This window comes from Micromonospora sp. LOL_025, from assembly GCF_048060285.1.
In the GTDB taxonomy this organism is placed as follows: domain Bacteria; phylum Actinomycetota; class Actinomycetes; order Mycobacteriales; family Micromonosporaceae; genus Micromonospora.
In genome coordinates this window covers 1-56,564 of sequence record NZ_JBHMIR010000033.1, presented here as the reverse complement: position 1 = coordinate 56,564, position 56,564 = coordinate 1, and the positions used below count along the sequence as shown (strand labels likewise).

Below are 56,564 nucleotides of genomic sequence, written 5' to 3'. Positions count from 1 at the left end.
TTCAACCGTGGCGAGTACAGCGGCGCCTTCACCGGCAACACCGCCCACCTGTTCCGCTCCGGCGGCTGCGCCGACGAGTGCGACGCCATGTACCGGCTGATGATCGGCGACGCGGTGCCCTACGCCACGGCGCTGCGTTTCGGCATCGAGCACGGCCCCGCCAACGACATGCCGGCGAACTACGCCTCGACCGCCTTCCTCTACACCCAGCCGACCGTCGCCCTGCGCCGCACCGACACGCTGGTCTCCGGCGACGCGGCCAGCCGCGCCGCGCACGCGTACACCGACTCCGGGACCCAGTACCCGCTGACCAGCCCGTACGAGGGCGACGACGACAACGTCGCCGTCACCGGCCAGGTCCGCGCCACCGGCGGCGCCGCCAGCTTCCGGCTCGCCGTCGACCCCGCCAACCAGGGCGTACGGCTGCGCCGGCACGGCGACCAGGCCGGCGCGTACCAGCAGGTCGCCGTGTCGGTCGACGGCAGGCCGGCCGGGGTGTGGCGCCAACCGCTGGGCAACGACCGGCAGCGCTGGTCGGCCGACGAGTTCGTCCTCCCGGCCGCGCTGACCGCCGGACGGTCGACGGTCACCGTCACCCTCACCCCGGCGGCCGGCGCCCCGGCCTGGACGGCGGCCCGGTACGAGGCCGACAGCATGGTCCCCCCGTTCCTCGACGCCACCGCCCCGGGCGCGGTCACCGGGCTCGGCCTGGCCGGCGGTCGGGTGCACGCCCTCGGCCTGTCCTGGTCGTCGTCGCCGGACGACGTGGGAGTCGCCAGCTACCGGGTCTACGCCTCGCGCAACCCCGGCGTCGCGGTCACCCCCGCCAACCTGGTGGGCACGACCAGGACGACCACCTTCCGGCACGGTCCGCTGCCGGCCGGACAGACCCGCCACTACCGGGTCGTCGCGGTCGACGGCGCCGGCAACAGCTCCGCGCCCTCGGCCGAGGTGTCGGCCACCACCCGCACCCGCAACACCAGCGACGCCAACGGTGACCGCCGCGACGACGCCGTCGCGTTCACCCGGGGCAGCACCGCCGACGTGACCACGTCGGTGTCGGACGGCACCAGGTTCGTGCCGGACGCCCGGACCTGGAACGACTTCTTCGCCGTCGGCCAGGAGGTCCCGTTCACCGGCGACGTCGACGGCGACGGGCGGGCCGACATCATCACCTTCACCCGCGGCGACAGCGCCGACGTCTACGTGGGGCTCTCCACCGGTACGACCTACGCCGCCGGGGCCAAGTGGCACGACTTCTTCGCCACCGGCACGGAGGTCCCCGCGGTCGGCGACGTCAACGGCGACGGGCGCACGGACATCATCACCTTCACCCGGGGCGGCGCCGGCGACGTGTACGTGGCGCTGTCGACCGGCAGCGGCTTCGGCCCCGGCGTCAAGTGGCACGACCACTTCGCGCTCGGCGACGAACTGCCGGCGGTGGGCGACGTCGACGGCGACGGGCGCGACGACGTCGTGACGTTCACCCGGGGCACCACCGGCGACGTGTTCGTCTCCCTCTCCGACGGCACCCGGTTCGTCGAGGACGGCTGGAAGTGGCACGACTCGCTCGCGCTCGGCGACCAACTGCCGGCGCTGGGCGACGTCGACGGCGACGGGCGCGACGACGTCGTGACGTTCGCCCGGGGCACCACCGGCGACGTGTTCGTGGCGCTCTCCGACGGCACGCGGTTCGTCGCGCAGGCCGGCAGGTGGCACGACTGGTTCGCGGTGGGCGACGAGCTGCCCGGCATCGGTGACTTCAACGGAGACGGAAGGGCGGACGTGGTGACGTACACCCGGGGGACCAGAGCGGACACGTACGTGGCGCTGTCGACCGGCGGCGGCTTCGGTGCCGGCGTCCGGTGGCACGACCAGTTCGCGCCCGGCACCGACCTGCCCCGCCCGAGCGTGTCGTGATGCGCGCGCCCCGGATGCTCGCGGTGCTCCTGCTCGGCGCCGCCCTGGTGACCGTTCCAACCGGACCGGCCGCCGCGGAGGACGTCGTACGGGCCGAGGCGGAGTCGCTGGCGGTGACCTCGTCCACCGCCCCGGTCGAGGCGCAGGCCAACTGCTGCGGGGTCGCCTGGTCGGCCGGCCGCCAGCTGTGGCTGCGCGCCGCCCGGGCGGGGGACTCGGTCACCGTGTCGCTGCCGCCGGTGCCGGCCGGGCAGTACGACATCGGCGGCGTGCTCACCCGCGCCGCCGACTACGGCACCCTGCGCTTCGCCGTCGACGGCGTGGCCGTCGGGCAGCTCTTCGACGGCTACGCCCCGACCGTGCGGCGCGTCGAGGCCGTACCGCTGGGATCGGCCTCGCTCACCGCCGGCACCCACCGGCTGACGGTGACCGTGACCGGCCGGTCCGCGTCCTCGACCGGCTTCCTCGCCGGCCTGGACACGGTCACCCTGCGCCGCGTCGGCCCGCTGGCGGCGGTCACCACCACGCCGTACGAGACGGTGGCTGAGACGCCGGCGCGGGGGCCGCTGACCCGGGTCTACGACCCGGGCGTGGGGGAGCCGACGGCGTGGTACTACAACGACCACACGATCGTGCGCGACCAGCGGACCGGGCTGTGGCACGCCTTCGCCATCGCCCACGCGGAGCCCGGCGCGCCCCAGGACGAGAAGAGTTTCGGCCACGCCACGGCGCCCACGCCCACCGGGCCGTGGACGAAGCAACGACCGGCGCTGACGGCCGACCCGGCGAGGGGTGAACAGTGGATCTGGGCGCCCCACGTCGTTTACGACCAGGGCGTTTACCACATGTTCTACGCCGCCGGCAGCCCCGACTACGCGAACTACCGGATGCACCTGGCCACCTCGACCGACCTGTTCACCTGGACCCGCAGCCCGGCCAACCCGCTGTTCACCGACGGTTGGGAGGGGCGCGACCCGATGGTGACCCGGGTCGGCGACCGGTGGGTCATGTACTACACGGCGACCTCCGACCCGCAGGGCGGCAACCACGTGGTCGCGTACCGCACCAGCACCGACCTGCGGACGTGGAGCGGGCGGGGCGTCGCGTACGCGTCGCCGCACACCGGCCGGGCGGCCGGGCAGACGGAGTCGCCGTTCGTGGTGCGCCGGGGGGACTGGTGGTACCTCTTCGTCTGCTGCGACGGCACCGACTACGGCGCGGCGTACCGGCGCACCGCCGTCTACCGCAGCCGCGACCCCCTGCGCTTCGACGGGGCGGAGAAGGTGACCGTGCTCGACGCGCACGCCGCGGAGGTCGTGGTGGACGGGGGGAACTGGTACCTCAGCCACGCCGGCTGGGGCCAGGGCGGGCTGTGGCTCGCCCCGCTGACCTGGTCCAGTCAGGTCGTCGCCCGCGGCTACCAGGTGAGCACCGGCTTCCTGCGCGCCGACGTGCGCACCTGGCCGCACACCCGGATCGCGTCCCTGGCGGTCGACCCGGCGGGCGCGGGGGCGCACCGGCCGGCGCTGGACTCGTCGCACCGGGGGACCGGGCCCTACCTGGCGGTCGGTCGCTTCGACGTCACGGACCGGGCGGGCCCGCCGGCCCGGGTGGACGTCTCCGCCGACGGTTCCCGGATCAACCTGGTCGGCATGCGGATGGGCGACGAGCCCGTCACGGCCGACTGGCTGCTGACGGTGGCGCCCCGCTGGACCGGACCGGCGTTGCAGAGCGACGTCATCTGGTCGGTGACGGGCCCGACGACCGCGCCGGTGTGGGAGGTGGCGTTCAACGTCGACGGTGCCCTGCCGGCGGTCGGTGATCCCGCCGTGGCGGCCCGGCCGACCGGCGACGTGCCGGGGATGCCGACGTGGTCGATGACCTCCGGTGCGGGTCTGTCCCTCGTGGCCGCCCACCGCTGGGCCTCGGCATGGCGCGGGGACAACACCTGGTACGACGCCGGTCACGCGATGGCGGCCTGGCAGCCGCTGTGGCGCAACGGGGGCACCGCGTGGCCGGCGGGGTCGTACCCGGGTGGGACGTGGCGGTTCGCCGCCAGCGGGACGGCGCGGGACACCGCGTTCGCCGAGACCGTCCACGCGGCCGTCAACGCCGTGCCGTGAGCGGCCGTACCGGTGCGGGTCGGGCGGCCCGGCCCGGACCGGGGGCCTTGACAGCAATTAGACGCTCCTCTATGTTTCGCCAGAAATCGATTTCCGATCTCCCTCGGAGGCCCGCATGAGCGACCAGGTCATCGTCGCCATGTCCGGCATCGCCAAGCGCTTCGGCGGCGTGCACGCCCTGCGCGGCGTGGACCTCACCCTGTCCGCCGGCGAGGTGCACGCCCTGTTGGGGGAGAACGGGGCCGGCAAGTCGACCTTGATCAACATTCTGTCCAGCGTCGTCACCGACTACGACGGGGAGATCTCGATCGGCGGTGCGCCCGCGCGCTTCGCCGGCCCGGCCGCCGCCCAGGCCGCCGGCATCGCCACCATCCACCAGGAACTCGACCTGGTGCCCGCGCTCTCCGTGGCCGAGAACCTCGTGCTCAGCCGGGAGCCGCGCACCCGGCTGCGGACGCTCGACCGGCGGGCGATGACCCGCGCCGCCCGGGACTGGCTGGGCCCGCTCGGCGCGCAGATCGATCCGCGCCGGCCCGTCGGTTCGCTGCGCGTCGGCGAGCAGCAACTCGTCGAGATCGCCAAGGCACTCTCCCTCGACGCCCGCGTGCTCATCATGGACGAGCCGACCGCCGCGCTCGCCGACGCCGAGGTGCGGCGGCTGATGTCCACCATCCGCGCGCTGCGCGGGCGCGGCGTGGCCGTCGTCTACATCTCCCACCGGCTCGAGGAGATCGAGCACATCGCCGACCGGGCCACCGTCCTGCGCAACGGCGAGGTGGCCGGCACGCTGCGCCCGGACCGCGCCGACCGGCAAAAGATCATCACGCTGATGGTCGGCCGCCCGGCCGAGGCGCTGTTCGGCGCGGGATCCGGCGGCGCCGGCGCGGCGAACCCCGCCGGGCCCGCCGTGCTGGAGGTCGACGACCTCGCCGTGCGGCCCCGAGGCAGCCGGCCCGGACGCTGCGAACCCGCCGGCGTCAGCCTCACCGTCCGCGCCGGGGAGATCGTCGGCCTGGCCGGCCTGATGGGGGCGGGTCGCACCGAACTGCTGGAGACCCTGTACGGCGCGGGCCCGCCCGGTCGCCGCAGCGGCGTGGTCCGGCTGGCCGGCCGCCCGTACGCCCCACGGGGCCCCCGGTCCGCGCTGCGCGCCGGCGTCGGCTTCGTCCCGGAGGACCGCCGCCGCTCCGCCCTGGTGCTGGAGCACCCCGTCGGCCGCAGCATCGTGCTGGCCGCCCTGCGCCGGCTCAGCACCGCCGGGGTCGTCCGCAGCGGACGAGAGCGCGACGCCGTACGCCAGCAGGTCGCCGCCCTGGCGATCAAGACGTCGTCGGCCGCCGCGCCGGTCGGCTCGCTCTCCGGCGGCAACCAGCAGAAGGTCGTCTTCGCCCGGCACCTGCTCACCCGCCCCCGCCTGCTGCTGCTCGACGAGCCGACCCGTGGGGTCGACGTCGGCGCCAAGGCGGAGATCTACCGGCTGCTGCGCCGGCTCGCCGACGACGGGATGGGCATCCTGCTCGCCTCGTCGGAGCTGCCCGAACTGACCGGCGTCTGCGACCGGATCGTGGTCCTGCGGCGCGGGCGGGCCGTCGCGGAGCTCCCGGCCGGCGGGTGCACCGGCGAGGACATCCTGACCGCGGCCACGGGCGGCACGGCCGCCGGAAGGGACGACCGATGACCCACCTGCGCGCCCCGGACCAGGGGCCCGGCACGCCGCTCGCACCGGCCGGCGGCGGCCCGGCGGCCGGCGTCGGCCGGTGGCGGCGGCCCGGCGGCCGGGGCGACCTCGTCGAGCGGCTCTTCGCCGTGCAGAGCCTCTTCGCGCTGCTGCTGGTGTTCGTGCTGGCCATCGCCGTGTCGCCCCGCCGCAACGGCGAGATCCTGTTCCTGTCCACGGAGAACCTCGGCAACATCGTCCGCGCGGTGTCCGAGATCGGGATCATCGCGATCGGCATGACGTTCGTCGTCCTGCTCGGCGGCATCGACCTCTCCGTGGGCGCCATCCTCGGCCTGTCCGCCGTCGGCACCGCGACGCTGATGGTCGACTCCGGGCTCGGCATCCTGCCCGCGGTCACCGTCGTCCTGCTGATCGGCGCCCTCTTCGGTGCGTTGCAGGGCTACGCGACGGCCCGGCTCGGCATCCAGTCGTTCATCGTCACCCTCGCGGGACTCCAGGTCGCGCGCGGCCTCGCCCGGATCTGGTCGGGCGGGCTCGGCATCCCGATCGCCTACGGCGACGGCCCGCAGGAGGCACCTCCGGCGTTCGAGATCCTCAACGGCACCGTCAACGGGGTGCTGCCCGTCCCGGCGGTGCTGTTCATCGGCATCGGCGTGGCCGCGATCGTCGTGCTGCGCAAGACGGCGTTCGCCCGCCACGTCTACGCCATCGGCGGCAACGAGAAGGCCGCCCGGCTCTCGGGCGTGCCCGTGCTGCGGGTGAAGGTCGCGGTCTTCGCGATCGCGGGCCTGCTCGCCGCGGTGGCCGGCATCATCCACGCCGGGCAGCTCAACCAGGGCAGCCCCAACGACGGCGCCGGCTACGAACTGGACGCCATCGCCGCGGTGGTCATCGGCGGCACCAGCCTGGCCGGGGGCACCGGCTCGATGGGCGGCACGCTCGCCGGGGCGCTGCTGCTCGGCATCCTCAACAACATCCTCGCGCTCAACAACATCGACGCCAACGTGCAGCTACTGATCAAGGGACTGGTGATCGTGGCCGCCGCCGGGCTGCAGAAGCTACGCCGCAGCATCGTCTGAACCGCCACCGAACAAGGAGCGTCATCATGCGCACCCGTACCGTCCTTCTCGCGCTGCTGTGCACCGGCGCGCTCGTCACCTCCACCGCGTGCAGCGTGGAGAAGCCGTCCGACGGCGGCGACGCCGCGGCCGCGAACTGCGGCGCCGGCAAGGACTTCCTGATCGGCATGTCGCAGGCCAACAACGCCGAGCCCTACCGGCAGGTCATGAACAACGACGTGCAGACGGCGGCGAAGTCCGTCCCCGGGTTCACCGTGGTGGTCTCCGACGCGGCGCAGGACAACAGCAAGCAGGTCGCCGACGTGGAGAACTTCCTCACCCAGAAGATCGACCTGCTGATCATCTCGCCGAACGAGGCGAAGCCGCTGACCGCGGTGGTGCGCAAGGCGTACGACCGGGGCGTCCCGGTGATCGTGCTCGACCGCAAGGTGGAGGGCGAGGCGTACACGGCCTTCATCGGCGGGGACAACGTCGCCATCGGCAGGGCCGCCGGCGAGTTCTACGCCAGGACGCTGCTGCCCGCCGGCGGCAAGGTCATCGAGATCGCCGGGCTGCCCGGCTCCACGCCGGCGGCCGAACGCGCCCAGGGCTTCCGGGAGGGCATCGCGGGCAACCCGAAGATCGAGGTCGTCGCCTCCCAGCCCGGGGACTGGCTGCGGGAGAAGGGCCAGTCGGTGGCCGACGCGCTGCTCAAGGCGCACCCGGACGCCGCCGCCGTCTACGCCCACAACGACCCGATGGCCGAGGGCGCGTACCTGGCCGCGAAGGCGGCCGGGCTGCACACGAAGGTGAAGTTCACCGGGATCGACGCGCTGCCGGTGCCGTCGGGCGGCATCAAGGCCGTCGAGCAGGGCCGGCTCGCGGCGACCTTCCAGTACGCCACGGGCGGCCGGGAGGCCGTCGACCTCGCCCGTCGGATCCTGGTCGACTGCGACAGGGACGTCCCGCGTGCCACCACCCTCGACACGATGCGCATCACCAGGGAGAACGCCGCCGAGACGTACGCGAAGCTCGGTGGCGTCGCCTGACCGCCGAGTCGGCACGGCCGGCGGGCGATGACCCGGACCTGGAAGATCGGGGGAGACCTGGCATGACGGTGGCCGCGGTGCTCGGGGTCGACATCGGCACGTCCAGCAGCAAGGGTGTCCTGGCCGACCTGTCCGGGCGCGTGCTGCGCTCCGCGGTGCGGGAACACCGGGTGGACCGGCCGCGACCCGGCTGGGTGGAGATGGACGGCCGCATCTGGTGGGACGAGTTCGTCGCCCTCACCCGTGAGCTGCTCGCCCCCGGCGACGCCCACGTGGTGTCGGTCGGGGTCAGCGGGATGGGGCCGTGCGTGCTGCTCACCGACGCCGCCGGCGCGCCCCTGCGGCCGGCCATCCTCTACGGCGTCGACACCCGCTCCACGCCGCAGATCGCCCGGCTCACCGAGCGCTTCGGCGCGGACGAGATCCTGCGCCGGTGCGGCTCGACGCTGTCGACCCAGGCGGCGGGGGCGAAGGTGGCCTGGGTCGCCGACGCCGAGCCGGAGCTGTTATCCCGGGCCCGGCGGCTGTTCATGCCGAGCTCCTGGCTGGTCTTCCGGCTGACCGGCCGGTACCTGCTCGACCACCACTCGGCCAGCCAGTGCACGCCGCTGCACGACAGCGCGGCGCAGGACTGGTACCGACCCTGGGCCGACGAGGTCGCCCCGGGGCTGGAGCTGCCCGAGCTGCGGTGGCCCGGCGACGTGGCCGGGACCGTCACCGCCGGGGCCGCCGCGGTGACCGGGCTGGCGCCCGGCACCCCGGTCGTGACCGGGACGATCGACGCCTGGTCGGAGGCGGTCAGCGTGGGCGCCCAGGGCGTCGGCGACCTGATGCTCATGTACGGCACCACGATGTTCCTCGTGCACACGGTGCCGCACCGGCTGACCAGCCCGTCGCTGTGGGGCACGGTCGGCGCGCTGCCGGGCACCCGCAACCTGGCCGGCGGCATGGCGACCTCCGGGGCGATCACGGGATGGCTGCGGGAGCTGTTCGACGCCGCCGACTACCCCGAGCTGCTGCGCCTGGCCGAGCGGTCCGGGCCCGGCGCGCGGGGGCTGCTCATGCTGCCGTTCTTCGCCGGCGAGCGGACCCCCATCCTCGATCCCGACGCCCGGGGCGTGATCGCCGGCCTGACGCTCTCGCACGGGCGCGGCGACATCTACCGCGCGGCGCTGGAGGCGACCGGGCTGGCGGTGCGGCACAACATCGAGACGATCGAGGCGGCCGGCGGCGACATCCGACGCGTCGTGGCGGTGGGCGGCGGCACCCGGGGCAGCCTCTGGACGCAGATCGTCTCGGACGTCACCGGCCGGGCACAGCACATCCCGTCGGTCACCATCGGCGCGAGCTACGGCGCGGCGTTCCTCGCCGCCGGTGCGGTGCGGCGGGTCGACATCCACCGGTGGAACCCGATCCGGGAGGTCCGCGAGCCGCGTCCGGCCCTCGCCGCCGACTACGCGGAGCTGTACGGGCTGTACCGGCAGCTGTACGCCGGCTCGAAATCCGTCGCCCACGCGTTGGCCGCCCGGCAGACGCGCCTCGCGACCCCGCCCCAGCCAGGTACCGACGAGCCAGTGGAGGAAGTCAACCCGTGAGCAACTACACCATGCCGGTGCTGGTCGATCCGCCGGCCGCCGCCCCCCGGACGGTCTACACGGTCGCCAGCGGCGACCTTCGCCCGGCCGCGAACGTCACCGGTTGGCCGACCCAGCAGCGCCTGGAGGCGGACCTCGCCGACGCGGTCACGGCCCTGGGCTGGCAGACGCGGCGGGCCCATCCGGTCGACGCCGACGCGGGCCACGGCTTCATCGACAGCCAGCGCGCCGGCATCGAGATCTTCCAGCGGATCCCCCTCGACGCCCCGCTCGTCGTCGTGGAGGCGGTGTGGCAGTACAGCCACCACGTGCTGGCCGGGCTGCGCGCCCACCGCGGCCCGATCCTGCTCGTGGCGAACTGGAGCGGGGAGTTTCCCGGCCTGGTCGGCCTGCTGAACCTCGCCGGCAGCCTCACCAAGGCGGGCGTGCGGTACTCGGCGCTGTGGAGTGAGGACTTCACCGACGAGTGGGCGCGCGACGGACTGAAGGCCTGGCTGGAGACCGGCGAGGTGGTCCACGACGAGAGTCACGTGCGGGACCTGCCGCCGTTGCCGTCCGATCCCGAGGTCGAACTCGGCGTGGCGCTGGCCCGCCAGCTGCGGCGCCGGCCGGCCGTCATCGGCGTCTTCGACGAGGGCTGCATGGGCATGTACAACGCGATCATCGACGACGAACTGCTCAACCCGCTCGGCATCTACAAGGAGCGGCTGTCGCAGAGCGCGCTGGTCGCGGAGATGTCGCGGGTGCCCGACGAGGAGGCGAAGGCGGTGCGGGCCTGGCTCGACGCCGCCGGGATGATCTTCCACACCGGCACGGACGAGGCCACCGAACTGACCGACGCCCAACTGCTCAGCCAGTTCAAGATGTACGTCGCCGCGCTGCGCATCGCCGACGACTTCGGCCTGGACGCCGTCGGCATCCAGTACCAGCAGGGGCTCAAGGACACCGTCCCGGCGAGCGACCTGGCCGAGGGGCTGCTGAACGACGTGACCCGGCCGCCGGTGACCAGCCGGGACGGCTCGCGCGAGCTGTACGCGGGGCGGGCCCTGCCGCACTTCAACGAGGTCGACGAGGGCGTCGCGGTGGACTCGCTGGTCACCAACCGGATCTGGACCGCGATGGGGATGGACCCGGCCACCACCCTGCACGACATCCGCTGGGGCGAGTCGTACGGAACGGACTTCGTCTGGGTGTTCGAGATCTCCGGCTCGGTCCCCGCGTCCCACAACGGCGGCTACGACCGGTCGTACAGCATGCGGCAGCCGCCGATGTACTTCCCGCTGGGCGGGGGCACCCTGAGCGGTGTCTCCCGGCCGGGCGAGATCGTCTGGTCGCGGATCTTCATCATGGACGGGGTGCTGCACGCCGACCTGGGCCGGGGCACCGTGGTGGAGCTACCGGCCGCCGAGACGCGGCGTCGACTCCGGGCCACCACCCCGCAGTGGCCGATCATGCACGCCGTGCTGCACGGCGTGGGCCGCGACCAGCTGATGGCCCGGCACAAGGCCAACCACGTCAACGTGGTCTACGCCGACGACGCCGATGCCGCCGACCGCGCCCTGCGGGTCAAGGCCGCGATGCTCGACGCGATGGGGGTGCGGGTGCACCTGTGCGGCGACGTGGCGCTGTGATCCCGGGCGGGTCTGCCCGGCTCACCGGGCCCGGGCGGACCCACCCGCGCCGTCCACGGGCTGCCCGTTCGACCGGGGCAGGGACCGCACCGAGCTCTCGCGGACCCGCAGGGTCGTGCGCAGGGTGACGGTCGAGGACGCCTTCGCGGGGTTGGCGATCCGCTCGGTGAGCAGCGACGCCGCGGCCCGCCCCAGGTCGTAGGTGGGCTGCGCGACGGTGCTCAGCGAGGGCCGCACCAGGTGGGCCCAGGGGATGTCGTCGAAACCGACCACGCCGCACCGGGTGGGCACGACGACACCCCTGTCGACCAGGCACTCCACCGCGCCCACCGTCATCAGGTTGTTGGTGACGAAGACCGCGTCCGGCGGCTCGGCCGCGTTCAGCAGGGACGCCATGGCCCGGTAGCCGCCGTCCTCCCGGAAGTCGGCGTACCGGATCAGGTCCTCCGGCACGCTCCGGCCGGCCGCGCGCAGGGCCTGCTGGTATCCGCGTAGCCGCTGCACGGCGGTGGAGATCCGACGCGGTCCCGTGACGCAGGCGATCCGGCGGTAGCCGCTGTCGATCAGGTGGGCGGTGGCCGTCTCGGCGCCGTGGACGTTGTCCACCAGCACGGTGTCCACGGCCACCCCGTGGGGCTGCCGGTCGATGGCCACGACCGGCATCCCGGCCTCGGTGAGCCGGTTGATCAGGGCCGGTCGCCCCGACGGCGAGATGATCACGCCGGCCATCCGCTCGGCCAGGGCCGCCGTCACGTACCGGGTCTCCTTCTCGGGATCCTCGTCGCCGTTGCAGAGGACCACGGAGAAGCCCGCCTCCTGCGCCACGTCCTCGATGCCGCGCACCAGCGAGGTGAAGAACGGGTTGCCGATGTCGGAGATGATCACCGCCCAGAGGCTGGTGCGTTGCCGGCGCAGGCTGCGGGCCACCGCGTTGGGCCGGTAGTCCAGGTCGAGCATCACCTGGCGGACCCGCGCGGCCAGGTCCGGATCCACCGACGAGTGCCCGTTGAGCACCCGGGACACCGTCGACGCCGAGACCTCGGCCACCCGCGCCACGTCATAGATGGTCGTCATGCGGCCGCCCCTGTCGGTGTCGTACGCTCGGTCCCGCGCCGGCCCCGGAGGCGGCCGCACGTGCGAGCGCCACCGTGCGTCGCGACCCGCCGTCCGAGAGTGTCCGCCTGAGATCCTATATGGCGGGGAATCGATTTCTCCCGGGCGTCCCACACGGGGGACGGGGATCAGCCGGCCGAACGGTTGCTCGCCCAGGCCGGTACGGCGAGCGGGGCGGCGGCCGCCGCGTTGAGGCGCTACCGGGCGCCCGGGGCCTGGTCGGGGGCCACGCCAGCAGGTTGAGGAGTGCGAAGACGCCGGTCGTGCTCAGCCCGCCGCTGCGGTAGTTGGAGACGGCGTACGGCAGGGTCGGGTCGCCGGGCGGCAGGGCCCCGTTCGCGGCGTATGCGGCACCGGCCACCCCGCTTCATCGCAGCAGCGGGGCGATCAGCACCATCGCGATCAGTAACGTCCAGCGACCGGCGGTCATCGCGGGGGTCCACGGTCCGCCGGACCGGTCGTGCCGCCGACACCTACGACGGGCTGCCGCCGCCGGTGGGGAGCCGTCCGCCACAGGAACGCGTGCTCCAGGCGGAGTTCTCGCGCGGTGAGGCCGGGCGGGGCGGAGGGCGACCCGGGTCGACGGCGTCGACCCGGGTCGCCCTCCGCTCAGGCGCGGGTGATCCGTACCGCGTCGGCGACCACGTAGCCGCTGCCGCTGGTCCAGCGGCTCACCCCGACCTTGTTGGCGTCGCCGGCCGCGAGCGTGAACACGCCTATCGACACCCACCGGCCGCCGTTGACGCGCTGGTCGACAGTCACCGACTGGTTGCCCGAGGCCGTGGCGACGAGGTACGGCGTCTGGCTGTTGTATCCGGGGTCGGCGGGGTACCAGACCGAGATCTCGTAGCTCCCCGTCGCCGGGATGTTCGCCCGGTACCAGGCGACGTCGCTGGCCGAGGTCGGGTTCGCGTACCGGTAGTCCGTGCCGTACCGGCTGCCGGAGTACGACGACGTGCTCCAGTTGGTGCTCGCCGTGAACCGGCCGGAGGTGGTGTTGTCGATCGTGGTGCTCCACTGCTGCGGTGGCGGCTGCTGGGACGTGCTCACGTCCAGGTAGTTGCGGTCGATCTTCATCGTCACGCCGCCCCAGGTCTCCGTCACGTCCCCGGCGTACTGGTGCAGCCGCTGGTGGTTCGCGTAGTACGCGTCGGAGCAGTAGGCGCCGGCGTCGGTGTCGGCCACCCCGTTCCACCAGGCGATCCAGATCTGGTCCAGCCTGGTGTAGCTCGGGTTGTGGTACTCCAGGCAGACGTCCCGGATGCCCGAGGATCCGCTGGAGTACATGCCGGCCAGGTAGCCCTTGGTGTGCAACCGCTCGACCCACCCGGACAGGAACGACAGCACCGCGGCGCGGCACGACGCGGTCGTCGGGTAGTGCTCGATGTCGTTGTAGATGGTGCTGCCGGCGCCGATGCCCAGCGCCTGCGCGGCGCTGGCGGCGCTGTCGGCGGCGGTGCGGCCCTGCGAGCGCGCGGTGGCGGGGTCGGCGGACATCTTCGGCGCGCGGCTGCCGCAGGGCGCCTGGTAGCCGAGTTCGATGGGGATGAGCCGCCAGCCGTTGGCGACCTGGTTGGTGACCCAGGTCGCCGTCAGGTTGGGCTGCGCGCAGGTCCGACTCGCGCCGCTGATGTAGATGCCCACCGCGCGGTACGGCGAGCTGGCCCGCCATGCGTTCATCGCCGACTGCGACGGGGCGGTGCAGGTGTCGAAGCCCTTACCGACGAAGGTGCCGGGCTGCGGACCGACGGCGGACACCGCCACGGACTGCGGCTGCGGCTGCGGGGCCGGCGTCGACTCGGCCACGGCCGCCGAGCCGAGCGTGACGGTGAGCCCCGCCGCGGTGGCGAGGCCCAGCAGCCAGGTGGTGGTCCTTCTCATCCCGGTCTCCCTCGAAGGTTTCCTTGCACGAGGTTGAAGTCAGTGAAGAACTTTTACACACCCATCGAAGGTTGGCAATAGCGTCAGATTGGTGACGCGTCGGTTACCAGGCGCAGGGCGCGTAGTCCTTGAGGAAGCAGCCGTACAGGTCCTCGCCCTGCTCGCCGCGGACGATCGGGTCGTAGACCCGGGCCGCGCCGTCGACCAGATCCAGCGGGGCGTGGAAGCCGGCGTCCGCCAGCCGCATCTTCGTCGGATGGGGCCGCTCGTCGGTGATCCAGCCGGTGTCGACGCTGGTCATCAGGATGCCGTCGGTCAACATCTCCTGGGCGCTCGTGCGGGTCAGCATGTTCAGCGCGGCCTTGGCCATGTTGGTGTGCGGGTGCCCCGGCCCCTTGTAGCCGCGCCCGAACTGGCCCTCCATCGCCGAGACGTTCACCACGTACTTGCGGCGGGCCGTCGCCGCGGCCATCGCCGGCCGCAACCGGCTGACCAGCACGAACGGGGCGGTCACGTTGCACAGCTGCACTTCCAGCAGCTCCACCGGGTCGACCTCGTGCACCCGCTGCACCCAGCTGTTGACCGGGTCGAGGTCCGGCACCAGGCCGCCGGCGTCGATGGCGGTGGCCGCCGCGATCCGTTCCGGCGAGGCGGAGCCGCTGGTCAGCGCGAGCGCGGTGAGCGCGTGCGGGGTGAGCGGGGTCGACTGCGGCGAGGCGGTCAGGCCGCCTGCCGGGTCGCCCCGACCGGCCGGCTTGGCGAACGTGACGACCTCCGGCAGAGGGCCCTCCGGCAGGGCCGCCGCCTCCGCGGCGACGAGCTGCGCGTACGCCCCCGGGCTGCGCCGTACGGTTTGCGCCGCGTTGTTGATCAGGATGTCGAGGGGGCCCTGCTCGCTGACCGAGTCGGTGAGCGCGATCACCTGGGCGGGGTCGCGCAGGTCGATCCCGACGATCCGCAGTCGGTGCAGCCAGTCTCCGCTGTCGGGCATCGCCGCGAACCGGCGTACCGCGTCGTGCGGGAACCGCGTGGTCACCGTGGTGTGCGCGCCGTCGCGCAGCAGCCGCAGCGCGATGTACATGCCGATCTTCGCCCGGCCGCCGGTGAGCAGCGCACGGCGGCCGGTCAGGTCGGTGCGGGCGTCGCGGCGCTCCCGGTTCAGCGCGGCGCAGGGCGGGCAGAGCTGGTGGTAGAAGGCGTCCACCTCGCGGTAGCGCTGCTTGCAGATGTAGCAGCCGCGCGGGTTGTGCAGGAAGCCGGCCGTCGTGCCCTCGGTGGGGGAGGCGAGCGGGATCCCCTGGGTCTCGTCGTCGATCCGGCCCGGCGCGCCGGTGGCGGTGGCGGCCGTCACCGCGCGGTCGGCCGCCGCGATGGCGTCCCGCCGCTCCTCGCGGCGGCGCTGCTTGATCACCTTGTAGAGCCGCGCGGTGGCCCGCTGCACCCGTACCACGTCGGGGTGATCGGGAGGCAGGTCCTCCAACGCCTCGAAGACGCTGAGGCAGGTCTCCAGCTGGGTCCGGTCGATGCCGTTGTGGCCGGTTTCCGTGATGTTGTCCGCCGTCATGCCGTCGCTGTCTCGTCCCGTTTCCGTGCCGTGTCTTCCCGGCCCACGCCAAGTCCGACCCGGAACTGTACGTCACCGCACGGGTGCCGGCGCATCCCGCGCCCGCCGACCGGCCCGGGGCCCACCCTCGGAACGGGGCCCGGAGAACCCGCGGTGGACCGATGACACGCGCGTGCGTGATCGGTGTCGCCGGGCCGCCGGCGAGGCGGGGCCGTCGCCGGTGTCCGGCGAGCGGTCGGCGGCTCAGCCCGGGCCGGCGTCGTCGGCCGGTCGGCCCGATCCGACCGCGTGCAGGTGCCCCAGCACCTGACGCCACGAACGCGTCAGGCTGGTCTCGTGGTAGGCGACGTCGTGGTCGGCGCAGAACTGGCGGACCAGTGGCCGGGCGCGACGGAGGTTGGGTCGCGGCATGCTGGGGAAGAGGTGGTGCTCGATCTGATAGTTCAGGCCGCCGAGCAGGGCGTCGATGAACCAGTTGCCGCGCACGTTGCGGGAGGTGAGCACCTGGCGCCGCAGGTAGTCGAGCCGGTCGTCGGCCGCGAGGATCGGCATGCCCTTGTGGTTGGGGGCGAAGGCGCTGCCGAGGTAGAGGCCGAGCAGGCCCTGGTTGACGAGGACGAACGCGACGGCCTGTGCCGGGCTCAAGACGAGGATCACGGCCCCGAGGTATCCGACGGTGTGCACGGCCAGCAGCGCGGCCTCCACGGGGCGCCGCCTGATCCGGCTCGGGCCGACGAGGGCCTTGACGCTGTTGGCGTGCAGGTGCAGGCCCTCCAGCAGCAGCAGCGGGAAGAACAGGTACGCCTGGTGACGGACCACCAGCGCGCCGGGCCCGCGCTGCTCCCGCGCCTGCCCGCGGGTGAACGACAACGGCCGCACGACGATGTCCGGGTCGTGGCCCTCGGTGTTCGGGTGCGCGTGATGGCGGTTGTGCTTGCCGACCCACCAGCCGTAACTGAGGCCGATCAGCAGGTTGCCGTGGACCAGACCGACCAGGTCGTTGGCGCGACGGGTGCGGAAGACCTGGCGGTGGCCGGCGTCGTGACCGATGAACCCCGCCTGCGCGAAGACCACGGCGAGGACGGCCGCGACGCCCAGCTGCCACCATGACTCGCCGAGCCAACCGAACAGCGCCCAGGTGCCGACGTAGCACCCGCCGAGGGCACCGATGCGCAGCGCGTAGTAGCCGCGCCGCGGATCGAGGAGTCCCGCCCGCCGGATCAGGCGCGACAGTTCCGCGTACTGACTGCCACCGTGACGTCGGGCGTCGAGGATCGCATCGCTCATGGTCGCTACTCCGTGCACGTGGCGTTCTCGGCCTGTCGTCGTCGGACAGGCGGTCCTTCAAGGCGAGTGAGGTCAGCAGCGGGCTCGCGTCGGGGCCGGCGGTGACCTGCTTCCGTGCCCCGTCGCCGCGGGGCGGGGCACTCGTCCTCCCTCACCCGCGCGGCCGGGCGCGGCGTGTCGCGCCAGGGCGCACGCATCCGAGGCGTCGGGCGGGCGCCGCCCGATCACGCCGGGCCGGCGCCGTGCCGGCCCGGGCGCGGGGCGGCGCTCCCCGTCCTCACCGCGCCGCGGCCGCCGGTGGCGCCGTCTGCTTGTCCCGGGCGACCGTGCCGCCGGGAACCGGTAGTCCGCCGGTGCCCGCGTCGGCGAACGCGCTGTCCCGCAGGGCCGAAAGATCACCGGCCGCCGCGTCGTTGACGGCGCGCCGGCGGCGGGCCCGTACGACGGCCGCCGCCGCCACCATCGCTGCCAGCGACATCGCTGCCGCCTGTAGCAGCGGCACCCTCCTGCTGCGTCGACGCCTCATCGCGCACTACCCCTCTCAGTTCTGAGTCCGACCTTGTTCACATCGTGGAGACACCACGGCGGCGACGAGGGGCGATTCGGCGCATTCGACACGGTCGGGGTCATGCTGCCCGCCCGCGACTCTCACCGCGCCGTCGACTCGCCCAGTTCGGTGAGGTCCAGACGCAGGGTCGCGAGCAGTCCGGCGTGCCGGCTGGTGTCGACCTGCGCGGGCAGTTCCCGTTCGACCCAGTCGGCCCTGGTGTGCTGGCCGCGTCGACGCAGCGCGGCCACGATCGTGTTCCGGGAGATCGTCATGGTCTGCTCCTTGGTGGTGATGGTCGGACGGTTTCCGGCGCGCCGCTGCCTCGGCGGGGGCGCTGTCGGCGCGGACGATCCGGCCCCGCGTGGACCGGTCGGTTCGATCCGCAAACGCGGTGTCGACGGGGGAGCGAGAGTGTGGGGCGATGGCGTCATGTCGGCTCCTCGTCGCCGTGACCGCGTAGCGGTGGGGTCGTGCGTCAGGTCGCGTCCTGCGGCGGCGGGGCACCCGGTTCGTCGACCCGTCCGGCCGGTTCGCCCGCCCCGATCAGGGGCGGCGCTGCGGGTCCTCGTCGCCGCGGGTCGGCTACGGGTGCGGGCGGTGCGGTCACCGTGGTGCCGACCCGGGCGCCGTGCCGTGGCGCGGGTCGACGGCACCGGGGGCCGTCGGAAGATGAGAACTGTGTCCCGGGCGGTCGGTCGTGCCACCGCGGATCGGGTGCGGACGTCGCATGCCTTCGGCGTGAGCCGGCGTGGCGGGCACCTCAGGAGTGGGATGTCGTCGTTTCCGGGATGGGCCCAGCGTACGCCTGTTCGGGCCGGTCTGCGCTTCACCGCCGTTCCGGTGGTGCGAATCCGCCAGGGTGCTCAGCGCGGTCGGGTCCTCGTCCGCCGGGCTTCCCGCTCGTGATCGTGCTAACGAACACTCGGTTACTTTACCGTCCGGACGGTAAAGTAACCGAGTGCGACCGAGCCAGCGAACCGCCATCCTCGAGGCGGCCATGACCCTGGTCTCCGCCGAGGAGGGCGCGAACATCACCCTCGACGCCGTCGCCCGGCAGGCGGGGATGACCAAGCCGGGACTCATGTACCACTTCCCGACCCGCGACGCCCTCCTGCTGGCGATCGTCGACCACGCCGCCGGCCGGGTCGAGGACGCGATGCTCGCCACGCTCGCGGTGCCGTTCGACCGGGCGACCCCCGCCGCGCGGATCCGGGCGTACGCGCGCGTCGCGTACGTCGGCGACGCCAGCCGCGCGGAGTACGCGGTCGCCGCGGAAGCCGCCTACCGGCCGGCGCTGTCGGGGCCCTGGATCGGGCGGCTCGCCAAGTGGTTCGACCTGCCACCGGACCTGCCACCGGCCGCGCGCGCCCGGCTCACCCTGGCCCGGCTGGCCGCCGACGGCCTCTGGAGCGCGTTCGCCACCGGCCTGTTCCCACCCGAACCGCAGGACCGCGACGCCCTCGTCGCGCTCATCGAGGACCTGACCGCGGAAGGTGACGACTCGTGAAGCAGTGGCTGTACCTCGCCGGAGCCATCGGCCTGGAAGTGAGCGGGACCCTCGCCCTGCGCGCGGCCAACGACCACGCCGGGTGGATCGCGCTGGTCGTCGTCGGCTACACCCTCTCCTTCGTGCTCATCTCGCTGGTCCTGCGCGAGGGCATGCCGATCGGCGTCGCGTACGGCATCTGGGCCGCCAGCGGGGTCACCCTCACCGCGCTGCTGGCCGCGCTGCTGTTCGGCGACGCGCTGACCTGGGTGATGGGGCTCGGCTTCGCCGTCGTCGTCGCCGGTGTCCTGCTCGTCGAACTCGGCTCCCACCAGGCGGAACCGGGACACACCGCGCCGCACGACGTCCACCACGAGCCCGAGGGGGCACGATGAGCTGGCTCTTCCTCGCCGCCGCGATCGCCTTCGAGGTCACCGCCACCATGGCGCTGCGCGCCTCCGAGGGTCTCCGCCAGAAGGCATGGGCGCCCGTCGTCGTCGGCGGCTACGTGACGTGCTTCGTCTTCCTCAGCCTGGCCCTCCGCGCCGGCATGGCCGTCGGCGTCGCCTACGGCGTCTGGGCCGCGGCCGGCATCGCACTGACCGCGATCATCGCGCGGCTCGCCTTCAACGACCCGCTCACCAAGGTCATGATGCTCGGCATCGGGCTCATCGCCGCCGGCGTGCTCCTCGTCGAGCTCGGCGCCCAGTCGGCGCACTGAACCCCACCTCGACCCGTGGACGTCGGCCCACCGGGCGGGGACGGTCACGCCCGTACCCGCCCGGCCCGGGGGCGTGCGGGGCGCCTCGCACGTTGGCACAATGGCGGGCTGTCGACCCGGACGGGGGAGTGGGTGCCGACGATGACCGAGGACCACGTCCAGCCGAACGAGACCACGGTGCCGCTGCTGCACTGTGTGTCGGCGGAGGAGACCCTGGCGTTCTGGCGTGCGCTCGGGTTCGAGGTCACCTACGAGCAGACGAAGCCGTACGTCTACCTGGCGTTCCGGTGGAGCGGGTTCGAGCTGCACTACGGCGGGGCGCCGAGCGGCGTGGACCCGTCGGCCGAGAACACCGGAGGTTGCCTGGTGATGGTCGACGCGGTCGCGCCCTACCACGCGGCGTTCAGCGAGGCGATGCGCCGCACCCACGGCAGGGTGCTCGCCAGGGGGCGCCCCCGGATGACCCGCTACCGTGCCGGTGCGTCGCGGTTCAGCATCGTCGATCCGTCGGGGAACAGCATCGTCTTCATCCAACGCGACGAGCCTGCGGAGCTGGAGTACGGCGGTTCGAAGCGGTTGCGGGGGCTGACCCGGGTCCTCGACAACGCGCGGATCCTGCGCGAGTTCAAGAACGACGACCTGGCCGCCTTCCGGGCGCTCAACTCGGGGCTGCGTCGGCACGGCGACGCCGCGCCGGCCGTCGAACAGGCGTTGGCCCTGGCCGGGTTGATCGAGCTGTCGATCGCGCTCGAGAAGCCGGAGCTGGTGCCCGACTGGGGCGCTCGGCTCACGATACTGCCGTTGACCGCACCGGAGCGTGAGCGGGTGCGGCAGGCGGTCGCCGAGCCCGCCGTGCTCGCGCCCTGGCTGCCGGGCACCAACTGACGTCCCTCGTCCAGCCGACGCCCGCCGACCGTGGGGTCGGCCGTGGCGCCGGCGACGACGACGGGCCGGCCGGCTCGCGCCGCCGCCGACCAGAACGCGGGTCGCCGGGGGCGCGGCTGCGGAACCGGGCGGCGAGGCCGGGCCGTCGGCGCCGGCGCGAGCGGACGTGCGTGCGGTCAGGCCCGGCGGGCGACCACCGCCCCGTTGGCGCCCGGGGCGTCGAACGGCACGACGCGGACGTCGACGAAGCCGGCATCGGTGAGCCAGGCCGTGTACTCGGCGCCGGAGTAGTTCTTGCCGCCCTCGGTCTCCACCAGCATGTTCATGCCCATCAGAGCCGCCTCGGGCGGACCGGTGCGCTCGTCGTTGAGTAGCAGCTCGCAGATGACGATCGCCCCACCCGGCGGCAGCGCCGCGTGACACTTGGCCAGCAGCGCTCGATTCGTCGCCTCGTCCCAGTCATGCAGGATCATGCTCAGCAGAATGACGTCGTGCCCGTCCGGCAGCGCCGGGTCGGCCAGGAAGTCGCCGCCGACCGTGCCGATACGCCCGCTCATGCCTTCCGCCGCGATTCGCTCCTCGGCGCGGACGCACACGTGCGGCAGGTCGAGGATGGTCGCCCGCAGATCGGGCAGCCGGCGGCAGAACTCGATCGGGAACGCCCCGGCCCCACCGCCGACGTCGAGCAGCCGGGCGTGCGCGCCGAAGTCGTACGCGTCGGCCAGCGCTCGGGCGGTGAAGCTGGAGGTGGAGTACATGGCGTCCCAGAACTGCGCCAGCATCTCCGGGTCGGTGGTGTCGAACATCGACTGCTGGGTGTGCGGGTCCCAGGTGAGGGGGCGGTCGGTGCGCAGGGCTTCGCCTACGCGGTGCCAGGGCAGGTAGGTCCGCAGGTCGGAGTAGCGGATCTGCGCACCGAAGTAGTAGGGCCGGCCTTCGACCAGGAACTGTTCGGCGAGTTCGGAGTTGCGGTAGCCGTCGCCGACCTTCTCCAACAGGCCCAGTGACGCGGTCGCGGCCAACAGCAGGTCTGCCGGGCGTTCGGCCAGCCCGAACTCGGCGGCGGCCTCATCGACGGTGAGGGTCCGCCCGTTCGCGAGGCGGGTGAAGAGCCCGAGTTCGACGCCGACGGCGAGGGTCTTGAATCCCCAGACGCCGGCCACCAGACGCATGAGAGGTGTGGGATTGATCATGGACACATGGGATCACAGGGGCTCTGTCCATCATGGAGCGACCCTGCCCGCGATCGTCGGTCCGCACCAGCCGCCTGATCCGGGCGCGCTGCCGTTGTCCGCCCGACAGGGCTTCCAGCCGCCGGTCGGCGGGTGCGGTGACGTTCGCGGCGAGGAGGGCCCGGTCGACGGCGTTCCGGTCCTGCGGGGACCACTGTCGCAGCAGCCCTCGGGTGCGGTTGTCGACCGAAGCGCACGAGCGCGGCCACGGTGAGCCCGGCCCGGGGCCGCCGACTGCGGCGCCATGCCTCCCCGCAGAGGTTTCCTCGCGCACCTGCGGAGTCATCCGCGACCCGTCCCTCCAGGTCACCGGTCGGGCCCGCCCCCCCTTCCCGCCGGTCGGGGGTCAGATGATCGTCTCCTCTGAGAAGGTTGGGGCATGGCCGCGCCGTTCCGCACACGTCTGACCGACTGGACCGTCGTCACGCCGCTGCTGGCGATCCTGGTGTTGGTCCTGACCTGGGGGCGCGACCTGTCCGGCCCCGTCGTGGTCGTGGTGGCCGTGTTGCTGGCCGGCGCGGTGCTGGCCGCCGTGCACCACGCCGAGGTGGTGGCCCACCGGGTGGGGGAGCCGTACGGCTCGCTCGTGCTCGCCGTGGCCGTCACCATCATCGAGGTCGCCCTGATCGTCACGCTCATGATCAGCGGCGGCGAGAAGACGCAGTCCCTCGCCCGCGACACCGTCTTCGCCGCCGTCATGATCACCTGCAACGGGATCCTGGGGCTGTCGCTGCTGATCGGGGCGCTGCGCCGCCGGGTGGCGGTCTTCAACTCCGCGGGCACCGGCGGGGCGCTGGCCACCGTGACCACCCTCGCCGTGCTGAGCCTCGTGGTGCCGACCTTCACCATCAGCCGGCCGGGCCCGCAGTTCACCCCGGCGCAGCTCGCCTTCGCCGCCGTGGTCTCGCTCGCCCTCTACGGCCTGTTCGTCATGGTGCAGACCGGCCGCCACCGCGACTACTTCCTGCCCGTCAACAGCCAGGGGCGGGTGCTCGGCACGGAGGGACACGCCGAACCGCCGTCGGACCGGGCCGCCCTGCTCAGCCTCGGCCTGCTGCTGGTGGCCCTGGTCGCCGTGGTGGGCGACGCCAAGTCGGTGTCGCCGGCGATCGAGTCCGCCGTCGCCGGGGCGAACCTGCCCCCGTCGTTCGTCGGCGTGGTCATCGCGCTGCTGGTGCTGCTGCCCGAGACGATCGCCGCCGCCCGGGCCGCCCGCCGCGACCGCGTGCAGATCAGCCTGAACCTGGCCCTGGGCTCGGCCATGGCCAGCATCGGGCTGACCATCCCGGCGATAGCGCTCGCCTCGATCTGGTTGGAGGGCCCGCTGCTGCTCGGCCTGGGCGGCACCCAGGTGACCCTGCTCGCCCTCACCGTCGTCACCAGCGTGCTGACCGTGGTGCCGGGGCGGGCCACCGTGCTCCAGGGCGGCGTGCACCTGGTGCTGCTCGCCGCCTTCGTCTTCCTCGCCGCCAGCCCCTGACCGCCCACGGCTGGCTCGCCCCGCACCTTGCCGTCGACCGGGCACCCGCGACGACCCGGTCCGCCGGTGGGGCCGCGCGCCCGCCCGCCGCGTCCCGATCGGTGAACCGTCGTGGCCCCCTTCGCCGGGGGCGACCGTGCCCAGGAATGACGAGGCCACCGCCGGGGTACTGGACGCCGCAACGCCGACGCCGGGGAGGGCACTGTGACGACGCGCGTCAGACGCCGACCGCGAAGCTCGCTGGCCGGCCTCGTGGTGGCCCTCGTCGCCGCGGCCGGGTGCGTGGTCGGTGGGGTGTCCGAACCCGAGGGACAACAGCCCGCCCCGCAGCGGCCCGACACCCCGACCTCCCCGGGCGCCGCGCAGACCCGGGCCGACGGCACCACCAGCGTCGAGGAGTTCCAGCAGGACGTCGCGGACGCGAAGACCATCGCCGAGCGGTACTGGGCCGCGCAGTTCCGGGCCTCGGGGGAGCGGTTCCGTCCGATCCGCCGCGTCATCCCCTACCAGCGGGCCGGCGAGGTGTCCTGCGGCGGGCAGCCGCTGCCGCGCAACAATGCCGTCTACTGCTCGGCCGGGGACTTCATCGCCTACGACGTGAACTGGTCGGTGGGCGCGTTCCGCCAGGTCGGCGACGCGTTCGTGTTCTACCTGCTCGGCCACGAGTACGCGCACGGCATCCAGGCCCGGCTCGGCATCCGCTACTCGTACACCATCCAGCAGGAGCTGCAGGCCGACTGCATGGCCGGGGCGTACCTCGGCGACTCGGTGCGTTCGAAGGCGCTCAAGCTCGACGACGGCGACCTGGAGGAGTTCCGCGAGGGGCTGCTGGCCGTCGGCGACGCCCCCGACCAGCCGTGGTTCGCCGAGGGCGCGCACGGCACCGCCGAGCAGCGCACCGCGTCGTTCTTCCGCGGCTACGAGCGCTCCCTGGGCGCCTGCGACCTCACCTGAGCCCGCCGGGCAGCGCTAGTTCCACCACTGCCGCACCCACACCGCCGCGCCGCCGCCGTTGTCGCCCAGGTTGGGGTCGTTGAAGGAGAAGACCAGCCGCGACGGCGCACCAGCGTTGTAGTAGAGCATGCAGCCGCTGTCGGCGCCGACCGGGAACCACCGGCCCGAGCCGTAGAACAGCCCGGTGCTCAGCACCAGCATGGACCCCGACGTCACCTTCGCGACCAGCGCGTACCGGGGGGCGTCCGGCGCGGGCCAGCCGCTGCCGGCCAGCGGCAGCTCGCCGGCGATCGACTTCTGGGTGCCCCAGTGGTCGATGCGGACCTTGCCCAGCGCGGTCACCCGGAACACGTCCCGGTCGACCATGCCCACCGGCGAGGGCCACGTCGTGTGCACGTTGCCCGGCGCGAACCAGTCCCGCTCATCCTCGTGCTGGGGGGTCTCCAGGTCGTAGCACCGATCGAGCGGCAGGCTCGCCGCGGCGGCCGGCCCCGCCGGCCAGGTCGCGGCGGCGGCGGCCAGCAGGATCACGGTGCACCGGGAGACCAGGGATCGGACGCGCATGGCGACCTCCGGGCGAGGGGCCGCCGTGCCGGCGGCCGGTTGTCCCCGAGTCTCGCGCCCGCGCGCAACCCGTCGGCCAGGTCACCCCGCGGCACCGGGGCGCGCGCCGACGGCGTGCCGGCTGAGAGGATCCCCGGGTACGCACCCGAGGGAGGACCCGCTGAACAGCCACCACCCCGCCGCCGTGCTCTTCGACATGGACGGCACCCTGGTCGACAGTGAGAAGCTGTGGGACGTCGCGCTGCGCGAGCTGGCGGCGCAGTACGGCGGCACCCTCTCCGACGCGGCCCGCAAGGCGATGATCGGCTCCAGCATGGCCGCGTCGATGCGCATCCTGCACGACGACCTGGGCCAGCCGGGGCGCGACCCGCAGGCCAGCGCGGCGTGGATCAACGCCCGCATCCTGGAGCTGTTCCGCACCGGGCTGCGCTGGCGTCCCGGCGCGCTGAACCTGCTGCGGGCCGTCCGGGCGGCGGGCATCCCGACGGCGCTGGTGACCTCCAGCGGCCGGCCCCTGGTGGAGGTGGCGCTGGACACGCTCGGGCGGGACAGCTTCGACGCGGTCGTCTGCGGCGACGAGGTCGAGGCGGCCAAGCCGCACCCGGAGCCGTACCTGACCGCCGCCCGGCTGCTCGGCGTGCCGATCGCCCGCTGCGTGGCGATCGAGGACTCGCCGACGGGGGTGGCCAGCGCGCTCGCCGCCGGCGCGGCGGTGCTGGCCGTGCCGGCGGAGGTGCCGATCGGGCCGCTGGACGGCGTACACCAGTTGGAGAGCCTGACCGGCGCGGACCTGGAGCTGCTGGCCGCCCTGCTCGGCGCGCCACCGCCCGGCGCCTGAGCGACGAGGGGCCCCGCCGACCGGCGGGGCCCCTCGTCGTGCGTCGGGATCAGTCGTGGGCGATGGCGCCGAGCACGTTGATCCGGGCGGCCCGCACCGCCGGGAGCGCCGCGGCGACCACCCCGACGATCGCGGCGAGGCCGAGGAAGATCCCCATCTGGGTCCAGGGCAGCACCAGGTCGGTGATGCCCTCGTCGCGCAGCGCCTCGACCACGGCCGCGCCGAGGCCGGCGCCGACGACGACCCCGAGCAGCGCGCCGAACACCGAGATCACCACCGCCTCCACGGTGATCATCCGCATGGTCTGCGACCGGCGCAGGCCGATGGCCCGCAGCAGCCCCAGCTCCCGGGTGCGCTCCAGCACCGACAGCGCAAGGGTGTTGATGATGCCGAGCACGGCGATCACGATGGCCAGCGCCAGCAGGATCTGGATCATCGTGAGCAGGCCGTCCAGCTGACCGGTCTGCTGCTCGATGAACGCCTCCCGGTCGGCCACCGACACCTCGGGGGAGTCGGCCAGCAGCGCCTCGATCTGCGGCTGGACGTCGGCCACCCGGGTGCCCGGCGCCAGCTGGATGAAGCCCTGGATCGGCTGCGGGATGGCGAAGCCGCTCGCCGCCTCCGCCGGCAGCACGACCGGGTTGGTCAGCTGGGAACTGGCGTAGATGCCGGTCACGGTGTACGTCCGCGCCTCGCCCCGGGACGTCTGCACCGGCACCTTCGACCCCACGGAGAGGCCGCGCGCCGTCGCGGTGTCGGAGCTGACCAGCATCCCGTCCGGCGCCAACCGGTCGATGTCGCCGGCGGTCGGCTCGGCCCCGAAGATCTGCCGCACGGCGGCGACGTCGCTGCTCGCCGCGACCCAGGTGCGTTGGCCGCCGACCATCGCCAGGTCGCCGTACTCGCCGTCGGCCAGGCGCACCCCCGGGATCGCGGCGGCCTTCTTGAGCACCTCCGGGTCGAAGCTCGGCGGCCGGGGACCGCTCTGCGCCCCGGCGATCACCAGCTCCGCCTTGAGGCTGTCCTGGGCGAGCCCGCCGATGCTGCTCTTCGCCGAGTCCAGGATCACCGTCACCCCGGTGACCAGGGCGATGCCGACCATCAGCGCGGCGGCGGTGATGGCGGTGCGGCGCGGGTTGCGCCCCGAGTTGAGCCGGCCCAGCTTGCCCGGCACCGACCAGGCGAAGATCGCGCCGAGCAGGCTCACCACCGGCCGGCTGATCAGCGGCGTCAGCAGGGCCACGCCGATGAAGGCGAAGAGCACCCCGCCGAGGATGGTGGCCAGGGTGTTGCCACCGGCGTTGCCGGTGAGCCCCAGGGCCAGCAGGGTGCCGCCCGCGGCCGTGACGATCGCCCCGGCCACGGTGACCTTGGTCAGCGGCCGGTCGGGGGTGGCCACGTCCTGCATCGCCGCGATCGGCGGGATCCGCGACGCCCGCAGCGCCGGCAGCAGCGCCGCCACCACGGTGATCACGAGGCCGACGGCGAACGCGCCGACCACGGCGGACAACGGCACGCCGATCCCCGCCAGGGTCAGCCCGCCGGCGAACGTGCTGAACAGGTACGCCAGCAGCGCGCCGATGCCGATGCCCGCGCCGAGGCCCAGCACCGAGGCGACCAGGCCCACCGCGACGGCCTCCAGCACCACCGACCCGATGATCTGCCGGCCGCTGGCCCCCACGGCGCGCATCAGCGCCAGTTCCCGGGTGCGCTGCGCCACGATGATCGAGAAGGTGTTGAGGATCAGGAAGGTGCCCACCAGCAGCGCCACCGCGGCGAAGCCGAGCAGGATCCGGTTGAAGAAGGACAGCGCCTCCTTCATGCCGGCCGCCGCGTCCTCGGACAGTTGCGCACCGGTCTTGACCTCGAACTCGGCGCCCACCGCGGCGGCCACGGCGTCGCGCAGCGCCTCGTCCGACATCCCGCCGGCGGCGGTGACCGAGATGTTGCTGAAGGTGTCCGGCGCGCCGAGCATCAGCCGCTGCGCGACCGGCGTGGTGAACATGATCTCGTTGGCGCCACCGATGGAGTCCCGGCCGCCGCTGTAGCCGAACACGCCGACGATGGTGAACTCCTGCTTGGGCTGGAGGGTCAGCACGCCGACCCGGTCGCCGACCTTCACCTTGCCGGCCACCGCGAGCGCCTTGTTGACGACGATCTCGTCGTCGGCCTGCGGGGCCCGCCCCTCGCGCAGCTGCACCAGGTCGCTCTCGCCGGTCCAGTTCTCGCCCAGCTGCGGCGGGCCGAACGAGGCGACCACCTTGCCGTTGCCGCCGATCAACCGCGCCCCGTCGACGCCGACGATGCCGGTGGCCTCGGCCACGCCGGGCACCGCCCGGACCTTGTCGAGGGTGGCCGCCGGTACGGGCGCGGCCACCGGCATGCCCTCCGCCTCGCCGACGTCGATCTTCGGCTTGGCGGCGACGTTGACGTCCACGCCCTCGTACGCGTCGGCGAAGATCGCGTCGAACGAGCGGCCGAGGGTGTCGGTGAGCACGAACGCGCCGGAGACGAACATGACGCCCAGCACCACGGCCAGGCCGGAGAGGATCAGCCGGACCTTGCGGGCCAGCAGGCTCTTCAGGGTCGCGCGGAACATCAGCGCGTCACCTCGACGGGGGTGTCCAGCTTCTTCATGGTGTCCAGCACCGTGTCGGCGGTCGGCTCGATCAGCTCGGAGACGATCTGCCCGTCGGCGAGGAAGACCACCCGGTCGGCGTACGCGGCGGCGGTCGGGTCGTGGGTGACCATCACGATGGTCTGCCCGTGCTCGCGTACCGAGTTGCGCAGGAAGTTCAGCACCTCCGCGCCGGCCCGCGAGTCCAGGTTGCCGGTCGGCTCGTCGGCGAAGATCACCTCGGGCCGGGCGACCAGCGCCCGGGCGCACGCCACCCGCTGCTGCTGGCCGCCGGAGAGCTGCGCCGGCCGGTGGTCCAGCCGGTCCCGCAGCCCGACCGTGGCGATCACCGTGTCGTACCAGGCCGGATCCGGCTTGCGCCCGGCGATCGACAGCGGCAGCAGGATGTTCTCCTTGGCCGTCAGCGTCGGCAGCAGGTTGAACTGCTGGAAGATGAAGCCGACCTTGTCGCGGCGCAGCTTCGTCAGGCCCGCGTCGCCCAGACCGGTGACCTTCGTGTCGCCGATCGACACCGTGCCACGGGTCACCGAGTCCAGGCCCGCGAGGCAGTGCATCAACGTCGACTTGCCCGAGCCCGAGGGCCCCATGATCGCCGTGAACCGGCCGCGCTCGAACTCCGCGCTGACCCCCCGCAGCGCGACGACCTGCGCCTCGCCGCTGCCGTACACCTTCCACACGTCGCTCGCCCGGGCCGCGGCCTGCGCCTGCTGGCCTACCGTCGCGGTCACGTCATCTACCTCTTCCGTCTGTCTTCGGTCCGCGCCGCCCCCGCTGGTCCGGCGCGGCAGTCCCATCATCTGTGCTCGCCGGCCCCGATCCGTCCGACTCCGGTCGGAGCCGTGGCGGATTTCGCGCTGCGGGTGCCCCCCACAGCCCACTCAGGGTTGCCCCTGAGTGGGCGGCCGGTCGAGGGCTTTTCCGCCCGGCCGGGACCGATCCTGCACAGTGACGCCGCGTCAGGGTCAACCACGCGGCCACGTCTCCGGTCACGGTAGGTGACGGCGGCAACCGGGCCGTCGTGCCGAGGCGCATCCCGGGTACGCCGCCCGCGCCGTCGGCGACGAGGCGCTACGCCCGCGGACGCACCAGACCCGACTCGTACGCCAGCACCACGGCCTGCACCCGGTCGCGCAGCCCCAGCTTCGTCAGCACGTGCCCGACGTGGGTCTTGATGGTGGTCTCGCTGACCGACAACGCACGGGCGATCTCGGCGTTGGACAGCCCCCGCGCCACGTGCACGAGCACCTCCCGCTCCCGCTCGGTCAGCGCGCTCAGCGTGCGGGGCGGCGCGGCCGCGGGATCGGGCAGCGCGTCGGCGAAGCGGTCCAGCAGGCGCCGCAGGATCCGCGGCGCCACCACCGCGTCCCCGGCGGCCACCGTGCGGATCGCGGCCACCAGGTCGTCGGCCGGCACGTCCTTGGCCAGGAAGCCGCTCGCCCCGGCCCGCAGCGCCCCCACCACGTACTCGTCCAGGTCGAAGGTGGTCAGGATGAGCACCCGCACGGGCAGCCGGGCATCGACGATCGCCCGGGTCGCGGCGACCCCGTCCATCCGCGGCATCCGGATGTCCATCAGCACCACGTCGGGCAGCAGCCGGCGGGACAGTTCCACCGCCTCCAGGCCGTCGGCGGCCTCGGCGACGATGTCCAGGTCGTCCTCCGTGCCCAGCACCATCCGGAAGCCGGTACGCAGCAGCGGTTGGTCGTCGGCGAGCAGGATGCGTACCGGCCGTGCCGGCACCGTCGCGTCGGTCACCTGGTCCCCCGTCCCGATCCCCGGTCACGCCGCCGCGCCCCGGGGTTCCACCGGAATCCTCGCCCACACCCGGAAGCCCCCGCCCGGCCGCGCCCCGGTACGCAGGACACCACCGTAGAGGGCGACCCGCTCCCGCATCCCGACCAGACCGTGTCCGATCCGGTCGCCGTTGGGCCCGGGGCCGCGCCCGGTGTCGGCGATCTCCACGTCGACCGTGTCCCCGGCGAAGCGCAGCAGCACCTGGGCGGTGGCCGCGCCGGCGTGCTTGAGCGCGTTGGTCAGCGCCTCCTGGGTGATCCGGTAGAGGGTCAGCGCCACCCCCTCCTCCAGCGTCACCGGGGTGCCCTCGACCCGCAGGGTCACCGGCAGGCCGGCGTCGCGCACCTGCTCCACCAGCGCCTCGATGCCGGCGAGTCCCGGCTGCGGGGCCAGGTCGGCGGCCGGCTCGGCGTCGGTACGCAGCACGTCGAGCAGCCGGCGCATCTCCCGCAGCGTCGCCCGGCTGGTCTCCTCGATGGTGGCGATCGCCCCGTCGGCCGCGCCCGGGTCCTTCGGCAGTACGCGACGCGCGCCCGTGGCCAGCACCCCCATCACGCTGACGTGGTGCGCGACCACGTCGTGCAGCTCGCGGGCGATGCGGCGGCGCTCGTCGGCGACCGCCCGCTCGGCCAGCGAACGCTGGTTCTCCTCGGCCGCCCGGGCCCGCTCCCGCAGCGCCTCCGTGGAGGCCCGACGGGCGTGCACCGCGCGTCCCACCGAGTACGAGACCGCCCCGACCAGCAGGTTGTTGAGCACGAGGTAGGCGGGACTGACGTTCGCCAGCAGTTCGTCGGGCGGCGGCGCGAGGACGCTGGTGGCGCCGACCGGTATCCACAGCGCCAGCGCCGCCAGGGCCGCCGTACGCGGTGGCCCGGCGGCGGCCGCCGTGTAGGTGAGCACCATGAAGGTCATGCCCTGCGTGGTCGGCGCGGGGCCGAGCAGGAGGGGCACCGCCAGCGTCGCCACCGCCATCGCGACCGCCGCCCACGGCGCCACCCGCCGCCACGCCACCGGCACGGCGCAGACCACGCTCCAGCCCAGCGCCGCCAGCAGGCGCCCCGGCCAGTAGTCGCGGGGAGTCAGCGCGATGAGCACCACCTCCGCCACGACGAGCCCGCCGGCGAGGAGCGCGTCCGCGGCGAGGGGGTGCCGGCGCAGCCACGCCCGGGGGCCCGAAGTCATACCGCGACGCTATCCGCCGTCGCGGCCGATTGATCGTCGCCGGCGGTGAGCCCGGCCTCCTCCCTCAGGAGGAGAGCAGCTCATCCCCGCCGGACCGGCCGGCCGCGCGGGGCCCCGCGCCGGGCGGGCCCCGCACGAGCGGCCGCGCGAGGCCACTCGCCGGGTGGGCCCGGCACGAGCGGCCGCGTGGGCCCCAGCGGCGGACCGCCCGGATCGACTCGACGTCGCCGGGCCAGCGTCTCACCGCGGACCCGCCGCCGACCGGCGGAAGACCTCACCGGGGTGGCGGTGCCGGTCAGCCGGTCACTCGTCGGCGCCGGGAGGCGTCGGGCGGGACCGGGCGTCGCGCAGCGGATCCGGCGCCGCCTGCGTCGGGAACGGCGGCGGGGTGCCCCCGAAGGTCGGGCAGAGCGCCTGGTGGCTGCACCAGTCGCAGAGTCGGCTCGGCCGGGGGCGGAAATCCTGCTGGGCGGTCGCCTGCTCGATCGCCCGCCACAGCGCCACCACGGTGCGCTCGAAGCGCAGCAACTCGTCGGCGTCCGGGGCGTAGTCGCAGACCTCCGAGTCCTTGAGGTAGAGCAGCCGCAGCACCCGGGGGACCACGCCCCGGGTGCGCCAGAGCACCAACGCGTAGAACTTGAGCTGGAACAACGCCCGGGCCTCGAACGCCTCGCGCGGCGCGCCGCCGGTCTTGTAGTCGACCACCCGCAGCGCCCCGTCGGGTGCCACGTCGAGCCGGTCGACGTAGCCCCGGATCAGCAGCTCCTCGTCGACCACCGCCGAGATCAGGCTCTCCCGCTCGGCCGGCTCCAGCCGGCGCGGGTCCTCCACCGCGAAGTAGCCCTCCAGCAGCCCGGCGGCGGAGCGGAGGAACTCGGCCGCCGCCGCGGAGTCGCCGTCGGCGAACAGCGCCGCCAGCTCGGGCTGCTCGGTGACCAGCCGGTCCCACTGCGGGGCCACCAGGTCGCCCGCCGCCGTCGGGGTGCGCCCGGTGGCCGGCAGGTCGAACAGCCGCTCCAGCACCGCGTGCACGAGCGTGCCCCGGGCCTGCTCGACGGTCGGTCGCTCGGGCAGCCGGTCGATGCTGCGGAACCGGTAGAGCAGCGGGCAGGTCTTGAAGTCCGCCGCCCGCGACGGCGACAGCGAGGCCCGCACCGTCGCCGGGACCTCGGCCGGGGTCGGGGAATGCTGCGTGGTCACCGGTTCCGCCGTCATGCCCGGAAGGTTAGGGCACCGGTGTGACACCACCGGCGTCGCCGCACCGGCGCATGATCGCCCCGCCGTGCCGGCGCGTGGTCCCGTCGCCGCGCCGGGGCATGATCTCCGCCGCGTAGCATCGATGCGATGGAGCAGACGAGGCGACCGCGCCGCCGGCCCGACGCGCGGACCGGCCTGACCGTGGGCCGGGTGTTCGGGGTGCCGCTGCACCTCAACGGCTCGATGGTGCTGCTCACCCTGCTGGTGACCGTGCTGTACGCCGAGTTCGCCCGCCGCCAGCTCGACCTGTCCCAGCTCGCCGGCTACCTCATCGGCTTCGGCTTCGTGGTCTCCCTGCTCGGCTCGGTGCTCCTGCACGAGCTCGGCCACGCCCTCACCGCCCGCCGCTACGGCATCGGTGTGCGCGGGATCACCCTGGAGCTGCTCGGCGGCTACACCGAGATGGACCGCGACGCCCCGACGCCCCGGATCGACCTGCTGGTGTCGCTCGCCGGCCCGGCCGTCTCCGCCGTGCTCGGCGTGCTCGCGGTCGCCGCCACCCTCGCCCTGCCCGACCGCACCCTGGCCAACCAGCTCGCCTTCCAACTGGCCGTGAGCAACGTCATCGTCGCGCTGTTCAACATCCTGCCCGGCCTGCCGCTCGACGGCGGCCGGGCGCTGCGGGCGGTGGTCTGGGCGGTCACCCGCGACCGGCACCGCGGCACCGAGGTCGCCGGCTGGGTGGGACGCGTCGTCGCCGTCGGCACCGCCGCGCTGGTCGCCCTGCTCACCCTCACGCGCGACCTGGCGCCGCTGGCGCTGCCCCTGATGCTGCTCGTCGCGTTCACGCTGTGGCGCGGCGCCGGGCAGTCGATCCGGATGGCCCGGATCAGCCGCCGCTTCCCGCTGATCGACCTGTCCCGGCTGGCCCGGCCCGTGCTCGCCGTGCCCACCGGCACGCCGCTGGCCGAGGCGCACCGCCGGCGCGCCGACGGGAACACCCCGGGCGCCGCCCTCGTGGTCACCGACACCGCCGGCCGGCCGGTCGCCCTGGTCGACCCGGCGGCGGCGGAGGCCGTACCCGTGGAACGCCGCCCCTGGCTGGCCGTCGACGCGGTCGCCCGATCCCTGGACAACCTGCCCGCGATGCCGGTCGGGCTCGACGGGGAACGCGTGATGGAGACCGTGCAGACCCACCCGGGCGCGCAGTACGTGGTGACCTCAGGCGAAGATGTCGTGGGCATTCTGCACATCGCGGATCTGGCTCAGCTCCTCGAACCTCAACGGAAGATGAACACGTGACCGCAACAACCCCCGCCGCCCCGGCCGACCGGGGCACCCCGGTGCCCACCGACACCCCGGCGCTGCCCCCCGTGCACCGCGGCCCGTTCCGGGTCGGCGACCGGGTGCAGCTGACCGACCCCAAGGGGCGGATGCACACGGTCACCCTGGAGCCGGGCAAGGCGTTCCACACCCACCGCGGCATCCTGGAGCACGACGCGCTGATCGGCCTGCCCGACGGCAGCGTGGTCACCACCACCGGCGGCGGCACCGCGTTCCTGGCCCTGCGGCCACTGCTGTCGGACTACGTGCTCTCCATGCCGCGCGGCGCCCAGGTGATCTACCCGAAGGACTCCGCCCAGATCGTCGCCATGGGCGACATCTTCCCCGGCGCCAAGGTCCTGGAGGCCGGCGCCGGCTCCGGCGCGCTGTCCTGTTCGCTGCTGCGCGCGGTCGGCACCGGGGGCGAGCTGCACTCGTTCGAGGTGCGCGACGACTTCGCCCAGATCGCCCGGCGCAACGTCGAGGCGTTCTTCAACGGGCCGCACCCGGCCTGGCACCTGCACGTCGGCGACGTCGCCGGGTGCGCCGAGACCGGCTTCGACCGGATCATCCTCGACATGCTCACCCCGTGGGAGACCCTCGACATGGTCGAGCGGGCACTGGTGCCCGGTGGCGTGTTCATCGGCTACGTCGCCACCACCCCTCAGCTGTCCGAGCTGGTCGAGGCGCTGCGCGAGCGCGGCGGCTGGACCGAGCCGCGGGCCTGGGAGTCGCTGGTGCGCGACTGGCACGCCGAGGGCCTGGCCGTGCGACCGGACCACCGCATGATCGCGCACACCGCGTTCCTCGTCTCCGCGCGTAAGCTCGCCCCCGGCGTCACCGCACCGCCGCGGCGCCGCAAGCCCAGCAAGGGCGCCGAGGCGTACGCCGAACGCCGCCAGGCGCTGCGCGAGGCCGAGGCCGCCAGGCAGGCGGCGGCCGCCTCGGCACAGCAGGCGGCGGCCGAGGACACGGAACGGCCGTGACGGCGCGGCGGAGCGACGAGGAGTGAACGGACGGATCCCGCCTGTCGGCGCGTGCCGGCGGGCCGGGCACGGGGAGGTGGCATGAGCCGGCCCGGCTTCGGCGGGGGTGACCTGCCGGCGGTGTTCCCGGACTGGTCGCCCTACCAGGACCTCGAATCGGCGGCCCGGGCGTACCTGCGCGACCCGGACGTCGCGCTCGAGGCGCTCGGCGGGGTGCTGCGCGGCGCTTCGGTGCTGGGCTTCACCCTGGAACGCTTCGTCAACGAGGTCAACGGGGTGTGGCAGGAGGTCGTGGTCTGCGACGGCAGCCGCCTCGTCCTCTGGCACGGCGAGGACGTGCCGCCGGAGGACGGGCCACCGGGGTCGATGACCTCGTCGCTGCGGGTGGTGCCGGTCTCCACGGTGACCGAGGTCGGCTGCCGGCGCCGGCTGACCCGCGCCGACGACGGCGGGATCCGGGTCGACAGCATCGACGTCTATCTGCTGCTCACGTCGCTGGACGAGGCGCCGCCCAGCGACGAGGCGGTGGGCGCGCCCCGGCACGACGCGCTGCGCTTCGGCAAGACCCTCGACGACGGCGGCGCCGGACAGATCGCCCGCCTGGAGGAGTTCGCCCGCCTGGTCGCCTCGGTGGTCGGCCGCCCGATGCTCTGAAGCCGTACGCCCTGGTGGACCCCGCCGGGCGGGGTTCCCGGACGTCCCGTCCTCCCGCGCCCGACGGCGCGGGAGGACCGGGCCGTCAGTCCTCCTCGGCCTCCGGGCCGGCCACCTCGACGCCGTCGCTGCCGCGCACCACGTGGATGCACTCGCCCGGGCACTCCTTCGCCGAGTCGATCACCTCGAGGCGCAGGTGCTCCGGCACGTCGACCCGGCTGCCCGGCGCCAACCGCAGCTCGCCGTCGGGGCCCTTGACGTACGCCAGCCCGTCGACGTCGAACTCGAAGACCTCGGGCGCGTACTGCACGCAGAGCCCGTCGCCCGTGCAGAGATCCTGGTCGACCCAGACCTGCAACTCGTCCGTCACGACCTCCGCCACGGCGCACCCCCCATGTTCTCCCGTCCCACGCCCCGACGGTACCCGAACGCCCGTACCGGCCCCCCGGGCCACCCTTCGCGATCAAGGTTCGGTGACGAGCGCGTTGCGTGGGACCGAATCGGCCTCATAGCGGCTAGTGTTAGGGCAGAACGTTCAAGCCCCCCGGGGAGGTGGGACGTGGCACGCAGCGACGACGCGGACTCGCGCGCCGCACGGTGGGAGAAGGAGGCCCACGATCTCTCCACGCAGGTCGCGTTCCTTCAAGAGGAACTCGCTCTGGTGCGGCGCAAGTTGACCGAAAGCCCCCGACACGTCCGGCAGCTCGAAGAGCGGCTGGCGGCCACCCAGGCACAGTTGGCGCGGCTGACCGAGAACAACGACCGGCTCGTGAGCACCCTCAAGGAGGCTCGCGCGCAGATCGTGACGCTCAAGGAGGAGATCGACCGCCTCGCGCAACCGCCGAGTGGTTACGGCGTCTTCCTTGCGCGGCACGACGACGGCACGGTGGACGTCTTCACCGGCGGACGCAAGCTCCGTGTCGCCGTCTCGCCCTCGCTGGACGTCGCCGAGCTGCGGCGCGGCCAGGAGGTCCTGCTCAACGATGCGCTCAACATCGTCGACGCGTTCGGGTTCGAGCGGGTCGGCGAGGTGGCGATGCTCAAGGAGATCCTCGCGGGTCCCGACGGCAGCCCGGGCGACCGGGCCCTGGTGGTCTCGCACTCCGACGAGGAGCGCATCGTGCACCTCGCCGAGACCCTGATCGGTGCGCCGATCCGGGCCGGCGACTCGCTCATGATCGAGCCCCGCTCGGCGTACGCGTACGAGCGGATCCCGAAGAGCGAGGTCGAGGAACTGGTCCTGGAGGAGGTGCCCGACGTCGACTACACCGACATCGGTGGCCTCCACTCGCAGATCGAGCAGATCCGCGACGCGGTGGAACTGCCCTTCCTGCACGCCGACCTGTTCCGCGAGCACCAGCTCCGCCCGCCGAAGGGCATCCTGCTCTACGGTCCGCCCGGCTGCGGCAAGACGCTGATCGCCAAGGCGGTGGCCAACTCGCTGGCGAAGAAGATCGCCGAGCGGGAGGGCAAGGAAAAGCACACCAGCTTCTTCCTCAACATCAAGGGCCCGGAGCTGCTCAACAAGTACGTCGGCGAGACCGAGCGGCACATCCGGCTGATCTTTCAGCGGGCCCGCGAGAAAGCCGGCGAGGGCACCCCGGTGATCGTGTTCTTCGACGAGATGGACTCGATCTTCCGGACCCGCGGCTCCGGCGTCTCCTCCGACGTGGAGAACACCATCGTCCCGCAGCTGCTCAGCGAGATCGACGGCGTCGAGGGGCTGGAGAACGTCATCGTCATCGGCGCCTCCAACCGGGAAGACATGATCGACCCGGCGATCCTGCGCCCCGGCCGACTCGACGTCAAGATCAAGATCGAGCGGCCGGACGCCGAGGCGGCCAAGGACATCTTCTCCAAGTACATCCTCTCCGGGCTGCCGTTGCACCCGGACGACCTGGCCGAGCACGGCGGCGACCCCCAGGCCACCGTCGCGGCGATGATCGACGCGGTCGTGCTGCGGATGTACTCGGAGACCGAGGAGAACCGCTTCCTCGAGGTCACCTACGCCAACGGCGACAAGGAAGTCCTCTACTTCAAGGACTTCAACTCCGGCGCGATGATCCAGAACATCGTCGACCGGGGCAAGAAGATGGCCATCAAGGAGTTCCTCACCTCCGGACGCAAGGGCCTGCGCCTGCAGCACCTCCTCGACGCCTGCGTCGACGAGTTCCGGGAGAACGAGGACCTGCCCAACACCACCAACCCCGACGACTGGGCCCGGATCTCCGGCAAGAAGGGCGAGCGGATCGTCTACATCCGCACGCTCGTCTCCGGCGGCAAGGGCGCGGAGGCCGGCCGGTCCATCGAGACCGCCAGCAACACCGGCCAGTACCTCTGACGGACACCCGCACGGGGCCCGTGACGCGACGCGTCACGGGCCCCGTCCCGTCCGTGCCGGCCCTCCGCGGTCGTCGCCCCGGTCCGCCGCGCCCCCTTCCGCCGCGCGGCCGACTACGCTCGACGTGACGGGGGACCGGGTCGGGCGAGCGAAGCGGGTAGGTCGATGAGCGTAAGACGGATCATGGGCACCGAGGTCGAGTACGGCATCTCCGTTCCCGGCCAGGCCGGGGCCAACCCCATGGTCACCTCCTCCCAGGTGGTCAACGCCTACGGGGCGCGCCCGGAACTCAACCGGGGCGGCCGTGCCCGCTGGGACTACGAGGAGGAGTCGCCGCTGCGGGACGCGCGCGGCTTCACCTACTCCGGCGCCGCGTACGACCCGGCCGAGGCGCTCGCCGACGAGGACCTGGGGCTGGCCAACGTGATACTCACCAACGGCGCACGCCTCTACGTCGACCACGCCCACCCGGAATACTCCACACCGGAGGTGACCAACCCGCTGGACGTGGTGCGCTGGGACAAGGCGGGGGAGCGGGTGATGGCCGAGGCGGCCCGCCGCGCCGCCACCATCCCCGGCACCCAGCCGATCCACCTCTACAAGAACAACACCGACAACAAGGGCGCCAGCTACGGTTCGCACGAGAACTACCTGATGCGCCGGCAGACGCCGTTCGCCGACATCGTCGCGTACCTAACGCCGTTCTTCGTGACCCGGCAGATCGTCTGCGGCGCCGGCCGGGTCGGCATCGGCCAGGACGGCGGGCAGAGCGGCTTCCAGATCTCCCAGCGTGCGGACTTCTTCGAGGTCGAGGTCGGCCTGGAGACCACCCTCAAGCGACCGATCATCAACACCCGCGACGAGCCGCACGCCGACGCCGACAAGTACCGCCGGCTGCACGTCATCATCGGCGACGCGAACCTGTCGGAGATCTCCACGTACCTCAAGGTCGGCACGACGGCGCTGATCCTCACGATGATCGAGGAGAAGGCGCTCGGCCCCGACCTCGGCATCGCCGACCCGGTCAGCGAGCTGCGCGCCGTCAGCCACGACCCGAGCCTGACGCACCGGATGCGGCTGCGCGACGGGCGGCGGCTGACCGCCCTGGACGTGCAGTGGGCCTACTACGAGCGGGTCCGGTCCTTCGTGGACGACCGCTACGGCACCGACGCCGACGAGCAGACCCTCGACGTGCTCGCCCGTTGGGAGCGCGTGCTGGACAGGCTCGGCCGTGACGTCATGCTCTGCGCCGACGAGCTGGACTGGGTGGCCAAGCTGCGGCTGCTGGAGGGCTACCGGGAGCGCGAGCAGCTCGGCTGGGGCTCGCACAAGCTGCAACTGGTCGACCTCCAGTACTCCGACGTCCGCCCGGAGAAGGGCCTCTACCACCGGCTGGTCTCCCGGGGCGCGATGAAGACGCTGCTCGACGACGAACAGACCCGTACCGCGATGACCGAACCGCCGGAGGACACCCGGGCCTACTTCCGCGGCCGCTGCCTGGCCCAGTACGCCTCCGAGGTCGTCGCGGCCAGCTGGGACTCGGTCATCTTCGACGTCGGCCGGGAGTCGCTGGTGCGGGTGCCGATGATGGAGCCGGAGCGCGGCACCCGCAAGCACGTGGGCGCGCTCTTCGACCGCTGCCCCAGCGCGAAGGACCTGTTGGAGACCCTCACCGGCGGCTGAGCCGTCGTCGACGGACGCCCGCCGCGTGCCGAAGCCGGCGCGCGGCGGGCTTTTCGTCGCCTCCGCGAGGTAAGTTGATCGCAGGGCGATCGTGGAGGAGGCAGCAATGGCCACTCGTGACAGCGGCGGGCAGTCGCAGTCGGGCAAGTCGCGTCAGGGCGAGGAGATCGAGGACGTCACCACGGAGGCGAACCCGGAGGTCGCCGAGCGGCACGCCGAGATCACCGAGGACGTCGACGACCTGCTCGACGAGATCGACTCCGTCCTCGAGGAGAACGCTGAGGAATTCGTGCGCGGTTACGTCCAGAAAGGGGGGGAGTAATACTTTATGCCCGATTCGCTTCAGGCGTCGGGCAAGGTATGCCCCCAGTGTGACCGATTGCCGCCCGCCGCCGAGTTCCACCGCAACCGGCGACGGGCGGACGGGCTCGCCCACTACTGCAAGTCGCCTGCGGCGGCTCGCTCGACGGCGAGCCGCCGCAGGCGTGGCATCGGGCCGCCGAAGCGGTCGGCCGCCCCTGTCGGCGAAGGGCTCAAGTGGTGCCCGGACCGCGACCAGGTCAAGCCGGTCGACGAGTTTCCACGCGCCACCAGGAGCAGCGGCCGGCACCGCTACTGCAAGCCCTGCCACCACGCGCGTGGCAGGGCGACCGCTCAGCGCCTGTACGGCGGCGCGCGCGAGCACCACCTGCGCCGGCGCTACGGCGTCGGGGAGAAGGAGCTCCTGACCGAGCAGGGCGGGGTCTGCGTAATCGGTGGCGGTGCGGACCCGCAACATCTCAACCACGACCATCGCACCGGGTGGGTGCGCGGGATATTGTGCTTCAACTGCAACGGTTGTCTCGGCCAGTTCCGTGGCGATCAGTCGCGGCTGGCCGGGGCGATCACATATCTGAGAGGAACCACGTGGCAGCGGGTTTTGATCCATCCGGGCGTCTACCAGATGTGTTCACCAACGCGGGGACGTCCTCCTTCACCTCGTTCCTGAGCAAGGTGGCCCCCGAGATGCTGCCCGGCCGCCGGCCGCTGCCGCCGGGCATGGCCGCCGACATGGCGCCGCACGCGACGACCATCGTGGCCATCTCGGCCGCCGGCGGTGTCGTGATGGCCGGCGACCGGCGGGCGACCATGGGCAACCTGATCGCCCAGCGCGACATCGAGAAGGTGCACCCGGCCGACGCGTACTCACTGGTCGGCATCGCCGGCACGGCGGGTATCGGCATCGAGCTGATGCGACTGTTCCAGGTGGAGCTGGAGCACTACGAGAAGATCGAGGGCGCGATGCTCTCGCTCGACGGCAAGGCCAACCGGCTCGCCTCCATGATCCGTGGCAACCTGGGCGCCGCGATGCAGGGCCTCGCGGTGATTCCGCTCTTCGCCGGCTACGACCTGGCCGCGAAGGACCCGGCGCGCGCCGGCCGCATCTTCAGCTTCGACGTCACCGGCGGCCCCTACGAGGAGACCGGCTACGACGCGATCGGCTCCGGCTCGCTCTTCGCCCGGTCGGCGCTGAAGAAGCGCTTCCAGCCGGGGCTCTCCATCGACGAGGCGGTCCGACTCGCGGTCGAGGCGCTCTACGACGCGGCCGACGACGACACCGCGACCGGCGGCCCGGACCTGATCCGGCGGATCTACCCGGTGGTGATGACGGCGACGGCGGAGGGCACCCACCGGCTCAACGACGAGGAGATGTCGGCCATCGCCGAGAGCGTGGTCTCCGGCCGGATGGAGAACCCGGGCGGTTGATCCGCTCCCGCCCGCACCAGTCAGCAGCCGTCAGCACAGCGCCCTAAGGAGAACCGCCGCCGTGGCCATGCAGTTCTACGCCTCGCCCGAGCAGATCATGCGCGACCGCTCCGAGCTGGCCCGCAAGGGCATCGCCCGGGGCCGCAGCGCGGTGGTCCTGAGCTACGAGGGCGGGGTTCTCTTCGTCGCCGAGAACCTCTCCAGCGCCCTGCACAAGGTCAGTGAGATCTACGACCGGATCGGCTTCGCCGCCGTCGGCCGCTACAACGAGTTCGAGAACCTGCGCCGCGCCGGCGTGCGGATGGCCGACCTCAACGGCCTCAGCTACGACCGGCGTGACGTCACCGGCCGGGCCCTGGCGAACGCCTTCGCGCAGACCCTGGGTGCCATCTTCACCGAGCAGTCGAAGCCGTTCGAGGTGGAGATCTGCGTGGCCGAGGTCGGCACCACCGCCGAGGACGACGAGCTCTACCGGCTCACCTACGACGGATCCGTCAACGACGAGCCGGGCCGGATGGCGATGGGCGGGCAGGCCGAGGCGATCACCGGCGTGCTGAAGTCCCACCACCGTCCGGACATGTCGCTGGGCGAGGCGGTGAAGGTCGCGATGCAGGCGCTGAGCAGCGTCGGGGGAGAGGGCGGCGCCGCCCGGACCATCGCCGCCAACCAGTTGGAGGTGGCGGTCCTGGACCGTCGCCGGGTGGGGCGGACGTTCCGGCGTATCACCGGGACCGCGTTGACCGCGCTGCTCGACGGCGACAAGGCCGAGGAGCCGGTGTCGGCCCGCCCGGAGACGCCGACCTCGCCGACCGAGGAGGCGAAGAAGCCCACCACGTCGGCCGGCTCGGCGGACCTGGAGGGCCGGGACACCCCCGAGGCGTAGCGGGGCACGTGCCGGAAGGGTGGTCAGGGCTCGCGCCGACCGCCCTTCCGGGCCCGGCTCGCCAGCGGGTCGAATCCGGCCCACGCGCGTCGCGTGACCACCGGGCCGGCGCCGCCGACGTCCGCCGTACCCGCGTGCCTCAGCGGCCTTCCGAAGTCGACGTACGGGACCCGGGTACCCGTGAGCGGGCCCGCCGCGTGGAGGGTCCAACCGGGACGCTCCGGGCGGCAGGGCGGCCCCCCACCCGGCGGGCGTACGGTGAGGCGGCCGCGCGGTCCGCGCCGCGTGACGTCACGCTCGCCGGGCCTGTCGCCGCGGTGCCCGGGGCCGACCGTCGCCCATCCCGTGCGAGACCGGCGCGGTGTGCGCTGCCCATCTGGGGCCCCGGGCGGCTAATGTCTCATCATGGAGCGGCGAATCTTCGGCCTCGAGACCGAGTACGGCGTCACCTGCACCTACCGTGGGCAGCGGCGGCTGTCCCCTGACGAGGTCGCCCGGTACCTCTTCCGCCGTGTGGTGTCGTGGGGCCGGTCGAGCAACGTTTTCCTGCGCAACGGCGCCCGGCTCTACCTGGACGTCGGCTCGCACCCGGAGTACGCCACCCCGGAGTGCGACTCGGTGGTGGACCTGGTCGCGCACGACCGGGCCGGCGAGCGGATCCTGGAGGGTCTGCTCATCGACGCGGAGAAGCGCCTGCACGACGAGGGCATCGCGGGCGAGATCTACCTGTTCAAGAACAACACCGATTCGGCCGGCAACTCGTACGGCTGCCACGAGAACTACCTGGTGTCGCGGCACGGGGAGTTCGGCCGGCTGGCCGACGTGCTGATCCCGTTCCTGGTCACCCGGCAGTTGATCTGCGGCGCGGGCAAGGTGTTGCAGACGCCGCGCGGGGCGGTCTACTGCCTCTCGCAGCGGGCCGAGCACATCTGGGAGGGCGTCTCGTCGGCGACGACCCGGAGCCGGCCGATCATCAACACCCGCGACGAGCCGCACGCGGACGCGGAGCGCTACCGCCGGCTGCACGTCATCGTCGGCGACTCCAACATGAACGAGGTCACCACGCTGCTCAAGGTCGGCACCGCCGACATCGTGCTGCGGATGATCGAGGCCGGGGTGGTGATGCGTGACCTGACGCTGGAGAACCCGATCCGGGCGATCCGCGAGGTGTCGCACGACATCACCGGCCGGCGCAAGGTGCGGCTCTCCTCGGGCAAGGAGGTCAGCGCTCTGGATATCCAGCAGGAATACCTGGCCAAGGCGACCGAGTTCGTGGAGCGGCGCGGCGGCGACCAGACCGCCAAGCGGGTGGTGGAGTTGTGGGGCCGGGTGCTGCGCGCGGTGGAGACCGGCGACCTGGAACCGGTGTCCCGGGAGATCGACTGGGTGACCAAGCTGCGGCTCATCGAGCGCTACCAGCGCAAGCACGACCTGCCGCTGTCGCACCCACGGGTGGCGCAGATGGATCTGGCCTACCACGACCTGCGCCGGGGCCGGGGCCTCTACGGGCTGCTGGAGCGGCGTGGCGAGGTGGACCGGGTGGCGACCGATCCGGAGATCTTCGAGGCCAAGGAGACCCCGCCGCAGACGACCCGGGCCCGGTTGCGCGGGGAGTTCATCCGGCACGCCCAGGAGAAGCGGCGCGACTTCACCGTCGACTGGGTGCACCTGAAGCTCAACGACCAGGCGCAGCGCACCGTGCTCTGCAAGGACCCGTTCCGGGCGTACGACGAGCGGGTGGAGCGGCTGATCGCCAGCATGTGACGGTGACGCCGGCCCGGTGCGGTGCTGACCGCCGTCCGGGCCGGTCGGGCCGGTAGGCTGACCGCGCCATGACGACTTCCGAACCTCCCGAGAGCGGCCGCCAGCGACAGAACTGGGCCGAGCGCCGCCGCGAGAAGATCCGCGCCGAGATCGAGCGCAACCGGCGTGGCGAGTACACGGTGCCCACCTGGGTGCTGGCGCTCGCGCTGGTGGTGATCGTGGGGGCCTGGCTGGCCCTGATCTTCCTGTCCTGAGCCGCCCCGACGCCGCTCCCGCCGGCCGGCGACGCCGCAATGTCGAAGTTGTGCCGGCCGGGGCGAAGCTGGCACCGTCGTGCCCGTTCGGCATTGTCGGGTGACCGGCCGCGCACGTCGCGTGGTCGCGGCAGGGAGGGTGACCGGGTGGCACACATCGACCTCGGCCTCGACGAGCGGGCGCATCCGGGCATCAACGGCCCGATGCGGTTCCGCCCCGAGACGGCCAAGCCCCTCAACGAGCTGGCGGAGACGCTGCTGCGCGCCCCGCACCCGACGCTGACCCCGGGGGAGCGGGAGCTGATCGCGGCGTACGTGTCGGGGCTCAACGAGTGCCGGTTCTGCTGCGCGTCGCACTCGGCGTTCGCGGCGGCGCAGCTGCCCTCGGGCATGCGGCTGGTCGACCAGGTCCGCGCCGATCCGGCGAGCGCCGAGGTCAGCGACAAGCTGCGGGCGCTGCTGGAGATCGCCGGTGCCGTGCAGCGCAGCGGCCGCGACGTGACGGCGGAGCTGGTCAAGGCCGCCCGGGTTGCCGGCGCGACGGATCTGGAGATCCACGACACGGTCCTGATCGCGGCGGCGTTCTGCATGTTCAACCGGTACGTCGACGGGCTGGGCACGCTGGCACCGGAGGACCCGGCGGTGTACGAGCGGACCGCCGAGCACATCGTGCGCTACGGCTACGGCACGAGCTGACCGGACCGCCGCCGGGCCGACCCGCGCCACGCCCGCCTGAAAGGCCGACCCGCCCCGCCCGCCGAGGAGCGGCGCGGAGGCACCCGGTCGCCGGGCGGTTCAGGACAGCAGGCGCGTGGCGTACCGGCCGGCCGCGGCGGCGGCCAGGAAATAGGCGTGGTCGGCGTCGAGGCCCCGGCCCATCGTGGACAGCGGCACCGGCGCGGCCCGCAGCGCGGCGTCGAGCCCGTCGGTCGGCACCCGGACGACGGTGTGCCGCGCCGTGAGGGGCGCCAGCGCCGCGTCCACGTCGGCGGCCAGCGCCGGGGCCAGGCCGTCGGGCACGACCAGCTCGGCGGGGGCGAGGGCCACCCGGCCGTACGCGGTGAGGCTGTGGTGCGACACGCCGCGGTGGCGGGGCCGGGGGTCCGCGTCGGAGATCCGCAGCGACCCGATCGGGCGCCCGCCCAGCGTGGCGACGGCGTTGACGGCCTCGCCGACGGCCACTCCGGAGAAGCCCCACCGGGTGCCGGTGCCCAGGTTGCCCGGGCCCTGGGCGACGATCGCCACGTCGGCGCGCAGCACGTGCCGGGCGGCCAACAGCCCGCTGTGCACGGTGCTCGCCTCCAGGTCACCGCCGAACGCCTGGCCGACGGTGACCGTGCCGACGAGATGGTCGCGCAGGGCGGCGAGGGTGCGGGAGAACCAGGCCGGCAGTGCCCCGCCGTCGGTCAGCAGGTACGCCACCCGGGCGGCGGGGGCGTCGGCGTGGATGCCGGCCAGGACGGCCGGCAGCGCGGAGTGCAGGTCGGCGGTGACGACGGGCAGGCCGGCCAGGTCGTCGGCGGCTGCCATGACCTCCCGGTGCGGGGAGGCATCCTCGTCTACGCCGAGCAGGATCGGCTGCAACGGGGTGTAGCGGGCCTTGACGAGGTGGCCGGCGTCGCGGCTGTCGAGGGCCTGCGGCGGGTCCGGGGGCAGCCGGTCGGGCAACGCCACGACCAGGGCGTACCCGCCGGTGCCGAGGCCCATCAGCAGCGCGCCGGCGTTGAGCAGCACCCGGTCGCCGGGCTCGGGCCGGCCGACGAGCGCGGGATAGGCCAGGGCGCGAACGGTGCCGCCGTCGGGCAGGTCGACGTCCAGTTCCACCGCCCCGGTCCACTGCCGCCGCAGCGCCGTCACCGTTCCCGACCGCCATCGCACCATGCCCGGCACGCTAGCGTCGCCGCCCGGGGCGGGCGCGCCCGGGGCGGCACGGCCGGGTCGGCGGTCAGCCGCCGGGGCCGCCGGGTTCCGGGGCGTCGCCGCTGCGGGTGGGGTCGAGGAAGACGTACCGGACATGTGGGTAGCGGGCGGTGAGCCGCTGCTCGGCCTGGTCGGCGGCGGCCTCGATGGTCGCGCCGCTCGCCTCGTCGTCGAAGTCCACCTTCGCGGCGACCAGGACGTCGCTCGGGCCGAGCTGCATGGTCAGCAGCGTGTCGATCCGCCGTACGGCGGGCAGGCCGGCGAGCTCGTCGGCGATCTCGCCGCGCAGCCGTTCGGGCACGGACCGGTCGACCAGCAGTGAGATGTTGCTGCGGGCCAGGACGGCGGCCACCACGAGCAGCAGCACGCCGATCAGCACGGAGGCGACGCCGTCCCACAGCTCGTCCCCGGTGAGCTGGGACAGGGCGACCCCGGCGGCGGCCAGCACCAGCCCGATCAGGGCCGCGCTGTCCTCCAGGAAGACCGCCTTCACGGTGGTGTCGGCGGTCTGCCGCAGGAACCGGCGCGGCGTGGTGCGCCAGCGGCGGGACTCGCTGCGGACCTGGCGCACGGCGCGGGCCAGCGAGACCGACTCGATGGCGAACGACACCGCCAGCACGACGTAGGTGACCAGGTAGTCGCCGCTGTGCTCGTGCACCAGGATGGTGGTGACGCCGTGGGTGATGGCGAAGCCGGCGCCGGCGACGAACGTGAACAGCGCCGCGAGGAACGCCCAGACGTAGCTCTCCTTGCCGTACCCGAACGGGTGCCGGGCGTCGGCGGGCCGCGCCCCGCGGCGTAGCGCGAGGTACAGCAGCACCTCGGTGGTGGTGTCGGCGACGGAGTGCACGGCCTCGGAGAGCATCGCGGCCGACCCGGAGATCACCCCGGCGACGAGCTTGGCCACCGCGATGGCGAGGTTGGCCGCCCCCGCCACCACGACGGTGCCGACGCTCTCGGTCCTGACCTCCGGCTGGGCCACCACGTCACTGTAGGGTCGTCGGCGGCGCTCCGCCCGGCGAGCAGCGTTCGGGGCGGCCGCGACGCGGGGCACGTCCTGCCCGCGTGGGTGCACGGACGCGGCGCGCGGGCTGCTAGCGTCTACCGCGTGTCGCGGACCCGCACCGAACGCCTGGTCAACCTGGTTATCTGCCTACTGTCCACACGACGGTTCCTGACCGCCGCGCAGATCGCCGCGACCGTGCCCGGCTACGAGCACGATCCGGACGACGCCCGTGACCACGAGGCCTTCCAGCGCAAGTTCGAGCGGGACAAGGCCGAGCTGCGTGAGCTGGGCGTGCCGCTGGAGACCGGGACGGCGAGCGTCTTCGACGCGGAGCCCGGCTACCGGATCGCCCACCGGGAGTACGCGCTGCCCGACATCCCCCTCGAACCGGACGAGGCCGCCGCGGTCGGCATCGCCGCCCGGCTGTGGCAGCACGCCGGCCTGGCCGCCGCCGCCTCCTCCGGGCTGGCGAAGCTGCGCGCCGCCGGCGTCGACGTGGACCCGCAGGCCACGCTGGGCCTGGAGCCGATGGTGACGGTGGACCCGGCGTTCGCGCCGCTCACCGCGGCGGCCCGGGACCGGCGCGAGGTCAGCTTCGACTACCGGGTGCCCGACCGCGACGACTCCACCCGCCGCCGTCTCCAGCCGTGGGGCGTGGTCTGCTGGCGGGGCCGCTGGTACGTGGTCGGGCACGACCTCGACCGCGAGGCGACCCGCTGCTTCCGGCTGTCCCGGGTGGTCGGCACGGTTCGGGCGACCGGCTCCCCCGGGGGCTACGAGCCGCCGGCCGGGGTCGACCTGATCAGCCACGTGGCCCGCTGGTCGGGGCCGGCGGAGCGCACCGGGCGGGCCACCGTGCTGGTCGCCGCCGGGCGCGCCGCCGGGCTGCGCCGCTGGGCGGTCGACGTCACCGCCTGCCCCGACGGCGACCGGCTCGTGCTGCCCTACGCCGACGCGGACGTCCTCGCGGGCCAGCTCGTCGGCTACGGCCCAGACGTGCGGGTGCTCGATCCGCCGGAGGTGCGCGACGCGGTGATCCAGCGGCTCAAGGAGATCGCCGCCCGGCACGACGACCTGGCGGTCGCCGGGGGTGTCCGGTGACGCGGCCGGCCGCCCGGGGCGGCTCCCGCGCGTCGGCCGACCGGCTGGCCCGGCTGCTGAACCTGGTGCCCTACCTGCTGGCCCGGCCCGGCATCGAGCTCGCCGAGGCGGCCGGGGACCTGGGCGTCACCGAGCGGCAGCTGCGCGAGGACCTGGAACTGCTGTGGGTGTGCGGGTTGCCCGGTTACGGCCCCGGTGACCTGATCGACATGGCCTTCGACGGCGACCGGGTGACGATCACCTACGACGCCGGCATCGACCGGCCGCTGCGGCTCACCCCGGACGAGGCCCTCGCGTTGGTGGTGGCGCTGCGGATGCTCGCCGAGACGCCCGGGGTGACCAACCGGGAGGCCGTCGAGCGGGCGCTGGCCAAGATCGAGCACGCGGCCGGCGACCTGGTGGCCGCGCCGGTCGAGGTCCGGCTGCCCGCCGACACCCGCCGGGTGGCGGAGCTGCGGGCGGCCGTCGAGAGCGGCCGGGCGCTGCGCATCACCTACTACACGGCCGCGCGGGACGAGACCACCGACCGCGTCGTCGACCCGCTGCGGATGCTGATGGTCGGCGGGCGGGCGTACGTGGAGGCGTGGTGCCGCCGGGCGGAGGCGGTGCGGCTGTTCCGGGCCGACCGCATCGACGCGGTCACCGAGTTGGACGAGCGGGCGGTGGTGCCGCCGCAGGCCCGCCCGCACGACCTCACCGAGGGCGTGTTCCGCCCGTCGCCGGACCTGCCGCTGATCACCCTGCGGATCGGTCGGGGCGAGCGGTGGCTGACCGAGTACTACCCGTGCGAGCGGGTCGAGGCCGGCGACGGCGACCACTGGCTGGTCTCGCTGCGGGTCACCGACCTGGGCTGGGCCCGCCGGTTCGTGCTGGGCCTGGGCCCGGACGTGGCCGTGGTCGCCCCGGTCGAGCTGGCCGAGCAGGTCCGGGCCGCGGCGGTCGCCGCCCTCGACGCGTACGCGTCGCCGCCGCCACCCGCCGGCGGGTCGGACCCGCCGCGCGCGGTGTCCCCGGCCGACCCGGCGGTGACCGCGGGCACGCAGTAGGCTGACCGCCGTGGTGAAGTGGATCGTGCTCGCGGTGGTGCTGTTCGCGCTCGTCGTGTTCGTCCTGGCCCTGCGGCCGGTGCTGGCGCGGCTGCCCCGGCTGCGTCGCGCGGCCGTGGCCCTGCAACGCCGGGCGACCGAGGCGGAGGCGCTGCGGGAGACCGCAGAGACCCTCCAGGCGCGGGCGGAGGCTCTCCAGGAGCAGCTCGACACCACCCAGCGGCGGCTGGCCGTGATCAAGGCGAAACGCGGCGGCTGATCGGTCGGTGCCCGGTCGCTGCGCGATCCGGTCCGGTCGCGCGCAGGAACGATCCTCCGGCAGATGGTTGACGGGACGTCCCGCGTTGGTCAAGACTTCACCGGCCGGGACGAACCACCACCACCCGGCGGGTGGCAGCGGCCGTCGGCGGACGTACGATGGGCTGCGGTACACCCCACACGACGACACAGAGCGACTGGAGCTTCCCATGGGTGCCCTCAAGCCGTGGCACATCGCCGTACTCGTGGTCGTGCTGATCCTGCTCTTCGGCGCGAAGCGGCTCCCTGACGCGGCCCGTTCGCTTGGCCGTTCGCTGCGGATCATCAAGGCCGAGACCAAGAGCCTGCACGACGACGACCGCGACCTCGCCGAGAAGGCCGACGCGCAGTCCGGCTACCAGCCGCTCCCGCCGCAGACCGTGCAGGGCCAGCCGTACGCGCCGCCGCCCGCCGGGCAGCAACCGCACGTCGCCCCGCAGCAGCAGCCGTACGCACCCCCGGTCAACGACCCGGTGCAGCGCGTCCGCGACAACTGACCGAAGGGCCCGAGACCGTGGCCTTCGCCCTCAAGAAGCGCGGCCCGAGCAACTTCGAACGGGCCGCCGACGGCTCGATGACGCTCATCGAGCACATCCGCGAGCTGCGTACGCGGTTGTTCCGCGCCTCCCTGGCTATCGCGTTCGGGCTGATCATCGGCTTCCTGCTCGCCCAGCCGGCGTTCGACCTGCTCAAGCAGCCGTACTGCCGGCTCCCCGGCATGATCGTCGATGGTGAGTGCCAGAACTTCCTGCAGCTCGCGCCGACCGACGGCTTCGTCCTCAAGCTGAAACTGGCGCTCTGGATCGGGTTGATCATCGGCGCGCCGGTGTGGCTCTACCAGCTCTGGGCGTTCATCGCGCCCGGCCTGCACCGGCACGAACGCAAGTGGGCGTACGTCTTCGTGGCGATCGCGGCGCCCCTGTTCGCCGCCGGCGCGGTGCTGGCCTTTTTCGTGGTGGACAAGGGCCTGGCCTTCCTGCTGGAGGCCGGCGTCACCGGCACCGACTCGCAGCTCGAGGTGACCCGGTACATCTCGTTCGTCACCAACATGATCCTGCTCTTCGGGGTGGCGTTCGAGTTCCCCCTCACCCTGCTGATGCTCAACTTCACCGGGGTGGTGAGCGCCCGCCGGCTGCTCAGCTGGTGGCGGGCCGTGGTCTTCATCTGCTTCGCGTTCGCGGCGGTCGCCACCCCCGATCCCGGGCCGTTCGGCATGACCCTGCTGGCGCTCTGCCTGTCGCTGCTCTACTTCGTCGCCGTCGGGGTGGCGTTCCTCAACGACAAGCGCAGGGGACGCGGCAAGGAGGCCTACGCGGGCATCGGCGACGACGAGGTGTCGCCGCTGGAGTTCGACCCCGACCCGGTGGAGGCCGGCCAACGGGTGGACGCCAGCGCGCCGATCGCCGCCCCGGAACCGGTCGCCGCGCCGGCGCCGATCGAGCGCCGCTACGACGACATGACCTGACCGGCCGGTCGTCCCCGTCGACGAACGGAACAAGCCCTCCCTCGCCGGGGGGCTTGTTCTGTTACCGCCCGGTGCGTACGGCACCGCGGAGCGGCGCCCCTAACGCACGGGGCGTCAGCCGTCAGCACCCAGTCGGCAATCCGTCACGAGGCATCCACGAGCTGCAATCGGGTAAGCAGATCTTTACGATGTGTCGACGTGTCCGACGAGGGAGGTCGCTGTCCAGTGCGTCGCCCGACGTGTCGTCGTCCACCCGTCACCGGCCCGGAGGCCACCTCCCCGCCGCCGCGGTCCGGGGTGCCCGTCGCCCGGTTCCTCGTGCGGCAGGGAGCCGCCGTGGGAACCGGCGTCCTGACTGCCGCCCTGCCGCGCGAGCCGGTCGCCGTCGTGGACCGGGCCACCGTCGCCCCGGCAGCGGCGGCCCCGGGTGACCGGCCTTCCGGGGTGAGTGCCCGCCCCGGCTGAGTCCGGTGGGCCCGCCCGCGCGGTCGTCCGGTCCCGCTGTCCCGCGCCGGGCCGCGCGGATGTCCCCCCGCCGGTCGTCGTTGTCGCGCTTCATGATCCAGCCGTTCCGTCCGGCCGGCCTGCGTAGTCCCGTCAACGGGACCGCTAGCCGCCCCCGCACCCCCAGATCGGAGCCACGCGTTGATCCGCGTCGTCGTTGTCGAGGAGATGGGCCTGCTGCGTACCGCGCTGTGCGCGGCACTGTCGAGCGAGGAGGACATCGAGGTCGTGGCCGAGGTGACCGGGGTGGCGGAGCTGCCCGCCCTGGTGCGTCGGCACCGGCCGGACGTGGTGCTGGTGGACCTGGCGCCGGAGGCCCCGGACCCGGTCGAGGTCGTCGCCGAGACCACCGGGGCGATGCCCGACACCGCCGTGCTGGCCATGGGCCGCCGGTGGAGCCAGCGCCTCGTGGGGGACCTGCTGGCCGCCGGCGTACGGGGCCTGGTGGGCAAGGACACCTCCCTCGAGGCGCTGGTCGGCGCTGTCCGGGAACTCGCCGCCGGAGGCAAGGTCATCGACGCCGACGCCGCCGTGACGGCGCTGCGCCCCGGGTCGAGCCCGCTGACGCGCCGGGAGGTGGAGGTGCTGCGGGTGGCCGCGGAGGGCCTGCCGCTCAAGGAGATCGCCCGCCGGCTCTTCCTGGCGCACGGGACGGTGCGCAACCACCTGTCGGCGATCATGCGCAAGACCGGTGCCCGCAACCGGATGGAGGCGGTGTGGCGCGCCCGCCGCGACGGCTGGATGTAGCGGGCCTGGCGCCCAGCCGGCCGGGAAGTGCCGGCGCCGGCCGCCCCGTCCGGCCTGGACGACGGCGGATCGCTCGCCGAGCGGAACCCGGCGGGGCGTGTTTGAATTCTGACGGTCCGTGATCTGTCTGACGACGCTCCGGAGGGTCAACGTTGATCCGTACCCTGCTCGCTCTCGACGGCGCCCTGGTCCGTGGCGCCCTGTCGCTCGTGCTCGCCGCCGAGGCGGACATCAGCGTGGTGGCGGAACTGGACCGGGGCGACGCCCTGCCGCCGGCGGTCCGGACGCAGCGTCCCGACGTCGCGGTCGTGGACCTCGACCTGATCGGCGAGGCGGGCATGGCGGGGCAGTGCCCGTTGCTGGTGCTCGCCGACCGGCGCCGGGCGCGCAGCCTGCACCGGGTCTTCGTGCCGGGGCGCACCGTCGGGATCCTCGGCAGCGACGTATCGCCGCACCGGGTGCTGGACGGCATCCGGCGCCTCGCCCGCCGCGAGTCGGTGGTCGACGCCGACCTGGTGATGGCGGCACTGAACCGGGACAGCCCGCTCACCTCGCGGGAGGCGGAGATCCTCGACCTGACCGCAGCCGGGGCGCCGGTCGTGGAGGTCGCCCGGACGCTCGGGCTCGCCCCGGGGACCGTGCGCAACCACCTCGGCCGGATAGCCCGCAAGGCGGGCGCGCGTACGAGGATCGAGGCTGTGCGGGTCGCCCGCGAGGCCGGCTGGATCTGACGCCCGGCGCCGGCCCCGCGGCGGTCAGGAGCGGCCGAGTGGTACGCGGTCCGGCGGCGCCACGTCCGCCCAGTGCCCGACCAGCTCGCGGTAGGTGGGCGAGCGGGTCAGCAGGTCGTCGTGGGTGCCGACGAGCGGCCGGTCGCCGTCGAACACCAGCACCCGGCGGGCCCGGGTCGCCGAGCTGATCCGGTGCGCGATCACCACCAGGGTGCCGCCCCGGTTGGCGAAGGCGTGCTCGACGGTCGCCTCCAGGGTCGGGTCCAGATGACACGTCGCCTCGTCGAGGACCACCAGCGGCGCCGGGGCGAGGTAGGCCCGGACCGCGGCGACGAGCTGACGCTCCCCGGCGGAGAGGGCGGCCGGGTCGAGTTCGGCGTCGAGCCCGCCGAGGCGGGCCACGAGGGCGCCGGCGCCGAGGGTGCGCACGGCGGCGTGGACCGTCGCGTCGTCGGCGTCCGGGTGCAGGTAGCGGAGGTTGTCGCCGACGGAACCGGTGCGCACGTACGCCTCCTGCGGCACCAGCACCCGCAGCCGGGCCAGCGCCTCCGGCGGCGTGCCGTCGACCGGTACGCCGGCCAGGTGGACCGTGCCCGACTCCGGTGACGCCAGCCCGGCGACCAGCGCGGCCAGGGTGGACTTGCCGGCGCCGCTCGGCCCCACCACAGCCAGATGGTCGCCGGTCGCCACCGTCAGGGTGAGGTCCGCCAGGACGGGTCGGGCGTGTGGGCCGTACCGGAAGGTCAGCCCCCGCAGCGCGACCGCCGGCGGGTCGCCGACGGCAGCGGCGGCCCACGGTGCCGGGCCCGCGGGGGCGGCGACCGGCGGCGTCGGGACGGCGGCGGGGCGCGACGGCGGGGTGGCCCCCGGGGGCGGGCTGGTGCGCAGGATCCGGCCGAGGGTGACGGCGTAGCGCAGGCCGCCGCCGCCGACGCCCTGCACGACCGCGTGCAGGGCGGGTTGCAGCCCGGTGGTGACGTAGACCAGCGCGCCCAGCACGGCGCCGGCGCTCAGCCCCTGCCGGACCAGCCACGGCGCGGCCAGCACCAGCACCACCACGGGCAGCCAGCCGCCCACGCCGAGGCTGAGGCTGCGCAACGCCGCCATCCGCGCGAGGGTCCGCTCCGCGTCGGCCTGCGCCCCGACCCGCCGGGCCACGTCGGACACCACGCGCTCCTGCGCGCCGCAGGCGACGACGTCGCGGTGCCCGGCCAGCGCCGACGCCGCCGAGCGACCGAGCCGCTCGCCGGCGGTCACCTGCGCCCGCTGGTACGCCACCATGGCCGGCAGCGACGCCCCGAACACGGCCAGCCCCACCACCAGCGGGGCGGCCACCGCCCCGGCCACCGGCGGGGCCAGGGCGAGCAGGCCGAGCAGCGCCGCGCCGGCGGTGAACAGGAACCCGCGGACCACCAACAGCAGCCCCCCGAAGGTGTCCCGGACCACCTCGACCTGATGGGTCAGCCGGGCCACCGTGGCGCTGTCCGCCCGGCCGCCGGCCCGGGTGGCGTCGCGCAGCGCCCCCTGCACCACCCGGGCGGCCAACTCGTCGCGGAACGGTTCCACCACGGCCCCGAGGCTGCGGTACACCTGGCCGGTGGCCGCCGCGCCCACCAGCACCGCCGCGGCGAGCCCGGCCAGCCAGGCCAGGCCGGTGCCGAACTGGCCGGCCAGGAAGCCCTGGTCGACGGCCCGGGCCACGAGCACCCCGCCGAGCAACGCCGGCAGGGCCTCCACCGCCGACCAGACGGCCAGCCGCGCCAGGGCCCGGCGGCGGGTTCGCAGCGCCGCCCAGGTGGTCCGGCGTACGCCGGGGCCGCTCATCGGGCCTCTCCGCCGGGTGTGAAGACCGCCCGGTAGGCCGGGTCGGACCAGAGTTGCCGGTGCGGTGCCACGGCCCGCAGCCGCCCGCCGTCGAGCCACGCCACCAGGTCGGCCGCCGCCGCCGTCGTCGCGCGGTGGGTCACCACGAGTCGGGTACGCCCGCCGGCGCCGGTCGCCACCGCGTGGGCGATGCGGTGTTCGGTGGCGGTGTCCAGGCTGGACGTGGCGTCGTCGAGGACGAGCAGCCGCTCGGCGGGGAAGGCGCGGGCCAGCCCGAGGCGCTGCGTCTCGCCGCCGGAGAACGGCGCGTCGGCCAGCCGGGTGCGGAAGCCCTCGGGCAAACGGGCGACGACGTCGGCGACCTGCGCCGCCCGTGCCGCGGTCAGCACCGCCGGGGTGGCCGGGGCGGCGCCGGCGGGCGGTCGTGCCGAGCCGGCGGGCAGCCCGAGCCCGATCGCGTCGTGCACCGTCTCGCCGACCAGCACGGGCCGGTCGAAGGCGTGGCCGACGGCCCGACGCAGCGCGGGCGGGTCGAGCCGGCGCAGCGGCACCCCGTCCAGCAGCACCTCGCCGGTGTCCGGGTCGTGCAGCCGGCCGGCCACCGCGGCGAGGGTCGACTTGCCGGCGCCGGAGCGGCCGACGACGGCCACCGTGGCGCCCGCCGGGACGGTCAGGTCGATCCCGTCGAGGACCGGCCGCCCGTCCTCGGCGCGCACGCCGACCCCGCGCAGCCGCAGTTCACCCCGGCCGGGTGGCAGCGCCTCGGTGCCGTCGGGGCGTACCGGGTGGGCCAGCGGCTCGGCGATCCGGCCGGCCGCCGCGCGGCTGCGCACCAGCCGGTTCAGGGTGGCCAGCACCGCGCCCAGCCCGGCGCCGAGGGCCGCGTACTGCACGGCGGCGACGAGTTGCCCGGGGGTGAGCCAGCCGACGGTCAGCGCGTACCCGCCGACGGCCACGACGGCCACCTGGAGCAGCGGACCCACGGCGGCGGTGCGGGCGCTCGCCCGGGCCAGCAGCCGCCAACTGAGCAGTCCGTACCCGCGCAGTTCCGGCAGGGCCGCCAGCACCCGCTCACGTTCCCGGTCGACGGTCGCGGCGGCGGCGATGGTGCGGGCGCCGCCGAGCGCCTCCAGCAGCCGGCCGGCGATCACGCCCAGCACCCGCTGGTAGCCGGTCACGGCGGCGGAGGCGTCGGTGACGAAGGCGCGCATGAGCAGCGCGAGCAGGGCCAGCCCGGCGAGGAGGGTGACGCCGAGCAGCGGTTCGAGCAGGGTGAGCGCGACGACGCTGCCGACCGGGGGGAGCAGCGCGACGACGCCCAGGACCACGGCGTTGGCGGCCTGCCCGGCGTCGGCGGCCTGCGCGGCGAGGCGGCTGACCAGGTCACCCACCGGATAGCGGCGGACGGTGCGCACGTCGCAGGCGAACAGGTGGCGCAGCAGGCGTAGGCGCAGCCGCGCGGTGGCCCGGGCCGCGCCGTACCCGCTGGCCACGTCGGTGAGGATGTCGGTGGCCATGAGGACGGCGATCAGGCCGCAGGCGGCGGCCGGCCACCGGACGCCCCCGTCGCCGCCGACGGCGGCGTCGACCGCGAGCCCGAGGACGGCGGGCAGGGCGAGTTCGGCGGCGGCGCCGGTGAGCGCCACCGCGCCGAGCAGGACCGTCCAGCCGCCGCCGTCGCGGACCACCCGCCGCAGCAGTTGGTCGGAGCCGGTCGGCGTCCGCATCGGTCCTCCCGCAGAAGACGTGCGGCCCTGGGCGGACACGTCCATCCGCCCAGGGCCTCGCGTGATGACCTGATCAGTTGCAGGTCGTGACGGACAGCGAGCTGTCGCCGCAGAGCAGCAGGCTCGCCCGGCTGCCACCGCC

Annotated in this window: 52 protein-coding genes and 1 pseudogene (1 of these 53 running past the window's edge); 34 read left to right on the top strand and 19 right to left on the bottom strand. The window is 73.7% G+C overall.

Translation table 11 applies throughout. The features are described 5' to 3' along the window. The 7 genes from ACFHW0_RS27515 to ACFHW0_RS27485 all read left to right on the top strand — a co-directional run. Positions 1-1,920, top strand: the 3' portion of a protein-coding gene (locus ACFHW0_RS27515; RefSeq protein WP_416612204.1) for a DUF2961 domain-containing protein. It extends 1,356 nt beyond the left edge of the window; only the last 1,920 of its 3,276 coding nucleotides appear in the window; its start codon lies off the left edge, out of view; it ends in the stop codon at positions 1,918-1,920. Beyond that, complete coding sequence (locus ACFHW0_RS27510) at positions 1,920-4,043, top strand: family 43 glycosylhydrolase (RefSeq protein WP_416612202.1); 2,124 nt, start codon at positions 1,920-1,922, stop codon at positions 4,041-4,043. The genes ACFHW0_RS27515 and ACFHW0_RS27510 overlap by 1 nt, the downstream gene beginning before the upstream one ends. Positions 4,044-4,158: 115 nt before the next feature. Further along, a complete protein-coding gene (locus tag ACFHW0_RS27505; protein WP_416612200.1) occupies positions 4,159-5,721 on the top strand; it encodes a sugar ABC transporter ATP-binding protein in 1,563 nt (520 codons plus the stop codon). After that, positions 5,718-6,800 (top strand): ABC transporter permease, encoded by a 1,083-nt coding sequence (locus tag ACFHW0_RS27500; protein WP_416612198.1) that lies wholly within the window; start codon positions 5,718-5,720, stop codon positions 6,798-6,800. Before ACFHW0_RS27505 ends, ACFHW0_RS27500 begins: the two co-directional genes overlap by 4 nt. A 26-nt stretch (positions 6,801-6,826) precedes the next feature. Next, the gene (locus ACFHW0_RS27495; RefSeq protein ID WP_416612196.1) at positions 6,827-7,828 is read left to right on the top strand and encodes a substrate-binding domain-containing protein; all 1,002 of its coding nucleotides are present in this window, start codon (positions 6,827-6,829) and stop codon (positions 7,826-7,828) included. 62 nt (positions 7,829-7,890) lie between these two features. Further along, positions 7,891-9,423 carry an FGGY-family carbohydrate kinase gene (locus ACFHW0_RS27490; protein ID WP_416612194.1) on the top strand — a complete coding sequence of 511 codons (1,533 nt, stop codon included), beginning with the start codon at positions 7,891-7,893 and terminating at the stop codon, positions 9,421-9,423. Further along, a complete protein-coding gene (locus ACFHW0_RS27485) occupies positions 9,420-11,054 on the top strand; it encodes a fucose isomerase (protein WP_416612192.1) in 1,635 nt (544 codons plus the stop codon). The genes ACFHW0_RS27490 and ACFHW0_RS27485 overlap by 4 nt, the downstream gene beginning before the upstream one ends. Positions 11,055-11,075: 21 nt before the next feature. On the opposite strand, the gene ACFHW0_RS27480 is transcribed toward ACFHW0_RS27485, so the two are convergent. From ACFHW0_RS27480 to ACFHW0_RS27455, 6 genes are all read right to left on the bottom strand, one after another. Beyond that, positions 11,076-12,128 carry a LacI family DNA-binding transcriptional regulator gene (locus ACFHW0_RS27480; RefSeq protein ID WP_416612191.1) on the bottom strand — a complete coding sequence of 351 codons (1,053 nt, stop codon included), beginning with the start codon at positions 12,126-12,128 and terminating at the stop codon, positions 11,076-11,078. Positions 12,129-12,776: 648 nt separating this feature from the next. Continuing rightward, positions 12,777-14,048, bottom strand: a complete 1,272-nt coding sequence (locus ACFHW0_RS27475) for a glycoside hydrolase domain-containing protein (protein WP_416612189.1) — start codon at positions 14,046-14,048, stop codon at positions 12,777-12,779. 103 nt (positions 14,049-14,151) lie between these two features. Continuing rightward, the gene (locus ACFHW0_RS27470) at positions 14,152-15,612 is read right to left on the bottom strand and encodes an SDR family NAD(P)-dependent oxidoreductase (protein WP_416612187.1); all 1,461 of its coding nucleotides are present in this window, start codon (positions 15,610-15,612) and stop codon (positions 14,152-14,154) included. 243 nt (positions 15,613-15,855) lie between these two features. After that, positions 15,856-16,899: a fatty acid desaturase family protein gene (locus ACFHW0_RS27465; RefSeq protein ID WP_416612185.1), complete on the bottom strand. Its 1,044-nt coding sequence runs from the start codon at positions 16,897-16,899 to the stop codon at positions 15,856-15,858. Positions 16,900-17,176: 277 nt separating this feature from the next. Further along, complete coding sequence (locus ACFHW0_RS27460) at positions 17,177-17,377, bottom strand: hypothetical protein (RefSeq protein ID WP_416612183.1); 201 nt, start codon at positions 17,375-17,377, stop codon at positions 17,177-17,179. Positions 17,378-17,547: 170 nt separating this feature from the next. Further along, on the bottom strand, positions 17,548-17,721 hold the full coding sequence (locus ACFHW0_RS27455; RefSeq protein ID WP_416612181.1) for a hypothetical protein: 174 nt from the start codon (positions 17,719-17,721) through the stop codon (positions 17,548-17,550). 686 nt (positions 17,722-18,407) lie between these two features. On the opposite strand from ACFHW0_RS27455, the gene ACFHW0_RS27450 reads away from it, so the two are divergent. The 4 genes from ACFHW0_RS27450 (at position 18,408) to ACFHW0_RS27435 (ending at position 20,541) form a co-directional block, all read left to right on the top strand. After that, a complete protein-coding gene (locus ACFHW0_RS27450) occupies positions 18,408-18,956 on the top strand; it encodes a TetR/AcrR family transcriptional regulator (RefSeq protein WP_416612179.1) in 549 nt (182 codons plus the stop codon). Next, the gene (locus ACFHW0_RS27445) at positions 18,953-19,330 is read left to right on the top strand and encodes a DMT family transporter (protein ID WP_416612177.1); all 378 of its coding nucleotides are present in this window, start codon (positions 18,953-18,955) and stop codon (positions 19,328-19,330) included. Before ACFHW0_RS27450 ends, ACFHW0_RS27445 begins: the two co-directional genes overlap by 4 nt. Next, a complete protein-coding gene (locus ACFHW0_RS27440) occupies positions 19,327-19,656 on the top strand; it encodes a DMT family transporter (RefSeq protein ID WP_416612175.1) in 330 nt (109 codons plus the stop codon). The genes ACFHW0_RS27445 and ACFHW0_RS27440 overlap by 4 nt, the downstream gene beginning before the upstream one ends. Before the next feature lie 141 nt (positions 19,657-19,797). After that, positions 19,798-20,541, top strand: a complete 744-nt coding sequence (locus ACFHW0_RS27435; protein WP_416612173.1) for a glyoxalase — start codon at positions 19,798-19,800, stop codon at positions 20,539-20,541. A 176-nt stretch (positions 20,542-20,717) separates the two neighbouring features. Here the strand turns inward: ACFHW0_RS27435 and ACFHW0_RS27430 are convergent, their stop codons facing one another. Further along, complete coding sequence (locus ACFHW0_RS27430) at positions 20,718-21,734, bottom strand: methyltransferase (protein WP_416612171.1); 1,017 nt, start codon at positions 21,732-21,734, stop codon at positions 20,718-20,720. 418 nt (positions 21,735-22,152) lie between these two features. Between ACFHW0_RS27430 and ACFHW0_RS27425 the strand changes: the two genes are divergently transcribed. Both ACFHW0_RS27425 and ACFHW0_RS27420 read left to right on the top strand, forming a co-directional pair. Further along, entirely contained in the window at positions 22,153-23,253 is a 1,101-nt protein-coding gene (locus ACFHW0_RS27425) for a calcium:proton antiporter (RefSeq protein ID WP_416612169.1), read from the top strand. 186 nt (positions 23,254-23,439) lie between these two features. Next, positions 23,440-24,207 (top strand): annotated as a pseudogene (locus ACFHW0_RS27420) (neutral zinc metallopeptidase); the annotation flags it as partial. Positions 24,208-24,222: 15 nt separating this feature from the next. Here ACFHW0_RS27420 and ACFHW0_RS27415 read toward each other — a convergent pair. Beyond that, positions 24,223-24,771: a hypothetical protein gene (locus ACFHW0_RS27415; RefSeq protein WP_416612168.1), complete on the bottom strand. Its 549-nt coding sequence runs from the start codon at positions 24,769-24,771 to the stop codon at positions 24,223-24,225. Between the two features lie 184 nt (positions 24,772-24,955). Between ACFHW0_RS27415 and ACFHW0_RS27410 the strand changes: the two genes are divergently transcribed. Further along, complete coding sequence (locus ACFHW0_RS27410) at positions 24,956-25,609, top strand: HAD family hydrolase (protein WP_416612166.1); 654 nt, start codon at positions 24,956-24,958, stop codon at positions 25,607-25,609. A 49-nt stretch (positions 25,610-25,658) separates the two neighbouring features. Here ACFHW0_RS27410 and ACFHW0_RS27405 read toward each other — a convergent pair whose 3' ends face one another. The 5 genes from ACFHW0_RS27405 to ACFHW0_RS27385 all read right to left on the bottom strand — a co-directional run bounded on the left by ACFHW0_RS27405 (position 25,659) and on the right by ACFHW0_RS27385 (position 32,438). After that, positions 25,659-28,208: an ABC transporter permease gene (locus tag ACFHW0_RS27405; protein ID WP_416612164.1), complete on the bottom strand. Its 2,550-nt coding sequence runs from the start codon at positions 28,206-28,208 to the stop codon at positions 25,659-25,661. Next, entirely contained in the window at positions 28,208-28,975 is a 768-nt protein-coding gene (locus tag ACFHW0_RS27400) for an ABC transporter ATP-binding protein (RefSeq protein WP_416612162.1), read from the bottom strand. The genes ACFHW0_RS27405 and ACFHW0_RS27400 overlap by 1 nt, the downstream gene beginning before the upstream one ends. A 340-nt stretch (positions 28,976-29,315) precedes the next feature. Continuing rightward, the gene (locus ACFHW0_RS27395) at positions 29,316-30,002 is read right to left on the bottom strand and encodes a response regulator (protein ID WP_132237447.1); all 687 of its coding nucleotides are present in this window, start codon (positions 30,000-30,002) and stop codon (positions 29,316-29,318) included. 24 nt (positions 30,003-30,026) lie between these two features. Next, positions 30,027-31,223, bottom strand: coding sequence for a sensor histidine kinase (locus ACFHW0_RS27390; protein WP_416612160.1), 1,197 nt, complete (start codon positions 31,221-31,223; stop codon positions 30,027-30,029). A gap of 303 nt (positions 31,224-31,526) precedes the next feature. After that, a complete protein-coding gene (locus ACFHW0_RS27385; protein ID WP_416612158.1) occupies positions 31,527-32,438 on the bottom strand; it encodes a PD-(D/E)XK nuclease family protein in 912 nt (303 codons plus the stop codon). Between the two features lie 225 nt (positions 32,439-32,663). Between ACFHW0_RS27385 and ACFHW0_RS27380 the strand changes: the two genes are divergently transcribed. The 3 genes from ACFHW0_RS27380 (at position 32,664) to ACFHW0_RS27370 (ending at position 35,383) form a co-directional block, all read left to right on the top strand. Continuing rightward, on the top strand, positions 32,664-33,722 hold the full coding sequence (locus ACFHW0_RS27380; protein WP_416612218.1) for a M50 family metallopeptidase: 1,059 nt from the start codon (positions 32,664-32,666) through the stop codon (positions 33,720-33,722). Beyond that, positions 33,719-34,729 carry a tRNA (adenine-N1)-methyltransferase gene (locus tag ACFHW0_RS27375; RefSeq protein ID WP_416612156.1) on the top strand — a complete coding sequence of 337 codons (1,011 nt, stop codon included), beginning with the start codon at positions 33,719-33,721 and terminating at the stop codon, positions 34,727-34,729. Before ACFHW0_RS27380 ends, ACFHW0_RS27375 begins: the two co-directional genes overlap by 4 nt. An 81-nt stretch (positions 34,730-34,810) precedes the next feature. Continuing rightward, a complete protein-coding gene (locus ACFHW0_RS27370; protein ID WP_121398234.1) occupies positions 34,811-35,383 on the top strand; it encodes a hypothetical protein in 573 nt (190 codons plus the stop codon). Positions 35,384-35,468: 85 nt separating this feature from the next. Here the strand turns inward: ACFHW0_RS27370 and ACFHW0_RS27365 are convergent, their stop codons facing one another. Further along, the gene (locus ACFHW0_RS27365) at positions 35,469-35,765 is read right to left on the bottom strand and encodes a ferredoxin (RefSeq protein ID WP_416612154.1); all 297 of its coding nucleotides are present in this window, start codon (positions 35,763-35,765) and stop codon (positions 35,469-35,471) included. 177 nt (positions 35,766-35,942) lie between these two features. Here ACFHW0_RS27365 and arc point away from each other — a divergent pair, with 177 nt between their 5' ends. From arc to ACFHW0_RS27320, 9 genes are all read left to right on the top strand, one after another. Continuing rightward, entirely contained in the window at positions 35,943-37,724 is a 1,782-nt protein-coding gene (arc, locus tag ACFHW0_RS27360) for a proteasome ATPase (RefSeq protein ID WP_416612152.1), read from the top strand. Between the two features lie 165 nt (positions 37,725-37,889). Continuing rightward, positions 37,890-39,407 carry a depupylase/deamidase Dop gene (gene dop, locus ACFHW0_RS27355; RefSeq protein WP_121398237.1) on the top strand — a complete coding sequence of 506 codons (1,518 nt, stop codon included), beginning with the start codon at positions 37,890-37,892 and terminating at the stop codon, positions 39,405-39,407. A gap of 106 nt (positions 39,408-39,513) precedes the next feature. Beyond that, entirely contained in the window at positions 39,514-39,729 is a 216-nt protein-coding gene (locus tag ACFHW0_RS27350) for a ubiquitin-like protein Pup (RefSeq protein ID WP_088993750.1), read from the top strand. A 6-nt stretch (positions 39,730-39,735) separates the two neighbouring features. Beyond that, a complete protein-coding gene (locus ACFHW0_RS27345; protein ID WP_416612149.1) occupies positions 39,736-40,395 on the top strand; it encodes an endonuclease VII domain-containing protein in 660 nt (219 codons plus the stop codon). Continuing rightward, positions 40,314-41,153 (top strand): proteasome subunit beta, encoded by an 840-nt coding sequence (prcB, locus tag ACFHW0_RS27340; protein WP_199729334.1) that lies wholly within the window; start codon positions 40,314-40,316, stop codon positions 41,151-41,153. The genes ACFHW0_RS27345 and prcB overlap by 82 nt, the downstream gene beginning before the upstream one ends. Before the next feature lie 61 nt (positions 41,154-41,214). After that, a complete protein-coding gene (prcA, locus tag ACFHW0_RS27335; protein WP_416612146.1) occupies positions 41,215-42,036 on the top strand; it encodes a proteasome subunit alpha in 822 nt (273 codons plus the stop codon). A 405-nt stretch (positions 42,037-42,441) separates the two neighbouring features. Then, complete coding sequence (gene pafA, locus ACFHW0_RS27330; protein WP_416612144.1) at positions 42,442-43,800, top strand: Pup--protein ligase; 1,359 nt, start codon at positions 42,442-42,444, stop codon at positions 43,798-43,800. A 68-nt stretch (positions 43,801-43,868) separates the two neighbouring features. Next, the gene (locus ACFHW0_RS27325) at positions 43,869-44,054 is read left to right on the top strand and encodes a hypothetical protein (RefSeq protein ID WP_416612142.1); all 186 of its coding nucleotides are present in this window, start codon (positions 43,869-43,871) and stop codon (positions 44,052-44,054) included. Between the two features lie 147 nt (positions 44,055-44,201). Next, positions 44,202-44,750 (top strand): carboxymuconolactone decarboxylase family protein, encoded by a 549-nt coding sequence (locus ACFHW0_RS27320; protein ID WP_416612140.1) that lies wholly within the window; start codon positions 44,202-44,204, stop codon positions 44,748-44,750. A 99-nt stretch (positions 44,751-44,849) separates the two neighbouring features. Here ACFHW0_RS27320 and ACFHW0_RS27315 read toward each other — a convergent pair whose 3' ends face one another. Together ACFHW0_RS27315 and ACFHW0_RS27310 are read right to left on the bottom strand one after the other, a co-directional pair. Further along, positions 44,850-45,935, bottom strand: a complete 1,086-nt coding sequence (locus ACFHW0_RS27315; protein ID WP_416612138.1) for a DUF3866 family protein — start codon at positions 45,933-45,935, stop codon at positions 44,850-44,852. A gap of 64 nt (positions 45,936-45,999) precedes the next feature. Beyond that, entirely contained in the window at positions 46,000-46,956 is a 957-nt protein-coding gene (locus ACFHW0_RS27310) for a cation diffusion facilitator family transporter (RefSeq protein ID WP_416612136.1), read from the bottom strand. Positions 46,957-47,082: 126 nt separating this feature from the next. Between ACFHW0_RS27310 and ACFHW0_RS27305 the strand changes: the two genes are divergently transcribed. From ACFHW0_RS27305 to ACFHW0_RS27270, 8 genes are all read left to right on the top strand, one after another. Next, positions 47,083-48,081 (top strand): helix-turn-helix transcriptional regulator, encoded by a 999-nt coding sequence (locus ACFHW0_RS27305; protein WP_416612134.1) that lies wholly within the window; start codon positions 47,083-47,085, stop codon positions 48,079-48,081. Further along, positions 48,078-49,127, top strand: coding sequence for a helix-turn-helix transcriptional regulator (locus ACFHW0_RS27300; protein WP_416612132.1), 1,050 nt, complete (start codon positions 48,078-48,080; stop codon positions 49,125-49,127). The genes ACFHW0_RS27305 and ACFHW0_RS27300 overlap by 4 nt, the downstream gene beginning before the upstream one ends. 10 nt (positions 49,128-49,137) lie before the next feature. Further along, positions 49,138-49,386 carry a hypothetical protein gene (locus tag ACFHW0_RS27295; protein ID WP_393168444.1) on the top strand — a complete coding sequence of 83 codons (249 nt, stop codon included), beginning with the start codon at positions 49,138-49,140 and terminating at the stop codon, positions 49,384-49,386. Between the two features lie 208 nt (positions 49,387-49,594). After that, complete coding sequence (gene tatA / locus ACFHW0_RS27290; protein ID WP_121398247.1) at positions 49,595-49,921, top strand: Sec-independent protein translocase subunit TatA; 327 nt, start codon at positions 49,595-49,597, stop codon at positions 49,919-49,921. A 17-nt stretch (positions 49,922-49,938) separates the two neighbouring features. Then, positions 49,939-50,889: a twin-arginine translocase subunit TatC gene (tatC, locus tag ACFHW0_RS27285; RefSeq protein ID WP_416612129.1), complete on the top strand. Its 951-nt coding sequence runs from the start codon at positions 49,939-49,941 to the stop codon at positions 50,887-50,889. A 336-nt stretch (positions 50,890-51,225) separates the two neighbouring features. Next, positions 51,226-51,354, top strand: coding sequence for a hypothetical protein (locus ACFHW0_RS27280; protein WP_416612127.1), 129 nt, complete (start codon positions 51,226-51,228; stop codon positions 51,352-51,354). A gap of 180 nt (positions 51,355-51,534) precedes the next feature. Next, complete coding sequence (locus ACFHW0_RS27275) at positions 51,535-52,140, top strand: response regulator transcription factor (RefSeq protein ID WP_416612125.1); 606 nt, start codon at positions 51,535-51,537, stop codon at positions 52,138-52,140. A 152-nt stretch (positions 52,141-52,292) separates the two neighbouring features. Then, a complete protein-coding gene (locus tag ACFHW0_RS27270) occupies positions 52,293-52,871 on the top strand; it encodes a response regulator transcription factor (protein ID WP_416612123.1) in 579 nt (192 codons plus the stop codon). A gap of 24 nt (positions 52,872-52,895) precedes the next feature. Here ACFHW0_RS27270 and ACFHW0_RS27265 read toward each other — a convergent pair whose 3' ends face one another. From ACFHW0_RS27265 to ACFHW0_RS27255, 3 genes are all read right to left on the bottom strand, one after another. Continuing rightward, complete coding sequence (locus ACFHW0_RS27265; RefSeq protein WP_416612121.1) at positions 52,896-54,695, bottom strand: ATP-binding cassette domain-containing protein; 1,800 nt, start codon at positions 54,693-54,695, stop codon at positions 52,896-52,898. Then, entirely contained in the window at positions 54,692-56,422 is a 1,731-nt protein-coding gene (locus ACFHW0_RS27260; protein WP_416612119.1) for an ABC transporter ATP-binding protein, read from the bottom strand. Before ACFHW0_RS27260 ends, ACFHW0_RS27265 begins: the two co-directional genes overlap by 4 nt. Positions 56,423-56,495: 73 nt before the next feature. After that, on the bottom strand, positions 56,496-56,564 hold a 69-nt coding region (locus tag ACFHW0_RS27255; RefSeq protein ID WP_416612217.1), incomplete at its 5' end, for a SapB/AmfS family lanthipeptide.

What these genes read in the sequence shown, in the direction of transcription:
- ACFHW0_RS27325 (WP_416612142.1), top strand. Translation starts at nt 43,869, where the DNA reads ATGACGACTTCCGAACCTCCCGAGAGCGGCCGCCAGCGACAGAACTGG.
- ACFHW0_RS27500 (WP_416612198.1), top strand. Translation starts at nt 5,718, where the DNA reads ATGACCCACCTGCGCGCCCCGGACCAGGGGCCCGGCACGCCGCTCGCA.
- ACFHW0_RS27415 (WP_416612168.1), bottom strand. Translation starts at nt 24,771, where the DNA reads ATGCGCGTCCGATCCCTGGTCTCCCGGTGCACCGTGATCCTGCTGGCC.
- ACFHW0_RS27465 (WP_416612185.1), bottom strand. Translation starts at nt 16,899, where the DNA reads ATGAGCGATGCGATCCTCGACGCCCGACGTCACGGTGGCAGTCAGTAC.
- ACFHW0_RS27265 (WP_416612121.1), bottom strand. Translation starts at nt 54,695, where the DNA reads ATGAGCGGCCCCGGCGTACGCCGGACCACCTGGGCGGCGCTGCGAACC.
- ACFHW0_RS27480 (WP_416612191.1), bottom strand. Translation starts at nt 12,128, where the DNA reads ATGACGACCATCTATGACGTGGCGCGGGTGGCCGAGGTCTCGGCGTCG.
- ACFHW0_RS27470 (WP_416612187.1), bottom strand. Translation starts at nt 15,612, where the DNA reads ATGACGGCGGACAACATCACGGAAACCGGCCACAACGGCATCGACCGG.
- ACFHW0_RS27510 (WP_416612202.1), top strand. Translation starts at nt 1,920, where the DNA reads ATGCGCGCGCCCCGGATGCTCGCGGTGCTCCTGCTCGGCGCCGCCCTG.
- ACFHW0_RS27405 (WP_416612164.1), bottom strand. Translation starts at nt 28,208, where the DNA reads ATGTTCCGCGCGACCCTGAAGAGCCTGCTGGCCCGCAAGGTCCGGCTG.
- ACFHW0_RS27435 (WP_416612173.1), top strand. Translation starts at nt 19,798, where the DNA reads ATGACCGAGGACCACGTCCAGCCGAACGAGACCACGGTGCCGCTGCTG.
- dop (WP_121398237.1), top strand. Translation starts at nt 37,890, where the DNA reads ATGAGCGTAAGACGGATCATGGGCACCGAGGTCGAGTACGGCATCTCC.
- pafA (WP_416612144.1), top strand. Translation starts at nt 42,442, where the DNA reads ATGGAGCGGCGAATCTTCGGCCTCGAGACCGAGTACGGCGTCACCTGC.
- ACFHW0_RS27380 (WP_416612218.1), top strand. Translation starts at nt 32,664, where the DNA reads ATGGTGCTGCTCACCCTGCTGGTGACCGTGCTGTACGCCGAGTTCGCC.
- ACFHW0_RS27490 (WP_416612194.1), top strand. Translation starts at nt 7,891, where the DNA reads ATGACGGTGGCCGCGGTGCTCGGGGTCGACATCGGCACGTCCAGCAGC.
- ACFHW0_RS27430 (WP_416612171.1), bottom strand. Translation starts at nt 21,734, where the DNA reads ATGATCAATCCCACACCTCTCATGCGTCTGGTGGCCGGCGTCTGGGGA.
- ACFHW0_RS27425 (WP_416612169.1), top strand. Translation starts at nt 22,153, where the DNA reads ATGGCCGCGCCGTTCCGCACACGTCTGACCGACTGGACCGTCGTCACG.
- ACFHW0_RS27475 (WP_416612189.1), bottom strand. Translation starts at nt 14,048, where the DNA reads ATGAGAAGGACCACCACCTGGCTGCTGGGCCTCGCCACCGCGGCGGGG.
- ACFHW0_RS27370 (WP_121398234.1), top strand. Translation starts at nt 34,811, where the DNA reads ATGAGCCGGCCCGGCTTCGGCGGGGGTGACCTGCCGGCGGTGTTCCCG.
- ACFHW0_RS27260 (WP_416612119.1), bottom strand. Translation starts at nt 56,422, where the DNA reads ATGCGGACGCCGACCGGCTCCGACCAACTGCTGCGGCGGGTGGTCCGC.
- ACFHW0_RS27495 (WP_416612196.1), top strand. Translation starts at nt 6,827, where the DNA reads ATGCGCACCCGTACCGTCCTTCTCGCGCTGCTGTGCACCGGCGCGCTC.
- ACFHW0_RS27440 (WP_416612175.1), top strand. Translation starts at nt 19,327, where the DNA reads ATGAGCTGGCTCTTCCTCGCCGCCGCGATCGCCTTCGAGGTCACCGCC.
- ACFHW0_RS27390 (WP_416612160.1), bottom strand. Translation starts at nt 31,223, where the DNA reads ATGACTTCGGGCCCCCGGGCGTGGCTGCGCCGGCACCCCCTCGCCGCG.
- ACFHW0_RS27345 (WP_416612149.1), top strand. Translation starts at nt 39,736, where the DNA reads ATGCCCGATTCGCTTCAGGCGTCGGGCAAGGTATGCCCCCAGTGTGAC.
- ACFHW0_RS27385 (WP_416612158.1), bottom strand. Translation starts at nt 32,438, where the DNA reads ATGACGGCGGAACCGGTGACCACGCAGCATTCCCCGACCCCGGCCGAG.
- ACFHW0_RS27460 (WP_416612183.1), bottom strand. Translation starts at nt 17,377, where the DNA reads ATGTCGCTGGCAGCGATGGTGGCGGCGGCGGCCGTCGTACGGGCCCGC.
- ACFHW0_RS27350 (WP_088993750.1), top strand. Translation starts at nt 39,514, where the DNA reads ATGGCCACTCGTGACAGCGGCGGGCAGTCGCAGTCGGGCAAGTCGCGT.
- ACFHW0_RS27505 (WP_416612200.1), top strand. Translation starts at nt 4,159, where the DNA reads ATGAGCGACCAGGTCATCGTCGCCATGTCCGGCATCGCCAAGCGCTTC.
- ACFHW0_RS27455 (WP_416612181.1), bottom strand. Translation starts at nt 17,721, where the DNA reads ATGACGATCTCCCGGAACACGATCGTGGCCGCGCTGCGTCGACGCGGC.
- tatA (WP_121398247.1), top strand. Translation starts at nt 49,595, where the DNA reads ATGGGTGCCCTCAAGCCGTGGCACATCGCCGTACTCGTGGTCGTGCTG.
- ACFHW0_RS27315 (WP_416612138.1), bottom strand. Translation starts at nt 45,935, where the DNA reads ATGGTGCGATGGCGGTCGGGAACGGTGACGGCGCTGCGGCGGCAGTGG.